Source organism: Serratia odorifera, assembly GCF_041448735.1.
In the GTDB taxonomy this organism is placed as follows: Bacteria; Pseudomonadota; Gammaproteobacteria; order Enterobacterales; family Enterobacteriaceae; genus Serratia_F; species Serratia_F odorifera.
In genome coordinates this window covers 115,344-173,014 of sequence record NZ_JBGMUT010000007.1, presented here as the reverse complement: position 1 = coordinate 173,014, position 57,671 = coordinate 115,344, and the positions used below count along the sequence as shown (strand labels likewise).

Here is a 57,671-nt window from a genome sequence, read left to right as displayed (position 1 = left end):
GCATGTTGCACGCCAGCCGGCAGTTGCGCGCTCAACAGCGGCGACGCTTGCAAAGTGGAAAACAGCGCAAAGGCGCCGTCAGGTTGCAGGGTGGCAAACACCCGGCGATAGGGCTCACTGAGCAGCAGACTGTGCGGCACCGCGTGTGGCTGGAAGCGCTGTACCGGCGTCAGTTGCCAGCGTTGGTTTTTTTCCACGTCGAACCATTCACGCAGTTGGCCATCGGCGGCGTGAACGATCAGCGCGCTGCCGCCAGGCAAGGCGCTGATGCGGTAAGGCCCTTGCCCACCAAGCCTGCGGGTTTCGCTCAGTTGCAGCCGATCGCCCTCGATCTGGTAGCGCGCCAGCCGATCGCCGCTCAACAGATACAGCTGGCGGCCGTCTGGGGTGATGATCAGTTGCTGCGCTGCGGCATCAAGCGGCAATTCACTCACCCTGGCGGCCTGTTCGGGGCCAAAGCGGCCCAATAGCAGCCGACGATCGTCAGTGACCGCCGCCAGCAGAAACTGGCCGGCAGGACGCACCGGGGTCAATGCCAACAGCGTCAGCGCGCGACCGCGACGATCCAGCACCTGCGGCCGCGCCCCCAGCGGCAACGCCCAGCGCGGCAGCGCTTGCTGCGTCGCGGCAAATTCGGCCTGCGTAATGATAAAACGGCCATCGGCCCCCGCCAGCGCAAAAGTATCCCGGGCACCAACCGCCTGCGCCAACAGCGCGGGCGCCTTCAGCAACCGTTGCTGCGCAATCGACGTGCCGGCAGGACGGTTGTCTGCCGAGGTCAACGCATAGAATTGCCCTGCGCCCTGCGTATCGATGCGATAACCGACGCGCTGCTGCACATCCATGCCCAGTGCCAGCGTCGGAGCGGAACGCTCGATCGCCATCGGCGGTGCCGCCTCGATCGACGCCGGCTTGAACAGCGGCAATACTGCATACAGCAGATAAACGAAGATCAGCATCAACGTCATCAGCACCAGCAACCCGCTGACGGTAACCGCTGCCTGTACGCCGCGATCGACACGCGCCCGCAGACGATCCCGAGGATGTTGATTTGCCGTAGTCTGTACCATGTGTCTCGCTGTCGTTTTGCTGGCTGGGCTTGCGCCGTAAGATAACCGGGCATCTTATGTCAGATTGGTGACGTTTGCATGACAAAGTTACCGTAAGGCAAGTCGGTAATCTAATGGACTTTATTGTCAATCTCTCGCAATAATGTTGTAGGACATTAGAGCGGCATCCGGCACAACTCATGCCCAGAACCCTAGAGGATGCCATTCAATTTTCCCCATGTTAAAGCGGAGTAATAATGGGTCAGGAAAAGCTCTACATCGAAAAAGAACTAAGCTGGTTATCCTTTAATGAGCGCGTATTGCAGGAAGCCGCAGATAAGAGCAATCCCCTGATTGAGCGCATGCGGTTTCTTGGCATTTACTCCAATAACCTTGACGAGTTTTATAAAGTCCGCTTTGCCGACTTGAAGCGGCGTATCCTGATCAGCGAAGAACAGGGCTCCGCCGGCGCATCACGCCATCTGCTGAAAAAAATCCAGGCAAAGGTGCTGAAAACCGATCAGGAGTTCGACAGCCTGTACAACGATCTGCTGTTGGAGATGGCACGTAATCAGATCTTCCTGATTAACGAGCGACAGGTTTCGGAAAATCAGCAAATCTGGCTGCGGCAGTATTTCAAACAACACCTGCGCCAGCACATTACGCCGATTCTGATTAACCATGACACCAATCTGGTGCAGTTTCTGAAGGATGACTACACCTATCTGGCGGTCGAAATCATCCGCGGGACGCGCATCGACTACGCGCTGCTGGAAATCCCGTCCGATAAGGTTCCGCGCTTTGTCAACCTGCCGCCGGAAGCGCCGCGCCGCCGCAAGCCAATGATCCTGCTGGATAACATTCTGCGCTACTGCCTGGATGATATCTTCAAGGGCTTTTTCGATTACGACGCGTTGAACGCCTATTCGATGAAGATGACGCGCGACGCCGAATACGATCTGGTAACCGAAATGGAATCCAGCCTGCTGGAACTGATGTCCTCCAGCCTGAAGCAGCGTCTGACCGCCGAACCGGTGCGTTTTGTCTATCAACGCGATATGCCAAACGAAATGGTCGAACTGCTGCGCGGCAAGCTCGGCATTTCCAACTACGACTCGGTGATCGCCGGCGGACGTTACCATAACTTCAAGGATTTCATCAGCTTTCCTAACGTCGGCAAAGCCAATCTGGTCAATCGACCGCTGCCGCGGCTGCGCCATATCTGGTTTGACAACTTCCGCAACGGCTTTGATGCCATTCGGGAAAAGGACGTATTGCTGTACTACCCTTACCACACGTTCGAGCACGTGCTGGAACTGCTGCGTCAGGCTTCGTTCGACCCCAGCGTACTGGCGATAAAAATCAATATTTACCGTGTGGCGAAAGACTCGCGCATCATCGAATCGATGATCCATGCCGCGCACAACGGCAAGAAAGTCACGGTGGTGGTGGAATTGCAGGCACGCTTCGACGAAGAAGCCAATATTCATTGGGCAAAACGCCTGACCGAAGCCGGAGTTCACGTTATTTTCTCGGCGCCAGGCCTGAAGATCCACGCCAAGCTGTTCCTGATTTCCCGCCGCGAGGGCGATGCCATCGTGCGCTATGCGCACATCGGCACCGGTAACTTCAACGAGAAAACCGCGCGCATTTATACCGACTATTCGCTGTTGACCGCAGATGCGCGCATCACCAACGAAGTGCGGCGAGTATTCAACTTTATTGAAAATCCGTACCGTCCGGTCAGCTTCGACAATCTGATGGTGTCGCCGCAAAACTCGCGCCGCATGCTGTACCAACTGATCGACAACGAAATCGCCAATGCGCAGGCCGGTGAGCCGGCCGGCATTATGCTGAAAATAAATAATCTGGTGGATAAAGGGCTGGTGGATCGGTTATATACCGCCTCTGGCGCCGGCGTGAAAATCCGCCTGCTGGTGCGTGGAATGTGTTCTCTGATTCCCAACCTGCCGGGAATCAGTGACAATATTCAGGTGATCAGTATCGTCGACCGCTATCTGGAACACGATCGCGTCTACGTTTTCGAAAACAAGGGTGACAAAAAAGTCTATCTGTCGTCTGCCGACTGGATGACCCGCAACATCGATTACCGTATCGAAGTGGCGGTTTCTCTGCTGGATCCGGCGCTCAAACAGCGGGTGCTGGATATTTTGGAGATCCTGTTCAGCGACACGGTCAAAGCCCGTTATATTGATAAAGAACTGAGCAATCAGTATGTGCCGCGCGGCAACCGCCGCAAGGTGCGCGCACAGATTGCCATTTACGAGTATTTAAACGCTCTGGAACAACCAGGACACTAGGCCAGTAACTATGCCGCTAAACAGCACCACAACTCATAAACCGCAGGAAATTGCTGCCATCGATCTTGGCTCGAACAGTTTCCACATGGTGATCGCCCGCGTTGTCAACGGCGCCTTGCAGGTGTTAGGCCGTTTGAAACAACGGGTTCACCTCGCCGATGGATTGGATGCCAACAATGTACTCAGTGAAGAGGCTATAGAACGTGGTCTGGCTTGCCTGGCATTATTTGCCGAGCGGCTGCAAGGCTTTCCGGCGGATAACGTCACCATCGTCGGTACCCATACCCTGCGTCAGGCGGTCAACGCCGAAGCGTTTCTCAAACGCGCGGCGAAGGTCATCCCCTACCCGATTGAAATCATCTCCGGGCAGGAGGAAGCGCGCCTGATCTTTATGGGCGTCGAGCATACCCAACCGGAAAAAGGACGCAAGCTGGTGGTCGACATCGGCGGCGGTTCAACCGAACTGGTGATCGGCGAAGATTTCGAACCGCTGCTGGCGGAAAGCCGCCGCATGGGCTGCGTCAGCTTCGCCCAGATGTTTTTCCCGGGTGGTGAAATCAGCAAAACCAACTTCAAGCGTGCGCGCCTGGCCGCCGCGCAAAAGCTGGAAACCCTGGCCTGGCAGTATCGCATTCAGGGCTGGCAGTACGCACTGGGCGCATCGGGCACCATCAAGGCCGCGCATGAAGTGCTGGTAGAAATGGGCGAGAAAGACGGCCTGATCACCCCTGAACGGCTGGAAATGATGGTCGAGCAGGTGCTGCAGTTCAAAAATTTCAGCGCACTCAGCCTGCCGGGGCTGTCGGAGGATCGTCAATCGGTGTTTGTACCGGGTCTGGCTATTCTGTGCGGGGTGTTCGACGCGCTGGCGATCCGCGATCTGCGCCTGTCTGACGGCGCGCTGCGTGAAGGCGTGCTGTATGAGATGGAAGGCCGTTTCCGCCATCAGGACATCCGCAGCCGCACCGCCAAGAGCCTGGCCGATCACTATAATATCGATCGTGAACAGGCCAAACGGGTGCTGGAAACCACCGAGCTGCTGTACGCACAGTGGATGGCGCAAAACAGCAAGCTGGTGCATCCGCAGCTGGAAGCCCTGCTGAAGTGGGCGGCAATGCTGCACGAAGTCGGGCTGAGCATTAACCACAGCGGCATGCATCGCCACTCGGCGTATATTTTACAAAACTCCAACCTGCCGGGTTTTAATCAGGAACAGCAATTATTGCTGGCGGCGCTGGTGCGCTTCCACCGCAAGGCGATCAAGCTGGATGACCTGCCACGCCTGAATCTGTTCAAAAAGAAACATTATCTGCCATTGATTCAGCTGCTGCGCTTGAGCACGCTGCTCAACAACCAGCGGCAGTCCACCACCACGCCGGAAACGCTGCGTTTGATCACCGACGACAATCACTGGACGCTGCGCTTCCCGACTGGCTATCTGGCGCAGAACAATCTGGTACAACTGGATTTTGAACGCGAACAGGCCTACTGGAACGACGTGGTTGGCTGGAAGCTGATGATAGAAGAAGAAGACGCGCAGAACGACGAACAACGTTCGGCATAACGCTTTACCGGCTTGCCTTCACATACCCCGAGGGCAAGCCGGGTAACATTGCGTGGTGCATAGCGCTCGCCCCCGTTTCGTCTGTCGGCATCGGCTACCACTCCCTCACCTATCCCTGCTCACCGCCGACCGCGCTTGGCACCTCACCCTGTGCATGATAGCGGCAATGAAAACCGGCCGTGGCCATGTGTCGCATAAAATAACGCTAAACGACGGTTAAACCATTCAGGAAACAAATAGACAAGTTTTACTCACCCGGCCTAAACTTGCAGTCATCGTGCGCAACACGCGGCTGCCAACGCCTTGAAAAGGAACCGATAACCTCAGGTGATCTATGAGAAAAAGAACCACCGGACAAATGACCAAGATCGTGTTATTTGTCAGTTTTATCATACTGATCGGCCGATTACTGTACGCCGCCGTGGTTGCCGTGCCGCATCACCAGGAGAAGCAAGCCGCCTCGCAACAGTACCATCAACAGCTGTAACCCCGCCTTCTGTTGTGCCTCTTAAAACTGACGCTCAGCGTCAGCATGTTCTATCTTGTTAAGGTCGTCATACGGGAATTGTGCGAGTAACGCGTTAAGGAATACCATGTCAGCCGCTACACATAACGTCAAAAAAGTCGCTGAACACCGTCAGCGCATTCTGTCTTTGCTGTTGAATAACAAAGAGTTGATCGATGGCATTCTTGGCCGTCCCGGCGACGGACAACCGCTCGACAAAAGCGAACGGCTCAACCAGACCGCAGAAATCACCCAGATTGTCGAAGACATGCACGCCGCCGATCTGGCGGACCTGCTGGAAGCGCTGCCGCAGGATGAACGACTGGCGCTGTGGCGGCTGGTGGGCAACACCAAGCGCGGCCAAACGCTGGTGGAAGTGGCCGAACCGGTGTGGGACAGCCTGATCGAAGAAATGAGCGACAAAGACCTGCTCAAGGCGATCAAGACGCTGGACGTCGATGAACAGGCCTATCTGGCGCAGTTCCTGCCGCGTAACCTGATGGGACGGCTGCTGACCTCGCTGGAACCGGATGAACGGGCGCAAGTGCGCGAAATGATGCACTACGGCAAAGAAACCGTCGGCTGGATGATGGACTTCGAGCTGATCACGGTGCGCGCCGACGTCACGCTGGGCGCGGTGCACCGCTTTCTTCGTCTGCGCAAAACCATTCCCGACGCGACCGATAAAATCTTCGTTACCGATCGCAAAAACACCTTGCTGGGTGAGCTGCCGCTGACCGCCGTGCTGCTCAACGATCCGGAAACGCCGGTATCCGAGGTGATGGACAGCGATCCCACCACCTTTCAGCCAGAGGACAAAGCCGAAGCGGCGGCTGGCGCATTTGAACGCTACGACCTGATCAGTGCGCCGGTGATCGACGCCAAAGGCAAGTTGATGGGACGTTTGACCATCGAAGAAATCGTCGACGTGGTCAATGAGGAAAGCGAAAGCAACCTGCGTCGTATGGGCGGCTTGAGTCCGGAAGAAGACGTGTTCGCTCCGGTTGGCAAAGCGGTAAAAACCCGCTGGGCCTGGTTGGCTATCAACCTGTGCACCGCCTTTATCGCCTCGCGCGTCATTGGCCTGTTCGAGCACACCATTTCCCAACTGGTGGCGCTGGCGGCGTTAATGCCGATCGTCGCCGGCATCGGTGGCAACACCGGCAACCAGACCATTACCATGATCGTGCGCGCCCTGGCGCTGCACCAGATTGAAGTCGGCAACATATCGCGACTGATGCTCAGGGAACTGGGCGTGGCGATAATCAACGGCGTGGTGTGGGGCGGCATCATGGGAGTGGTGACCTATCTGCTGTACGGCGACTGGGCGATGGGCGGCGTGATGACGCTGGCGATGATACTTAATCTACTGGTAGCGGCACTGATGGGCGTCGTCATTCCAATGACCATGCTCAAGCTCGGCCGCGATCCGGCAGTCGGCTCCAGCGTGCTGATCACTGCGCTGACCGATACCGGTGGGTTCTTTATCTTTCTTGGCCTTGCCACGCTTTTTCTGCTGTAGGCCAGCGCGGCCGGCGCGTTACTGGTCGCTTGCCGGCTGAGGCTGCCAGCGCTGATGGTGCCAGAGGTGCAGCGTGGCATAAGAACGCCACGGCCGCCAACGCTCGGCGTAGTGTTCCATCTGTCGCGGCGTCATACCGGGGAAACGCTGTTTGATCAGGTAATCGCCAGCCAAAAACACGTCCGGCCATGACCAGGCGCGCATCGCGATGTAATTCGCCGTCCAGCTGCCAATCCCCGGCAGCGCGGTCAACGCCTTGATGCCAGCATCGATATCCAGCACGTTATCCAGCGTCAACCGTTGTTCCACTACCTCCCGGGCAATGGCAATCAACGCCGCGGCGCGTTTGAGCTGTACACCGAGTGGCCGCAGATCCTGCGGTTGCAGTTGCGCTACCTGCTGTGCCGTCGGGAACAGGTGAGTGATGCCGCCGTACGGCTGTTCAAGCGGCGTCCCCCAACGCTCGGCCATTCGCCCGGCAAAGCTGGCAGCCATCTTGACGCTGACCAGTTGGCCCAGCACCGCGCGCGTTGCCTGTTCGAAGCTGTTGACGCACCCGGGCAGCCGCAAACCGGGCGCGTCGGCCGCCAGCTCGCCCAGCGCATCGGCGATCAGGTCAGGTGCGGCATCCAGATCGAACAGCTGACGTACGCGCCGCAGCACCTCGGTGGTGACTCGGCTAAGCGACGGTGCAATCTCCACCCGCACCCGGTTGCGCACCGGCTCCGGCAGTACGCTGACCCAGCCGCGGTATTCCTCCCCCCCCTGCTGCAACGCAATGGAACGGCAATACAGACCGTCCCGCAGGCTTTCCACGCCGATAACCGTACGCGCCTGCAAAAACTCCAGCATACGCGCCCAGTCGTACGGCGGGCGATAGCCCAGGTGAAACACCAGCCCGCTGGCAGCGGCGCGCGACTGTCTTGCGCTGCTTTCGCGCAGGGCCGACGGCACCAGGCGATAACGCTGTTTGAATAGCTCGTTAAAGCGCCGCAGGCTGCCGAAACCGGCGGCGAACGCCACTTCGCTCAGCGGCATACGGGTGTCCGCCAACAGCCGTTTGGCCTGCAACAGCCGATGCGACTGCGCATAATCAATCGGTGACGCACCGAAGCGTTCGGCAAATATCCGCCGCAGATGTCGATCGGAAATGCCCAGCCGCGCCGCCAACGCGTCACAACCGTGTTCGGAAAGATAGCCCTGCTCAATCAGTTGCACCGCCACCTGCGCGTAGCGGTTGCCCAGATCGATTAACGCCAGCCCCGGAGCCAGTTCAGGCCGACACTTCAGACAAGGGCGAAACCCTGCCAGTTCGGCCGCCGCCGCGCTGGGGTAAAAGCTGCAATTTTCAATTTTTGGCGTGCGGGCGCTGCACACCGGGCGGCAATAAATACCGGTTGAGGAAACGCCGACAAAAAATCGGCCGTCGAACTTGCGATCGCGCGCCTGCAGCGCGGCATAGAATGCCTGTTGATTACTCATGATTACGCTCAATGTCGGTTTTTTCATCATTATGCTGCTCGCGCTGCGCCCTGGCGTGCGGAATTCGGACATTAACCTGTGGCAAACAGTTAAGCATGCCAACTGCCACTGCGCTAAATTTTTAGCCGCTTGACGCGCTGCACGTTGCCCAGACGCCCGCTCTCGGGTAAAGTCGCCCCCCTTCATTGGCATGGGGAAAGACAATGTTTATTGGTTTTGATTATGGAACAGCAAACTGTTCCGTGGCGGTCATGGGCGACAATGGCCCTCAGTTGCTGGCGCTGGAAAACAACGAACCGTATCTGCCGTCAATGCTGTGCGCGCCAACGCGCGAAGCGGTCAGCGAGTGTCTGCACCGCCATTGGCAGGTGCCGACCGGCAGCGACGAAAACCAGCAGTTGCTGCGGCGCGCCATCAGCTTTAACCGCGAGGAAGACATTCCGGTGAATGCCGACAGCGTGCTGTTCGGCCTGCAAGCGCTGGCGCATTACGTCGAAGATCCGCAAGAGGTGTACTTCGTTCGCTCGCCAAAATCCTTCCTTGGAGCCAACGGCCTGAAAGCACAGCAGATCGCGCTGTTTGAAGATCTGGTGTGCGCCATGATGTTCCACATCAAGCGCCAGGCCGAAGGAGCGTTGCAGCAGCAGATCGATCAGGCGGTGATTGGCCGCCCGATTAACTTCCAGGGCACCGGCGGCGACGAGGCCAACCATCAGGCACAGGGTATTCTGCAACGCGCCGCCCAGCGCGCCGGCTTTAAAGACATCGAATTCCAGTTCGAGCCGGTAGCCGCCGGGCTGGATTTTGAAGCCACGCTGAGCGAAGAAAAAACCGTTCTGGTGGTGGACATCGGCGGCGGTACCACCGACTGTTCGGTGTTGCTGATGGGGCCGCAATGGCGCGATCGCGCCGACCGCCAGCAAAGCCTGCTGGGTCACAGCGGCTGCCGCGTTGGCGGTAACGATCTGGATATCATGCTGGCGTTCAAACAGTTGATGCCGCTGTTCGGCATGGGCGGCGAAACCGAGAAAGGCATCGCGCTGCCGGCGTTGCCTTACTGGAACGCGGTTGCTACCAACGACGTGCCGGCGCAGAACGATTTTTATGGCAGCGCCAATGCCCGTCTGTTGCGCGATCTGATCCGCGACGCCGCCGAGCCGGAGAAGGTTCAACGCCTGCTGAAGGTCTATCAGCAGCGCCTGAGCTACCGATTGGTGCGGGCGGCAGAAGAAAGCAAAATTGCCCTGTCCGCTCAGGACAGTACCCAGGTGCCGCTGGCATTTGTGCAGCCCGATCTGGCCGAAACCATCGGTCAAGGTCAGTTGGCCGAGGCAATTTCGCAGCCACTGCAACGGATCCAGGAACAGGTGACTGCGGCATTGGCCACCAGCCAAAGCACGCCACAGGTGATTTATCTCACCGGCGGTAGTGCACGTTCGCCGCTGCTGCGCACCGCACTACAGCAACAGTTGCCAGGCATTCCGATCGTCGGCGGTAACGACTTCGGCTCGGTCACCGCCGGACTGGCGCGCTGGGCACAAACGCTGTTTCGCTAGCTCGTCATTCGCTACACTCTACCGGGCGCGGCCACCACGCCGCGCCTTTTCCGAGGAAGCGCCATGTCCATCGACACCCTTGATACCGCGCGCCTGCACCTGCGCGCCTGGCAGGACAGCGATCTGAGCGCCTTCGCCGCGCTTAATGCCGATCCACGCGTCATGCACTATTTCCCCTCGACACTCAGCGCCGCTGCCAGCCACCGTCAGGCGGCCACCCTGCGCCATGTTATGCAACGGGTCGGTTGGGGGTTATGGGCCGTGGAGCTCAAAGCGGTTACGCCGTTTATCGGCGTTGTCGGCCTCAATCCGATAGGCGACGATCTGCCCATCGCACCTGGCGTGGAAATCGGCTGGCGCCTGGCGGCGAATTATTGGCATCAGGGCTATGCCAGCGAAGCTGCCCGTGCCGTGCTGGCCTATGCGTTCCAGCGCTTGTCATTGCCGGAAGTGGTGTCATTTACCGCCGTCATCAACCAGCCCTCACGGCGGCTGATGGCGCGCATCGGCATGCATTACCACGGTGAGCGCTTTGCCCATCCGCGCCTGCCGGCAGGCCACCCGTTACGCGATCATGTGGTGTATCGTCTGACGCGGCAACAATGGCAGGAGCAAACATGCTGATTATCTTTTTCGGCTTGCCGGGCACGCTGGCACGCCCGCCTGACGCCAGGTGATTAATACAGCGTATCGCGCAGCCGCTGCGGCAACTCGGCGTCATACTGCTCGCCGTCAAAACTGCTTTTGCTGATTTCGGCCAGCAGAGTACCCGTACTGGGCAGCGACTGGCGCGGGATCTGCGTCGACGCATCCCACAGGCCGGAACGCAGAATCGCCCGGCCACACTGAAAGAATACCGCCTCCACCGTGATACGCAGTACCGAGCGCGGCAACATGTTGCGATGGGCAAAGCGTTGCAATAGCGTCGGGGCGATCACAATCTCCGCCCGGCCGTTGATACGCAGCGTTTCATTCACCCCGGGAATCAACAGCAGCAGAGCAACGCGATTGTCATGCAGAATATTGCGCATGCTGTCGATGCGGTTGTTGCCGCGTCGGTCAGGCAGCAACAGCGTTTTTTTATCCTCGATATGCAGGAAACCGGCCGGATCGCCACGCGGCGACACATCCATCCCGTCCGGGCCAACGCTCGCCAGCGCGGCAAATGTCGCGGCCTCGATAAAAGGGCGATAAGCCGGGTGAAGGTAACTGACTTCCTTGAACACCGAAGGGGCGGCCGGTTGGCCGTAAATTTGCTCAAGCGTGGCTAAATCATTAACAGTCTCGTTGCACATTGCTGCTCCCTGAATGAATCATCTAGACCCATTCAGGATAGAGCAAAATCCTGCCAAAGGAGAGCACGGCGCGGCTATGCGGCACTGGCCTGCTGCAACCGCTGCATATCCTGCGCGTCGAGTTGCACGCGGGTCGCGCCCACCAGCTCATCAAGCTGTTGCAACGAGGTGGCGCTGACAATCGGAGCAGTAATGCTCGGCCGCGCCATCAGCCAGGCCAGGGCAATCTGCGCCGGCGTACTGCGGTGCTTTTCCGCCGTCTGATCCAGCACGGCAAGAATGCGAAACCCGCGTGGATTCAAGTAACGTGCAGCCACCGTATCGCCACGCTGGCTTTTGCCGACGTCGGCTGTGCTACGGTATTTGCCGCTCAGGAAACCGCTGGCCAGCGAGAAGAAGTTGATCACGCCCAGTTGCCGTTTGACCGCCACGCCCTCAAGCGCCTGTTCATAACCCTGGCGGGCGTAGAGATTATATTCCGGCTGTAGCGTTTCATAGCGCGCCAGTCCGAGCCGTTCACTGACGTTCAGCGCTTCCTCCAGCCGTTCGGCCTGATAATTGGAGGCGCCGATAGCCCGCACCTTACCGGCCTTGATCAGGGCATCAAACGCCGACAGCGTTTCCGCCAGCGGCGTATCGCGATCGTCGTCATGGGACTGATACAGATCGATATACTCGGTTTGCAGGCGGCGCAGCGAATCTTCTACCGCCCGTTGGATATAGCGTGGCGCCAGCCCCTGTCGGCCTTCCCCCATCGGTTTGCCCACTTTGGTGGCGATAATCACCTGGTCGCGTTTGCCGCTTTTCTTCAGCCATTCGCCGATGACGGTTTCCGACTCGCCCCCTTGATTGCCCGGCGCCCAAGAGGAATAAACGTCGGCGGTATCAATAAAATTAAGCTGATGATCCAGTAACGCATCAAGTAGACGAAAGGACATGGCGCGATCCGCCGTCCAGCCAAACACATTGCCGCCAAAGGTCAGCGGTGGAACCTGAATATCGGTGGTTCCCAATTGCCGTTTACGCATTACTAACTCCTCCAGGCAGAACAGATAGGCTCAACCAGCCAGATGCGTCGCACCTGGCACGCGATAAAAGCCGCGCTAACAGACAAGATTAGTCTGGAAAACGATAAATCCCCGAACTCTTCATGGAAAACTGACGATTCCTCCATTTTTCCTTCATTTTTATCAAGTCTCCGGCCGCTAAACTAGTATCCTATAGAAAGACCGCTTTTCGGCAATCAATGCCCGTCAGTACGCCTGCCTTTGGAGAGAATTTTCACCGTCATGAATGCAAACCCCACACGTCGTTCCTGGATACTGCGCCTGCTGGCGCTGATTCTGGTGATTGTTGCTGCCGTTATGCTGTGGCGCCATTTCTCTGCGACGCAGCCCGAAGCGATGCCAAGCGCCCGCCAGGCCGCAGCCGGCAAGGATGCTCGCGCAACGCCTGCCGCCGGTAGGCGCGGTATGCCGATGTCGCCGGTGCAGGCAGCCACCGCCAGCCAACAGACGGTGCCGCGCTATCTGTCCGGGTTGGGCACCGCTACCGCCGCCAATACCGTTACCGTCACCAGCCGCGTCGACGGTCAACTGATGGCGCTGCATTTTACCGAGGGACAACAGGTCAAAGCCGGGGATCTGCTGGCGGAAATCGATCCGCGGCCGTTCAACGTCCAGCTCACCCAGGCGCAGGGACAATTGGCGAAGGATCAGGCAACGCTGGCTAATGCCCGGCAGGATTTGGCACGTTATCAGCAACTGGTGAAAACCAACCTGATTTCGCGTCAGGAACTCGACGCGCAGCAAGCGCTGGTGCGCCAGACCGAAGGGGCCATCAAGGCCGATCAGGGCGCGGTCGATAGCGCCAAACTGCAAATCACCTACAGCCGCATCACCGCGCCGATTGACGGGCGCGTCGGTCTGAAGCTGGTGGACGTCGGCAACTATATCAGCAGCGGCAGCACCACCGGGCTGGTGGTGATCACCCAGACGCAGCCGATCGACGTGGTATTTACCCTGCCGGAGGGCAATATCGCCGATCTGGTCAAGGCGCAAAAAGCCGGCCCGGTCGCGGTTGAAGCCTGGGATCGCACCAATCAGCAACGGCTCGCCACCGGCGCACTGCTGAGTCTGGATAACCAGATTGATACCGCCACCGGCACCATCAAACTCAAAGCGCGTTTTGACAATCAGGATGACGCGCTGTTTCCCAATCAGTTCGTCAACGCACGGCTGAAGGTCGACACCCTGCACAACGCGGTAGTGATCCCGACCGCCGCATTGCAAATGGGCAACGAAGGCAACTTTGTCTGGACGCTGAGCGACGATAACCGCGTCAGCAAGCACCTGGTGACCGCCGGGGTACAGGACAGCCAGCAGGTGGTGATCAGCGCCGGGCTGAGCGCCGGCGACCGGGTGGTAACCGACGGTATCGATCGCCTGACCGAAGGCGCACAGGTTGAAGTGCTGACGCCGCAGGAAACCCCGGCGGCCACCAAACCGCGCCAGCAACCGCACGTTCAAGGGAAATCCTGATGCACGCCACACCGCCGAACGCCGGTGGCGGACCATCCCGCCTGTTTATTCTGCGCCCGGTAGCCACCACGCTGCTGATGCTGGCCATTCTGCTGGCCGGTATTATCGGCTATCGCGCATTGCCGGTTTCCGCGCTGCCGGAAGTGGACTACCCAACCATTCAGGTGGTTACGCTGTACCCCGGCGCCAGCCCGGACGTGGTGACCTCGGCCATCACCGCTCCGCTGGAACGCCAGTTCGGCCAGATGTCCGGCCTGAAGCAAATGTCATCGCAAAGCTCCGGCGGCGCGTCGGTGGTTACGCTGCAGTTTCAACTGGAACTGCCGCTCGACGTTGCCGAGCAGGAAGTGCAGGCGGCGATAAACTCCGCCACCAATCTGCTGCCGAGCGACCTGCCCTACCCGCCGATCTACAGTAAGGTCAACCCTGCCGATCCGCCGATCATGACGCTGGCGGTCACCTCCAGCGCCATGCCAATGACCCAGGTGGAAGACATGGTGGAAACCCGCGTCGCGCAGAAAATCTCACAGGTGAACGGCGTCGGTCTGGTCACGCTGTCCGGTGGCCAACGTCCGGCGGTACGGGTCAAGCTGAACGCCGCGGCGGTTGCCGCCTACGGCCTGGACAGCGAAACGGTGCGCAGCGCCATCAGCAACGCCAACGTCAATTCCGCCAAGGGCAGCCTCGATGGCCCTACCCGTTCGGTCACGCTGTCCGCCAACGATCAGATGAAGTCGGCCGAAGACTATCGTCAGCTGATCATCGCCTATCAGAACGGCGCGGCAATCCGCCTGCAGGACATCGCTACCATTGAGCAGGGTGCGGAAAACACCCGTCTGGCGGCCTGGGCCAACAAACAACAGGCGATCGTGCTCAATATTCAGCGCCAGCCGGGGGTGAACGTGATCGCCACCGCCGACGGCATTCGCGACATGCTGCCGGTGCTGGTCAAGAGTCTGCCGAAGTCGGTTGACGTCAAGGTGCTGACCGACCGCACCACCACCATTCGCGCCTCGGTCAACGACGTGCAGTTTGAACTGCTGCTGGCGATTGCGCTGGTGGTGATGGTGATTTACGTCTTTCTGCGCAACGTACCCGCGACCATTATTCCAAGCGTAGCGGTACCGCTGTCACTGGTCGGCACCTTTGCCGCCATGTATTTCCTCGATTTTTCGATCAACAACCTGACGCTGATGGCGCTGACCATCGCCACCGGCTTCGTGGTCGACGACGCCATCGTGGTGATCGAAAACATCTCGCGCTACATCGAAAAGGGCGAAAAGCCGCTGGATGCGGCGCTGAAAGGCGCTGGCGAAATCGGCTTTACCATTATCTCGCTGACCTTCTCGCTGGTGGCGGTGCTGATCCCGTTACTGTTTATGGGCGATATCGTCGGCCGGCTGTTCCGCGAGTTCGCCGTGACGCTGGCGGTGGCGATCCTGATTTCCGCCGTGGTGTCGCTGACGCTGACGCCAATGATGTGCGCGCGCATGCTCAGCCATGAATCGCTGCGCCGGCAAAACCGTTTCTCGCGTGCGTCCGAGCGCTTCTTCGACCGGGTGATCGCCCGCTACGCGGTCTGGCTGAAGGTGGTGCTCAATCACCCGTGGCTGACGCTCGGCGTGGCGCTGGGCACGCTGGCGCTGACGGTGCTGCTGTATCTGCTGATCCCCAAGGGCTTCTTCCCGGTACAGGACAACGGCATCATTCAGGGCACGCTGGAAGCGCCACAAAGCGTGTCGTTCAGCAATATGGCCGAACGTCAACAGCAGGTGGCCGCGGAAATCCTGCGCGATCCGGCGGTGGCTAGCCTGACCTCATTCGTCGGTGTCGACGGCAGCAACGCCACCCTCAACAGCGGCCGGCTGCAGATCAACCTGAAGCCGCTCGATGAACGCAGCGATCGCATTCCGGCGGTGATCGCCCGCCTGCAACGGCAAACCGCGCATTTCCCCGGTATGAAACTGTATTTGCAGCCGGTGCAGGATTTGACCATTGATACCCAGGTCAGCCGCACCCAGTATCAATTTACCTTACAGGCGATGTCGCTGGATGAGCTGAGTCTGTGGGTGCCGAAACTGCTGGCGGTGCTGAAACAGACGCCACAGTTGGCCGAGGTGACCAGCAACTGGCTCGATCAGGGGCTGGTGGCCTACGTCAATGTCGATCGCGACTCAGCCTCGCGCCTCGGCATCAGCATGAACGACATCGACAACGCGCTGTATAACGCCTTTGGTCAACGGCTGATATCCACCATTTATACCCAGGCCAACCAGTACCGCGTGGTGCTGGAGCACGACGTCAGCCAGACACCAGGGCTGACGGCACTCAACGATATCCGCCTGACCAGCAGCAACGGCACCATTGTGCCGCTCAGCGCCATGGCCAAAATAGAACAGCGCTTTGGTCCACTGTCGGTCAACCACCTTGACCAGTTCCCGTCGGCAACGGTGTCGTTCAATGTGACGGACGGCTATTCGCTGGGCGAAGCGGTGGACGCCATCACCCAGGCGGAACAGCAACTCAATCTGCCCACTGACATCACCACCCAGTTCCAGGGGGCCACGCTGGCATTCCAGGCGGCGCTTGGCAGCACCCTGTGGCTGATCCTGGCGGCAATTGTCGCGATGTATATCGTGCTCGGCGTGTTGTACGAAAGTTTTATCCACCCGGTGACCATTCTGTCCACCTTGCCGACCGCCGGCGTCGGCGCGCTGTTGGCATTGATGGCGGCGGGCAGCGAGCTGGATGTGATTGCCATTATCGGCATCATTTTGCTGATTGGCATCGTCAAGAAAAACGCCATCATGATGATCGACTTTGCGCTGGCCGCCGAACGTGAACAGGGCATGACGCCATACGACGCGATTTATCAGGCCTGTCTGCTGCGTTTCAGGCCCATATTGATGACCACGCTGGCGGCGCTGCTTGGCGCACTGCCGCTGATGCTCAGCACCGGCGTCGGCGCCGAACTACGCCATCCGCTGGGGGTGTGCATGGTGGGCGGTCTGGTGATGAGCCAGATCCTGACGCTGTTCACCACGCCGGTAATTTACCTGCTGTTTGACAAACTGGCGCGTAATACTCGCCGTCAGCCGGATCCGCAGGAGCTGCCGTGAAATTCTTCGCCCTGTTCATCTATCGGCCAGTGGCCACCACCCTGCTGACCCTGGCGATTGCCATCGCCGGGGTGATGGGGTTCCGGCTATTGCCGGTCTCGCCGCTGCCGCAGGTGGATTTCCCGGTGATCGTCATCAGCGCCTCGCTGCCCGGCGCGTCGCCGGAAACCATGGCGTCATCGGTGGCGACGCCGCTGGAGCGCGCGCTAGGCCGCATTGCCGGCGTCAACGAAATGACCTCAATGAGTTCGCTGGGCAGCACGCGGGTCATTTTGCAGTTCGATCTGGATCGCGATATCAACGGCGCAGCACGCGACGTGCAGGCGGCCATCAACGCCGCGCAAAGCCTGCTGCCAACCGGTATGCCCAATCGTCCCAGCTACCGAAAGGTGAACCCGTCAGACGCACCGATCATGATCCTGACGCTGACCTCGGATACCTATAACCAGGGGCAGCTGTATGATTTCGCCTCGACCCAGCTGGCACAAAAAATCGCCCAGACCGAAGGCGTCGGCGACGTGTCGGTGGGCGGCAGTTCGCTGCCGGCAGTCCGGGTAGAACTCAACCCGGGTGCGTTGTTCAATCAGGGGATCTCACTCGACGGCGTACGGCAGGCCATCAGCAACGCCAACGTTCGCCGGCCGCAGGGGGCGGTGGAAAACCAGCAGCAGCGCTGGCAGTTACAGACCAACGACGAGTTGAAAACCGCCGCCGACTACCAGCCGCTGATCGTGCATTACAACAATGGTTCGGCGGTGCGGCTCGGCGACGTTGCCGAGGTCAAGGACGCGGTGCAGGACGTGCGCAACGCCGGGATGACCAACGCCGAACCGGCGATCATTCTGACCGTCAGCCGCGCGCCGGATGCCAACATCATTGAAACCGTCGATCGCATCCGCGCCGAACTGCCGACCTTGCAGGAAACCATCCCCGCCTCGATCCATCTGAACATCGCACAGGATCGCTCCCCCACCATCCGCGCCTCGCTGGCAGAAGTCGAACAGTCGTTGGCAATCGCCATTGGGTTGGTGATTCTGGTGGTGTTCATCTTTCTGCGTTCCGGTCGTGCCACGCTGATCCCGGCGGTGGCGGTACCGGTTTCACTGATCGGTTCGTTCGCCGCCATGTATCTGTGCGGGTTCAGTCTGAACAATCTGTCGCTGATGGCGCTCACCGTTGCCACCGGCTTTGTGGTGGATGACGCCATCGTGGTGCTGGAAAATATTTCACGCCACGTCGAAGCCGGCATCAAACCGTTGAACGCCGCGCTGCGAGGGGTGCGCGAAGTCGGTTTTACCGTGCTCTCGATGAGCGTGTCGCTGGTGGCGGTATTTATCCCGCTGTTGTTGATGAGCGGATTGCCCGGCCGCCTGTTCCGCGAATTTGCCGTCACGCTGTCGGTTTCCATCGGCCTGTCGCTGATCGTTTCGCTGACGCTGACGCCGATGATGTGCGCCTATCTGCTGCGCCACCAGCCGGCACGCGCCCAGCGCCGCAGCCGTGGATTCGGCCGATTGCTGGTGGGATTGCAGCAGGGCTATGGGCGTTCTCTCAACTGGGTGCTGGGTCATTCACGCTGGGTTTTGGCGGTGTTCCTCGCCACCATCGCCCTTAATGTATGGCTGTATGTCAGCATTCCGAAAACCTTCTTCCCCGAGCAGGACACCGGCCGCCTGATGGGGTTTATTCAGGCGGATCAGAGCATTTCGTTCCAGGCGATGCGCGGCAAACTGGAAGACTTTATGAAAATCGTGCGTGAAGATCCTGACGTCGACAACGTGACCGGTTTCACCGGCGGTTCACGCACCAATGCCGGTTCGATGTTCATTTCGCTCAAGCCGTTATCCGAACGCCGCGCAAACGCGCAGCAGGTCATCGCCCGACTGCGTGCCAAGCTGGCGCAAGAGCCGGGAGCCAGCCTGTTCCTGATGGCGGTGCAGGATATTCGCGTCGGTGGGCGGCAGTCGAACGCCAGCTATCAATACACTCTGCTGGCCGACGACCTGGGTGCGCTGCGCGAATGGGAGCCGAAGATCCGCACCGCGCTGGCTGCCTTGCCGCAACTGGCGGACGTCAACTCCGATCAGCAGGACAAGGGGTCGGAAATGGATCTGGTGTATGACCGCGAAACCATGGCGCGGCTGGGCATTTCCGTGTCCGATGCCAATAACCTGCTGAACAATGCCTTTGGTCAACGCCAGGTTTCGACCATCTATCAGCCGCTCAATCAGTACAAGGTGGTGATGGAAGTGGCGCCGCCCTACACCCAGGACGTCAGTGCGCTGGAAAAAATGTTCGTGATCAATAACGACGGCAAGGCGATCCCGCTGTCGTATTTCGCTCACTGGCAACCGGCCAACGCGCCGTTGTCGGTCAACCATCAGGGCCTGTCGGCGGCTTCGACCATTTCGTTTAACCTGCCGGACGGCGGCAGCCTGTCGGACGCCACCGCGGCCATCGAACGCACCATGACTGCGCTCGGCGTGCCGAGTACGGTACGTGGCGCATTTGCCGGCACCGCGCAGGTATTCCAGGAAACGCTGCAATCCCAACTGTTGCTGATCATCGCCGCCATCGCCACGGTGTATATCGTGCTTGGCATACTGTACGAGAGCTATATCCACCCGCTGACCATTCTGTCCACCCTGCCCTCCGCCGGGGTCGGTGCCCTGTTGGCGCTGGAATTGTTCGATGCCTCGTTTAGCCTGATTGCGTTGATCGGTATTATGCTGTTAATAGGCATCGTGAAGAAAAACGCCATCATGATGGTCGACTTCGCGCTGGATGCGCAGCGCAACGGCGGCATCAACGCACGCGAGGCGATTTTCCAGGCCAGCCTGCTGCGCTTTCGGCCGATCATGATGACCACGCTGGCCGCGCTGTTTGGCGCGCTGCCGCTGGTGCTGACCAGCGGCGACGGCGCCGAGCTCCGTCAGCCGCTGGGGATTACCATTGCCGGCGGGCTGTTGATGAGCCAGTTGCTGACGCTATACACCACGCCGGTGATTTACCTGTATTTCGACCGGCTGCAAATGCGTTTTCGCCGCGGAAAAAAATTGCAACCATTGCCTGAATAACCGATAAGGTGGGCGGCGTCTGATTCGGCCCCGCCCCGCCATTGATCCGCGGCGTGTCAGACCAGAGGAGGAGAGCAAGGTTCGTGAAACAGCAACCCGCATCCGTACAATGGCAACTGTGGATCGTCGCATTTGGTTTTTTCATGCAAACCCTCGACACCACCATCGTCAATACCGCGTTACCGTCCATGGCCGTCAGCCTGGGGGAAAGCCCGCTGCGCATGCAATCGGTGATAGTTTCCTACGTGCTGACGGTAGCGGTGATGCTGCCGGCCAGCGGCTGGCTGGCGGATAAGGTCGGCGTAAAGTGGATATTTTTCAGCGCCATCGTGTTGTTTACCCTCGGCTCACTGCTGTGCGCCCGAGCGGAAACGCTGAACCAGCTGATTGCCTGGCGCGTGGTACAGGGCATCGGCGGTGCCATGATGGTGCCGGTCGGCCGCCTGACGGTGATGAAAATCGTACCGCGCGACCAGTATATGGCGGCAATGACCTTCGTTACCCTGCCCGGGCAGATTGGCCCGCTGATGGGGCCGGCGCTCGGCGGCTTTCTGGTGGAGTACGCCAGCTGGCACTGGATTTTCCTGATCAACATTCCGGTCGGCATTGCCGGCGCCATCGCCACGCTGATGCTGATGCCCAACTACCGCATGCAGACCCGGCGCTTCGACATCAGCGGCTTTATCATGCTGGCCATCGGTATGGCGGCATTGACGCTGGCGCTCGACGGTCATAAGGGCATGGGGCTGTCGGCGGCCGCCATTGCTGGCCTGGTGGCGCTGGGTGCCGCCGCGCTGGCGGGCTACTGGTGGTATGCCCGCGGCAATTCACGGGCGCTGTTTTCGCTGTCGCTGTTGGCTACCGAAACCTATAAAGTAGGCCTGTTCGGCAGCCTGCTGGGGCGGATTGGCAGCGGGATGCTACCGTTCATGACTCCGCTGTTCCTGCAGGTCGGCATGGGGTTTTCGCCGTTCCACGCCGGTTTGATGATGATCCCGATGATCCTTGGCAGTATGGGCATGAAACGCATCGTGGTGCAGGTGGTCAACCGTTTCGGCTATCGCAACGTGCTGGTGTATGCCACCCTGTTGCTGGCGCTGATCACCGTGCTTTTCCTGCTGGTGGCGATGCTGGGCTGGCTGTATCTGCTGCCGGTGGTACTGGTGTTCCAGAGCATGATCAACTCGCTGCGTTTTTCAGCGATGAATACGCTGACGCTGAAAGACCTGCCGGATCGCCTCGCCAGCAGCGGCAACAGCCTGCTGTCGATGGTGATGCAGCTTTCCATGAGCATTGGCGTTAGCATCGCCGGTATTTTAATCGGCAGCTTTGCCCACCATCAGGTGGTGGCCGACAGCCCGGCGATCCACAATGCCTTCATTTACAGTTACCTGTGCATGGCGCTGATCATTGCACTGCCGGCGCTGGCCTTTGCCCGCGTTCCGGTCATCAACATCACCAACCGCACATTGACCAAAGGGCCGGGTAACAGCTCAACGAGGACTTAATGAGAATAGGCATTACCGCAAAGCTGTTTTTAGCCATCTTCGCCACCTGCATGCTGGTGTTGATCACCATGCATTGGGGTGTGCGTCTCAGCTTCGAGCGTGGCTTTATCGATTACATCAAGCACAGCAACGAACAGCGTATCGCCATGCTCAGCGATGCGCTGGAAGATCAATACAGCCGCCACGGCAACTGGCAGTTTCTGCGCAACAACGATCAGGTGGTCTACCAGATCATGCGTTCGTTCGAACAGAACAGCGACAGCAGCCACAACCTGCCGCCCAAAGGCTGGCGCACCCAGTTCTGGGTGGTTGACAGTCAGTACAACCGGCTGGTCGGCCACGCTGGCCACATTCCCCAGGAAGGCACCCGCCAGCCGATTCGCTACAACAATGAAATTGTCGGCTGGGTGATCGCCACCCCACCGGAACGCCTGACCCGCAACGCCGACATCAACTTCGACCGTCAGCAGCGGCGTACCAGTTGGTGGATTGTCGCGCTGTCCACCCTGCTGGCGGCGGCGGTCACGCTGTTGATGTCGCGCGGCCTGCTGGCGCCGGTGAAGCGGCTGGTCGCCGGCACCCACCGGCTGGCAGCAGGCGATTTCAGCGCGCGGGTGGCGGTCAGCAGCCAGGACGAACTGGGTCGCCTGGCGCTGGACTTTAACCAGCTCGCCACCTCGCTGGAAAAAAACGAACAGATGCGCCGCGCGTTTATGGCAGACGTGTCGCATGAACTGCGCACCCCGCTGGCGGTACTGCGCGGCGAGCTGGAGGCGTTGCAAGATGGCGTGCGCCAGCCGACGCCGGCGTCGCTCAGTTCATTGCAGGCCGAAGTGTCCACCCTGACCAAACTGGTTGACGATCTGCATCAGCTGTCGCTGTCGGATCTCGGCGCGCTGGCCTACCGTAAATCCCAGGTCGACTGCGTGCATCTGCTGCAAATCGCCGTTGCGGTATTTCGCGAACGTTTCCATGCCAAGGGCCTGCAGATCGTCACCCGTCTGCCGGAGCGCGCATTGCTGTTCGGCGATCCGGACCGTCTCAATCAACTGTTCAACAACCTGCTGGAAAACAGCCTGCGCTATACCGACGCCGGCGGCACGCTGGAGATCGGCATCGAAACGCACGCCAGCAGGCTGGTTATCTATTGGCAGGACAGCGCCCCCGGCGTCAACGACGAGCAACTGTCGCGCATCTTTGAGCGTTTTTATCGCACCGAGGCTTCGCGCAACCGCGCCAGCGGCGGCTCGGGTCTTGGTCTTTCCATCAGCCAGAACATCGTCGAAGCGCACGGCGGCCACATCCGTGCGCAGCACTCGCCTTTGGGCGGCGTGCGCATTACGGTAGAATTCCCTGACCCAATTTCGTCCGTGAAGAACAAGGCGCCCTAATGGAAACGCAAAATCAGCCATTGCAGATCATGATTGTTGAAGATGAGCCCAAGCTGGGCCAATTGCTGGTGGACTATCTCCAGGCTGCCGGCTACGCCACCCGCTGGCTGACCAACGGCAGTGAGGTCATTGCCGCAGTGCATCAGCAGCCGCCGGCGTTGATCCTGCTGGATTTGATGCTGCCGGGCAGCGACGGTCTGTCGGTCTGTCGCGAACTGCGCCGCTTTACCGAACTGCCAATCGTGATGGTCACGGCAAAAATCGAAGAGATCGATCGGCTGCTGGGGCTGGAAATCGGCGCAGATGACTATATTTGCAAGCCCTACAGTCCGCGTGAAGTGGTCGCGCGGGTAAAAACCATACTGCGCCGCTGCTATCGACCAGCGGAATCCCAGCAGGAAGATGCGCTGCTGCACATCGACGAGCCGCGTTTTCAGGCCAGTTATCAAGGTCAGGTGCTGGATCTCACGCCGGCGGAATTTCGCCTGCTGAAAACCCTCGCCAGCCAGCCTGGCAACGTATTTTCACGCGAGCAACTGCTGAACAACCTGTATGACGATTATCGCGTGGTCACCGACCGTACTATCGATAGCCATATCAAGAACCTGCGCCGCAAGCTGGAAGCGCTCGACGGCGAAAAGGCGTTTATCCGTTCGGTATATGGCGTCGGTTACCGTTGGGAGGCGGAAGCGTGCCGGCTGGTCAATCCTCTCTGAGCCACCGCGTGGTTAGCTTCCTGTGCGTTGTCGCCACTGCAAAGTGAAAATTTCCGGCGGCCGCAAATATTTCGGCGTTTTTTTACGCTACGCTAATTAGGTCTGTTTGCACAGTCGCCCAAAATTCAAGGGATTGACTACACTTACTGCAATTATCGACCCAACAGGAGAAGGACCCATGGCAACCGGCCACTATGAGTTGAAAAAGTCGTCCAACGGACAGTACCACTTCACCTTGAAAGCCAGTAATGGCGAGATCATTCTTTCCAGCGAAATGTACGCCAGCAAGGCTTCGGCGGAGAACGGTATTGCTTCGGTGCAAACCAATTCCCCCAACGAAGCGCAATACGAAACCAAGGTCAGCAGCAGCGACAAACCGTATTTCGTGCTGAAAGCCAAAAACCATCAGATCATCGGCGTCAGCCAGATGTACAGCTCGGATGCCAGCGCCAAAAGCGGTATCCAGTCGGTGATCAAGAACGGCCCGACAACCGACGTGCGCGATCTGAGCGCCTGAGGTTTTTTACGCGCGGCAGCATGGCCGCGCGTTTTCCGCATGATGCAGATCAATCTCCCCTGAATAATTCCGGTTAATTGCTGATTTTGGCGCGGGCTGCCGTTACAATTCTGCGCTTTCACTGCGCCATCAGGTGGCGCGGTACTGACCTGAAATCAGACTGAGAACCCTCATGTTTACACCGGAACTCCTTTCCCCCGCCGGAACGCTGAAAAACATGCGTTACGCCTTTGCCTATGGTGCCGATGCGGTTTATGCCGGCCAGCCGCGTTACAGCCTGCGCGTACGCAACAATGAATTCAATCATGAAAACCTGGCGCTCGGCATCAACGAAGCCCATGCGCTGGGCAAAAAATTCTATGTCGTGGTCAATATTGCGCCGCATAACGCCAAACTGAAGACCTTTTTACGCGATCTGAAACCGGTGATTGAGATGGGCCCGGACGCGCTGATCATGTCGGACCCTGGCCTGATCATGATGGTGCGCGAAGCCTTCCCGCAGATGGCGATCCACCTGTCGGTACAGGCCAACGCGGTCAACTGGGCGACGGTGAAGTTCTGGCAGCAGATGGGGCTGACGCGTGTCATTCTGTCACGCGAACTGTCGCTGGAAGAGATCGCGGAAATCCGCAGCCAGGTGCCGGACATGGAGCTGGAAATCTTCGTCCATGGCGCGCTGTGCATGGCCTACTCCGGCCGCTGTCTGCTGTCTGGCTATATTAACAAGCGTGACCCGAATCAGGGCACCTGCACCAACGCCTGCCGCTGGCAATACAAGGCGGAACCCGGCAAGGAAGACGACGCGGGCAATATTGTTCACCAACATGAACCCATCCCGCTGCAAACCGTCGAGCCGACGCTGGGCATCGGCACGCCGACCAACCAGCTGTTTATGCTGTCCGAAGCGCAGAAACCAGGCGAATATATGAGCGCGTTTGAAGACGAGCACGGCACCTATATCATGAACTCCAAGGATTTGCGCGCCATCCAGCACGTAGAACGTCTGACGCAGCTCGGCGTGCATTCGTTAAAAATCGAAGGTCGCACCAAATCGTTTTACTATTGCGCCCGCACCGCCCAGGTTTATCGCCGGGCGATAGACGACGCCGCCGCCGGCAAACCGTTCGATCCGTCGCTGCTCACTACGCTGGAAGGCTTGGCGCACCGCGGCTATACCGAGGGTTTCCTGCGCCGCCATACCCATGAATCGCAGCAAAACTATGAGTACGGTTCTTCTGTTTCCGAACGCCAGCAGTTTGTCGGGGAATTCACCGGCGTACGCCGCGACGGCTGGGCCGAAGTCGACGTAAAAAACAAATTTTCCTGTGGCGACAACGTTGAATTGATGACGCCGGGTGGCAACATCCAGTTTACACTGGAAAACATGCGCAATAAAAAAGACCAGGCAATAGACGTGGCTCCGGGTAACGGCCACATTGTTTATTTACCGATCCCACCGGATATCGAGCTGGAATATGCGTTGCTGATCCGTAATTTACCCCAGGGAAATAATCCGAGCGCCTGATGAGCCACGCCACGGTCGGTGGCGCGGTTTTTTGGCAAATATTAGAATTGGATCACATCAATTTTTTGCCAGCCTGGTTAATATCAGGCTGCTTAAAACCAATAACGAAAATACTTGCATAGCAATACTAGGAACCACCTCCTTAGCCAGTCCAATCTCCCTTGGACTGGCTTTTTCTTTGTTGCCTTCCGTCAATAACCGACCAGACAAATTATTTTAGTCATCCACGTTATTTATTGTATTAATATCCCATCGGGCTAAATCGATATATTATTTCTCCTTGAGTAAAATAAAACCGCGTTTAAATCCTGCTAACCGGCACTGTTAACTGAATATTCTGATGGTTTAGCGCCGGCTTGTGGTTTATCGTTTACCCCATCATGATTGGGTCTGGAGTTCGGAAATGAGTCAACACGCGCCAACGCTGCTTATCATCAACGGTAAAGGTGCCGGCGATGAACTGGTGCGCGCTGCCGTTCACACGTTGAGAGAAGCGGGTGAAATCCTGCACGTACGCGCCACCTGGGAATACGGGGACGCCGCGCGTTACGTCGCAGAAGGGGTAAAACTCGGCGTCAGCAACATTATTGCCGGCGGTGGCGACGGCACCATTAACGAAGTTGCCGCCGCACTTGTCACCCTTCCCGAGCAGCAACGTCCGATTCTGGGCATCCTGCCGCTGGGCACCGCCAATGATTTCGCCATGGCGTGCAATATCCCGTTAGTGCCAGAACAGGCGCTGAATCTGGCGATCAAGGGCCGCGCCGTACAGATCGATCTGGCCAAGGTCAACGACGATCGTTACTTTATCAATATGGCTACCGGCGGCTTCGGCGCACGTATCACCACCGAAACACCAGAAAAACTGAAAGCGGCGCTGGGCGGCGTTTCCTATTTCATTCACGGCCTGCTGCGCATGGATACCTTGAAAGCCGACCGCTGCGAAATTCGCGGCCCGGATTTCAGCTGGACCGGCGATGCGATGGTGATCGGCATCGGTAACGGCAAACAGGCGGGCGGCGGGCAGCAGCTATGCCCGGATGCGTTGATCAACGACGGTCTGCTGCAGTTACGCCTGCTGATTGCCGATGAGCTGCTGCCGGCGCTGATCGCCAGTCTGTTCAACGGCGAAGAAAACAAAAACGTCATTGGCGCATCGCTGCCGTGGGTGGAAATTGACGCTCCGCATACCATGACCTTCAACCTCGACGGTGAACCGCTGAAAGGCACCCACTTCCGTATCGAAGTACTGCCACACGCGCTGCAATGCCGCCTGCCACCTAACTGTCAATTACTCGGCTAAACCCGACGGGCGCCCGCTCGGCGCCTGCCTTTATCCCCTGCTTTCCCTGCTGACGGCCTATCGCTCCGACGGGCCGAAGTGTGATCCCTGCCGGCAAAATCGATAAATCATACTTGTATGGTAGTTAGTTCATAGCGTATTTTTTGCGCATCGCAACGTTGCCAGTCAGGAAGTGGAAATGATGAAAATTGTTAATGCAGAGGTATTTGTTACTTGCCCAGGACGGAACTTTGTCACGCTGAAAATCACCACCGACGACGGCATTACCGGCCTGGGTGACGCCACGCTGAACGGCCGGGAGCTGTCGGTCGCCTCATACCTGAAGGATCATCTCTGCCCACAGTTGATCGGCCGCGACGCCCATCAGATCGAGGATATTTGGCAGTTTTTCTACAAAGGCGCTTACTGGCGCCGCGGGCCGGTGACCATGTCGGCAATTTCCGCCGTCGATATGGCGCTGTGGGATATCAAGGCCAAAGCCGCCAATATGCCTCTGTATCAACTGCTGGGCGGCGCTTCACGCAGCGGTGTAATGGTCTATTGCCACACCACCGGCCATTCGATTGACGAAGTGCTGGACGATTACGCCCGACACCAGGAAATGGGCTATAAGGCGATTCGCGTCCAGTGCGGCGTACCGGGCATGAAGACCACCTACGGCATGGCCAAAGGCAAAGGCCAGGCGTATGAACCGGCCACCAAGGGCGTCTGGCCGGAAGAACAGCTGTGGTCGACGGAAAAATACCTCGATTTCACCCCAAAACTGTTTGAAGCGGTGCGCAATAAATTCGGTTTCGACCAGCACCTGCTGCATGACATGCACCACCGATTGACGCCTATCGAAGCAGCGCGCTTCGGCAAAAGCGTCGAGCCATACCGCCTGTTCTGGATGGAAGATCCGACGCCGGCAGAAAACCAGGAATGCTTCCGGCTAATCCGTCAACACACCGTCACGCCGATTGCCGTCGGTGAAGTATTCAATAGCATCTGGGACTGCAAACAGCTGATCGAAGAACAGCTGATCGACTACATCCGCACCACTCTGACACACGCCGGCGGCATCACCGGCATGCGCCGCATTGCCGACTTTGCCTCGCTGTATCAGGTACGCACCGGATCGCACGGCCCGTCCGATCTGTCACCGGTATGCATGGCGGCGGCGCTGCATTTTGATCTGTGGGTGCCGAACTTTGGCGTACAGGAATACATGGGTTATTCCGAGCAAATGCTGGAGGTGTTCCCACACAGCTGGCGCTTCGACAACGGCTATATGCACCCGGGCGAAAAACCGGGTATCGGCATCGAGTTCGATGAAAAACTGGCGGCCAAATATCCGTATGACCCCGCTTACCTGCCGGTGGCGCGTCTGGAAGACGGCACCTTATGGAACTGGTAACAGGAGAATTGAACATGCACAGCGTAGTGATTGAACAACCGGGTGAGCTGGTTATCCAGCAACGCGCCCTGCCTCACCCCGCCGCCGACGAAGTGCGGGTCAAGGTGAAATTCGCCGGGATCTGCGGATCTGACGTACACATTTATCACGGCCACAACCCGTTTGCCCGCTATCCGCGGGTGATCGGCCACGAGTTCTTCGGCGTGATCGACGCCGTCGGCAGCGAGGTCAGCGATACGCGCCTTGGCGAGCGGGTGTCGATCGATCCGGTGGTGAGCTGCGGTCATTGTTACCCGTGCTCGGTAGGCCGGCCCAACGTCTGTACCAGCCTGCAGGTCATCGGCGTGCATCGCGACGGCGGCTTCAGTGATTACGCCTGCGCTCCGGCGCGCAATGCCTACCCTATTCCCGACGACATCAGCGATCGCCATGCCGCGATGGTCGAACCCTTCACCATCGCCGCCAATATCACCGCTCATCTACAACCCTGCGAACAGGACGTGGCGCTGATCTACGGTGCCGGGCCAATGGGACTGACGGTGATCCAGACCCTGAAAGGGGTCTATAACGTGCACCAGGTGATGGTTGTCGATCGCATCGCCGAGCGGCTGGCAATGGCGCAGGAAAACGGTGCGGACTGGGTGTTTGACAATACCCAGGCGTCATTGGCGGAGGCATTGGCAAAACGGGGTATCCGCCCGACGCTGATTGTCGACGCCGCCTGCCACCCAGGCATACTGCCCGAAGCCATCCAGTTGGCGTCGCCGGCGGCACGCATCGGCATCATGGGGTTTTCCAGCGATCCCTGCACCCTGTCCCAGCAAGCTATTACCAGTAAAGAGCTGTCGATATTTTCATCGCGCCTTAACAGCGCCCGCTTCCCGCAGGTTATTGACTGGATGCGCAACAGAAAAATCGATCCTGAAAAGTTGATTACCCATCAGTTTGCATACACGCAGGTGGTTGATGCCATGAACGTTTTTGAAAAAGACCAGCAGCAGTGCTGCAAAGTCTTGCTGCAGTTCTAGGCAACAGGCTCTGTGCCCGAAAGTTTGCTGTATCTATTTGCAAAATAACACAGCTTTATCAATTGGTTAGGTAAAACCCTGATGATCCAATCGTTGTCGACGCGGCTGGTCAGCACCACCGGATCGTCAGGTCGCCTTTTCGCTCGCGAGCAAGCCCGTTACGTCAGGGAGTGCCGGACGCTAGCCAAGATATCGCCCGATAAAACGAACAACAATAGAGAACAGGAATATGAATATAGGACAGAACACGGCCCAACCCAAAAGAAATACCAGCGATCTGGTCAAGGCCGCCGTTTCCGGCTGGCTGGGTACCGCATTGGAATTTATGGATTTTCAGCTCTACTCGCTCGGTGCCGCACTGGTTTTTCATGAGATCTTTTTCCCGGAACAATCCGCCGCCATGGCATTGATTCTCGCCATGGGCACCTATGGCGCCGGCTACATCGCCCGCATCGTCGGCGCGTTTATTTTCGGTCGTATGGGCGACACCATTGGCCGCAAAAAAGTGCTGTTTATCACCATTACCATGATGGGAGTCTGCACCACGTTGATTGGCGTTTTGCCAACCTATGCCCAGATCGGCATCTTTGCGCCGCTGCTGCTGGTATTGCTGCGCATTGTTCAAGGGCTGGGAGCCGGCGCGGAAATATCCGGTGCCGGCACCATGTTGGCCGAATATGCGCCGAAAGGTAAACGCGGCATTATCTCCTCGCTGGTCGCCATGGGCACCAACTGCGGAACCCTGTCTGCCACGGCGATTTGGGCCTTCATGTTCTTCTGGCTCAGCAAGGAAGAGCTACTGGCCTGGGGATGGCGTATCCCGTTCCTGGCCAGCGTAGTAGTAATGATTTTTGCCATCTGGCTGCGTATGAACCTGAAGGAAAGTCCGGTGTTCGAAAAGGTCAACGACAGCAGTGACGGGGCCGTAGCCAATGCCATGCCTGTTGACAACACCCATTCGCTTGGTGCCATGTTCACCAGCAAATCCTTCTGGCTGGCCACCGGACTGCGCTTCGGCCAGGCGGGCAACTCGGGCCTGATCCAGACCTTCCTGGCCGGTTATCTGGTCCAGACCCTGCTGTTTGAGAAGAGCATTCCTACCGATGCGCTGATGATAAGCTCGATACTCGGTTTTATTACCATTCCGCTACTCGGTTGGCTTTCCGACAAATTCGGCCGGCGGCTGCCTTATATCATCGTCAGCATTTCCGCCATTATTCTGGCCTACCCGACCTTGTCGTTGATTGTCGATAAAGGCAATGACGTCAGCATCATCATGGTGTCGATCATCGTGATCCACAACGTTGCGGTATTGGGGCTGTTTGCGCTGGAAAACATCACCATGGCGGAAATGTTCGGCTCACGTAATCGCTTTACCCGCATGGCGATTGCCAAGGAGGCCGGCGGTTTGGTGGCGGTAGGTTTCGGCCCGCTGCTGGCCGGCATTTTCTGCAATATGGTCGACTCGTGGTGGCCGATCGTGGTGATGATCGTTGCCTATTCGGTGGTCGGACTGATTTCGGCTCTGCTGATGCCGGAGGTCAAGGATCGTGATTTAAGCCTGCTTGAAGATGCGGCAGAAGCTGCGTCGAGCGCCGCGGTGAAAAGCGCACAAAGCTATTGAGCCACTGCGGGGCGCAGCCAATACCAGCCCCGCGCCACGGTGCATCTTGTCATCAACGTGCCGGTCTCGATCGCCGGCACTCTACGGCGGGCTAATAATGAATGCTAACGATTTAACGACGTCAATTGCGCGGCCATCGTACGATCGCAACCGGCTGGTTGCACGCATGGTACATCTTGGCTTTGGCGCTTTTTATCGCGCCCATCAGGCAGTGTTTGCCGATCTGCTGGCCAGCCAATATGGCAGCGATTGGGGATATTGCACGGTCAATCTGGTCGGCGGCGAGCAGCTGATTAGCGATCTCAAGCGGCAGGATTTGCTGTATTCGGTGGCAGAAATGGACAGCAGCGGCTGGCACAGCCAGACCATCGGCGTCGTCAGGCAGGCGCTGCATCTACGGCTCGACGGAGTGCAGGCGGTGTTGGAGGCCATGGCTCACCCCCAGGTCGCCATTGTCTCACTGACCATCACCGAAAAAGGCTATTGCTACCACCCCGCCAGCGGACAACTGCTGGCCGATCACCCGGCGATTGTGTATGACCTGACGCATCCGTCACGGCCACAGTCGGCGCCGGGATTGCTGCTGGCCGCGCTACGCCTGCGCCGCAGTCGCGGCTTGCCGCCGTTCACCGTGATGTCCTGCGACAACATGCCGGAAAACGGCCGCGTGGCGCGTAATGTCGTCATCCAGTTGGCGCAGTTGCAGGACGCCGAGCTGGCAAGCTGGGTTGAACGGCAGGTGGCCTTTCCGTCGACCATGGTCGATCGCATCGTGCCGGCAGTCACGCCCGACACCCTACAGCGTATCCAGCACCTGCTTGGCGGCATTGCCGACCCGGTCGGCGTCGCCTGCGAGCCGTTCCGCCAATGGGTGATCGAAGACCGCTTCCCTCAAGGCCGCCCGGCCTGGGAACAAGCCGGCGCCGAACTGGTGGATAACGTGCTGCCATATGAAGAAATGAAACTGCGCATGCTGAACGGCAGTCACTCCTTCCTGGCCTATCTGGGTTACCTGGCCGGTTATGCGCACATCAGCGACTGTATGCAAGATCCCCATTTCGTCGTTGCCGCGCGCCGGCTGATGCTGGCTGAACAGGCCCCCACGCTGCAGGTGCAGGGCGTGGATCTGGCCCTGTACGCCGACTCATTACTGCTGCGCTACGGCAACGGCGCACTGCAGCATCGCACCGCGCAAATTGCCATGGATGGTACGCAAAAACTGCCGCAACGCATGCTCGATGCCATTCGCTGGCATCTGGCGCACGGCAGTTGCTTTGACTGTCTGGCGCTGGGCGTAGCCGGCTGGATGCGCTATGTCGGCGGGATCGACGAGCAGGGTCAGCCCTTCGAGATTCAGGATCCGCGCAGTGACGAGATTGCCACCCGCGTCGCCACCAGCCAGGAAGGCGAGCCGCGCGTACGGGCATTACTGCAGATGGACACGGTATTTGGCCGGGATTTACCCGCGCAACCGGCCTTTGTCGAGGCCGTCACCCAGGCCTATCTGACCCTGTTGACCCACGGCGCCAAAGAGAGCGTCGGTGGTTTATCAAACCGCTAGCGGCAGACGGGCTATCCGTGTCGACAACCCTGGCAAATCGCACATATCCAAGAGGTGATCATGACGCAAATTTCCCACGTCGCCGTTGCAAAAGGCGATACCGCCGCGCTAAAAAGAGTCGCCAGCGCGTCTGCCATCGGTACCGCAGCGGAATACTATGACTTTTTTGCCTACGGCACCGCCGCGGTATTATTTTTCGGCCAGCTGTTTTTCCCGAATGCCGATCCGTTAATCAGCACGCTGGCGGCGTTCGCCACCTATGCCGTCGGCTTTCTGGCTCGCCCACTGGGCGGCATCGTCTTTGGACATATCGGCGATAAGGTGGGTCGTAAAAAGGCGTTGGTGATCACCATTCTGATCGTTGGCCTGGGAACGTTTTGCATCGGCTTGCTGCCCACCTACGAAACCATAGGTATCTGGGCCCCCATTGCACTGATCTTTATCCGTATCTTGCAAGGTTTCGGCGTCGGTGGCGAACAGGCCGGCGCGGTATTGATGACCGCGGAATATTCACCACCGCCACGCCGCGGTTTCTATGCCAGTTGGGTGCAGATCGGCGCGCCAGCCGGCTTTCTGCTGCCGTCCGGTTTGTTTGCGCTGCTGACGGCCTGCCTGTCGGCGGAACAGATGCTGGACTGGGGCTGGCGTATTCCGTTCCTGCTCAGTCTGCTACTGGTTATCGTCGGCCTGTTTATTCGGCTCAAGATCGATGAGTCACCGATATTTGACCAAATCCGCCAGACCAAGGCCGTGGAGTCACGTCCGGTGGTCGAAGTTGTCCGCCTCTATCCTGGCCTGATCGTCAAGGGGGTGTGCGCCAAGCTGATCGAAGCCTGCGCGTTCGCCATGTTCACCGTTATCGTGCTGGCCTATGGCAAAGCCAACCATCTTAACGAAAGCATCTTGCTGGAAACGATGATAGTGGCGGTGATGCTGGAAATCGTGGCAATTCCGTTAATGGGGCGTCTGTCGGATCGGGTCGGACGAAAACCGGTCTACATTGCCGGCGCACTGCTGTTGGCGATCGGCATCGTGCCGTTCTTCCTGGCGATTGGCATGGATAACTTCCTGATAACGCAAATTGCCATGATCCTGGCATTAACCCTTGGCCACAGCATGTGCTATGCCCCACAGGCCAGCTTTTTCCCCGAGCTGTTTCCAACGCGTATCCGCTGTAGTGGCATTGCATTAATCTGGCAGATAGGCTCCCTGGTTGGCAGCGGTATTCTTGGCCTGGTGGCAGTGAAAATTCTGCAAATCACCGGTGGGCACTACTACGGTCTGGCGATTTATATGATTGTGCTGGGCGTGGTTTCGGCCATCGGCCTGTGTCTGATGCCAGAAACCGCGCCGTTACGACGCAAAGAAGAATACCAGGATTGGCACCCCAACTGATGCCCGCAAAGCGGCTCGCAGTTTCTGACGCTGCGAGCCGGACAGAAGAAATTTAGCCTGTCGATTAATGCATCCGCAGATATACAATAATCTGCTAGTATGGTGGCACCCCAATCGAGTCCTGGTTATTGATTATTGCCATGCCTGACACCTATAGCCTGTCGAACAATGTGCCGGTAAATCAACAGATCTATCGCTTTCTGCGCAGGGATATCGTTGATTGCACCATTCCTCCCGGGACGCTGCTTTCGGAAAAGGAAATTTCAACCCGTTTCAGCGTGTCACGCCAGCCGGTACGCGAAGCCTTCATTAAACTGGCCGAAGCCGGTCTGGTGCAGATATTGCCGCAACGCGGCACCTTCGTGATGAAAATTTCCGCCAAACGGGTGGCCGACGGCCGTTTTATTCGCCAGGCGGTGGAATGCGCAATTATCCGCCGGGTGGCGGTTAACATTGCGCCACAGCAGCTACTGCTGCTGGAACACAATCTGCATCGACAAACGCTGGCGTCACAACACCATCAGATCCGGGAATTTCTGCTGCTGGACGACGAATTCCATCAGTTGCTGACGCAAATCGCCAACTGCCCGTTGGCCTGGGAAACTATCGAAACCATCAAGGCCACCATGGACCGCGTGCGTTTTCTCAGCCTGAGCGAAGTCTCGCCGCCGGAAAACCTGATCCAGCAACATTATCGTATTTTTGACGCGCTAAAAGCCCACGACCCGGACGCCGCCGAGCGAGCGATTCACGATCATCTGCAAGAAATGATCTACTCGATCACGCCGATCGCTCTGCAAAATACCGACTGGTTCGAAGCGGAATAACCCGTTGAAGAAAAACGATGTTATCGTAAATAGACACCCCAGCAGGCGAATTTTAACCGCGTAAATGGCATTTCTTCTCAATCGCATCTATTGTTTCTCCTTGCCCACGGGATTTCATTAATATCGTTCAATACCCGTCATTGTTGGAGCTGCATCGTCATTGCCTGGTGACTCAGCACATGGGTGAGCCTCATCCGAGGAGCCACAACCCGCCGCGTTCACGTCGATGTGCGGCTACTGTGTCGCTCACTCCCGTTACCCGGCTGGCGCCAAGCGTCCGGCTTGCCGTCTCGATGCAACCTCAATGCGTCAGGGTATAACAGCTTCAATCACCGCTTTTTCACTATGCCGGTGCTTAGAACCTCGCTTTACCGGCGTATGAGGAAGCTTTAACGGGAGTTAATCATGACTGATATTGCACAGTTGTTAGGTAAGGAAGCGGAAGACCTGTTGCAACACCGCTGTACCACCATCCCTGCTGAAAATCTCTATCTGCCCGGTGCCGATTTTGTCGATCGGGTGATGATCGATAACAATCGCCCCAATAGCGTATTACGTTCCATGCAAACGCTGTTCAACCATGGACGCCTGGCCGGTACCGGCTACCTGTCGATACTGCCGGTCGATCAGGGGATTGAGCACTCGGCCGGCGCATCGTTTGCCGCCAACCCACTCTATTTTGATCCGAAGAATATCGTCGAGCTGGCAATCGAGGCCGGCTGCAACTGCGTCGCCTCCACCTACGGCGTGCTGGCAGCGGTTTCGCGCCGCTACGCCCACAAAATACCGTTCCTGGTCAAACTCAATCACAACGAAACCCTGAGCTACCCAACGCAGTACGATCAGACGCTGTACGCCAGCGTAGAGCAGGCCTTCAACATGGGTGCGGTGGCGGTTGGCGCCACGATTTATTTCGGCTCCGAGCAATCGCGCCGCCAAATCGAAGAAATTTCCATCGCCTTCGAACGCGCGCATGAGCTGGGGATGGTCACCGTGCTGTGGGCCTATCTGCGCAACCCGTCGTTTAACAAGGACGGTGTCGATTACCACTCCAGCGCCGACCTGACCGGCCAGGCCAATCACATTGCCGCCACCATTGGTGCGGATATCGTCAAGCAGAAGATGGCGGAAAACAACGGCGGCTACCGCGCAGTCAAATTCGGCTATACCGACGATGGTGTCTATGACCGGCTGACCACCGACCACCCCATCGATCTGGTGCGTTACCAGTTGGCAAACTGCTATATGGGCCGCGCAGGCCTGATCAACTCCGGCGGTGCCGCTGGCGAAAACGACCTGCAAGAATCGGTGCGCACGGCAGTTATCAACAAACGCGCCGGCGGTATGGGGCTGATACTTGGCCGTAAGGCATTCAAAAAATCCATGAAAGACGGCGTGGCATTGATCAATGCCGTGCAGGACACCTACCTCGACCAAAAAGTCACCATCGCCTAAATCTGGCATTTCCGCCCCCTTCAGCCCGGCTTCGACCGGGCTTTTTTGTGCCAAATCCGCGGCTGCCGTTTGCTTACTCTCCCTCTCCCTGGGGGGTTATTTTCTTTCCTTTCGTTATTAACTTTTAAAATAAAATATTTATCTTTCAAACTGTGATCTATTTAAAACAAATATGCTTAAAAAATGATTAACGTAACCTACATGGCAATCGAGCCGCTGTTCGCTCCGCGCCATCACACTACTACAGGAGAAAAATAATGATTGCGTTAATCACCCACGGAGCCGAATGGTTTATCGGCCTGTTTCAAAAAGGCGGCGAGGTGTTCGTCGGCATGGTCACCGGGATTTTACCTTTACTGATCAGCTTGTTGGTTATCATGAACGCGTTGATAAAGTTTGTTGGCCAACAGCGCATAGAACGACTGGCACAGCGCTGTGCCGGTAATCCGCTGGCACGCTATCTGCTGCTGCCGCTGATCGGCACCTTCGTTTTTTGCAATCCGATGACGCTGAGCCTCGGCCGCTTTATGCCAGAAAAATACAAGCCAAGCTATTACGCCGCCGCGTCCTACAGCTGCCATTCGATGAACGGCCTGTTCCCGCATATCAACCCCGGCGAACTGTTCGTCTATCTCGGCATCGCCAGCGGCCTGACCACGCTGGGGTTGCCATTGGGGCCATTGGCGGTGAGCTACTTCCTGGTTGGCTTGTTTACCAACTTCTTCCGCGGCTGGCTCACCGATCTGACCACCAGCCTGTTCGAACGCAAAATGGGGATCCGTCTGGATCGTCAGGTTCAACTTTAATCCGTGGAGTTCACCATGAGTGCTTACCTTCGTATTGAAAAAGGCGCCAGCGGCTGGGGCGGTCCACTGGAGCTGCCGGTGGTTGCCGGCAAAAAAATCGTTTACATCACCGCCGGTACCCGGCCGGCGATCGTCGATCGCATCAGCCAACTGACCGGCTGGCAGGCAGTAGACGGTTTCAAGGACGGCGAGCCACCAGCAGACGAGATCGCCGTGGCGGTGATTGACTGCGGTGGTACGTTGCGCTGCGGCTTATACCCTAAACGACGAATTCCGACGGTTAATATTCATGCCACAGGTCAATCTGGCCCGTTGGCGCAGTTTATCCTCGAGGATATTTATGTTTCCGGGGTGCGTGAAAACAATATCACCCTGCTTGATGACACCGCCACGCAGGCGCAGCCGCCAACGCCGCCATCCCCTGCGGCAGCGGCGCCCCGCGATTACGACACCAGCAAGAAAATCACCGAACAAAGCGACGGCCTGCTGGCAAAGGTTGGTATGGGCATGGGGTCGGTGGTGGCCGTGTTCTTTCAGGCCGGGCGCGACACCATCGACACGGTATTAAAAACCATTCTGCCGTTTATGGCGTTCGTGTCGGCGCTGATCGGCATCATCATGGCGTCCGGGCTCGGCGATTTCATTGCTCACGGCCTGACGCCGCTCGCCAACAGTCCGTTCGGCTTGGTGACGTTGGCGTTGATCTGTTCGTTCCCGCTGCTGTCGCCGTTTCTTGGCCCTGGCGCGGTGATCGCTCAGGTGATCGGCGTACTGGTCGGCGTGCAGATCGGCCTGGGCCATATTCCCCCGCAGCTGGCGCTGCCGGCGCTGTTTGCCATTAACGCTCAGGCGGCGTGCGATTTTATTCCGGTCGGGCTGTCGCTGGCGGAAGCCAAACAGGACACGGTGCGCGTCGGCGTGCCGTCAGTGCTGGTCGGCCGTTTCCTGACCGGGGCGCCGACGGTGTTAATCGCCTGGGCGGCCTCCGCCTTTATTTATCAGTAACCCATGCCGTAGGGCATGCAGATTCCAGAGGCCAGTAATGCAGATTATTTTCCAAACCACCATTACCCGTATCGGCGACTGCGCGCGTGACGCATTGCAGGATGACATGCTGATCACCTTCCGCGAAGGGGCACCAGCCGACATCGAAGCATTTTGTTTTATCCATCGGCACGGCGATACCGCCGGTGAATTGCGGGCCGGCGGCATGATGGAATTGGCTGAACGCCGCTATTCCATCACCGCGGTCGGCAGCGTCGCCACGCAAAATCTGCGTGAGCTAGGCCACGTCACCGTGCGCTTCGACGGCGAGTCGCAGGCGGAGTTTCCCGGTTCAATTCACGTTTCCGGACCGGTGCCGGAAGATATCCCGTTAGGCAGTACGCTGAAATTTATCGCATAAGGAGTAGACCATGTCTGAAGTAGCCGTAGTGATTGGCGGAGGCCAAACGTTGGGGGCATTTCTAAGCCAGGGGCTGGCGGCGGAAGGTTATCGCGTCGCGGTAGCCGACCTGAACCTCGACAATGCGCAGCGGGTAGCGCAGGAGATTAACCACCAGCACGGCGCCGACCGCGCGATCGGCCTGCAGGTCGACGCCACCCGGGAGGACAGTGTTATTGCCCTGGCCAATACGGTGGACGCGACATTCGGCAGCGTCAACCTGCTGGTATACAGCGCCGGCATCGCCAAGGCGGCGCCGATCACCGACTTTCTGCTGGGGGATTTTGACCAATCGCTGCAGGTCAATCTGGTCGGCTATTTCCTCTGCGCCAGGGAGTTTTCGCGTTTGATGATCCGCGACGGCGTGGCTGGCCGCATCATTCAGATCAACTCCAAATCCGGCAAGGTTGGCAGCAAGCATAACTCCGGTTACAGCGCGGCCAAGTTCGGCGGCGTGGGATTGACGCAGTCGCTGGCGCTCGATCTGGCAGAGTACGGCATTACCGTCCATTCGCTGATGCTGGGCAATCTGCTGAAGTCGCCGATGTTCCAGTCGCTGCTGCCGCAATATGCCGAAAAACTGGGCATCAGGGCCGATGAAGTGGAACAATACTATATCGATAAAGTGCCGCTCAAGCGCGGCTGCGACTATCAGGACGTCCTGAACACCCTGCTGTTTTATGCCAGTGACAAGGCCTCGTACTGTACCGGCCAATCAATCAACATCACCGGTGGTCAGGTGATGTTCTAACCCGCTGGCACGGCGCGCTCCCCCCGCGGCGCCGTGCCGCAATAACCTGCGAGGTAACATAATGACCACTTCTCTGATTATTCTGGCCGCCATCGCCTGGCTGGGGCAGATAGCCCTCGGCTGGTGGCAGATCCAGCGCTTCAATCACGCCTTTGACCGATTGTGCCAACTGGGGCCGGTCGGCGTTGGCCGCTCCGGCGGGCGCTTCAAGCCGCGCGTGGTGCTGGCGCTGGCGTTCGATGCCCAGCAACGGGTATGCGGAAGCATGATGATGCGTGGGCTGACCGTCTTCGCCCAACCTAAACCTCTGGTTCAGCTGCATGGTTTGCATCAGCACGATTTGCTGCCGGATGTGATCTTCCCCGAGGATCGTGCATGCCAAACTGCACTATCGTTAGCGATTAAGGCGAAATCATGATATTTTCAGATTAAAAGACATTACCTTTCATATTGAATTATTCACTGGGAGGGATGCTCATCGCTTGTGAACGGGAATCGCTATGAAACCAAAGCAGCGGCAAGCCGCTATTCTTGAATATCTGCAACGGCATGGCAAAACGGCAGTGGATGCCCTGGCGGAACACTTTTCAACCACCGGCACCACCATCCGCAAGGATCTGACCCTGCTGGAAGAAGAAGGCGAGGTGATCCGCACCTACGGCGGCGTGGTGCTGAGCCGCGATGACGGCGACCAGCCGATCGATCGCAAAACCCATATCAATACCGAGAAAAAACGCCAGATAGCCTATGCCGCCGTCGCACTCATCAATGACGGCGATTCACTGATTTTCGACGCTGGCAGCACCGTCTTACAGATGGTGCCACACCTGGCGCAGTTCAATAACATCACGGTGATGACCAACAGCCTGCATATCGTCAACGCGCTGGTTGAATTGGATAACGATCAAACCATTCTGATGCCCGGCGGCACCTACCGCAAAAAATCCGCCTCGTTTCACGGTAGCCTGGCAGAGTCAGCCTTTCAGCAGTTCAGCTTCGACACCCTGTTTATCGGCGCGGACGGCGTCGATCTCAACGCCGGCGTTACTACCTTTAATGAGGTGCACAACGTCAGCAAGGCCATGTGCGAAGCCGCCGGGCGCATCGTTTTGCTGGTTGACTCCAGCAAGTTCGGCCGTAAAAGCCCCAACGTGGTGTGCGAACTGGCCGCCGTCGATACGCTGATCACCGACAAAGACATCAATCCACAGTATGTCACCGCGCTGAAAGACAAAGGCATCAATATCATTCTGGTAGGAGACACCGATGAGTAACGCCACCGCTCTGCTTAACTTTGCCCGTGAAACGCTGGAAATCGAGCTGGCTGAAGCCACACGCCTGCTGGAGCGGCTGGACGACAATATGGTCTGCGCCTGCGAGCTGCTGCTCAATTGCCGAGGCAAGGCGGTGGTCTCCGGCATTGGCAAATCCGGCCACATCGGTAAAAAAATTGCCGCGACGCTGGCCAGCACCGGCACGCCGGCATTTTTCGTGCATCCGGCAGAAGCGCTGCACGGCGATCTTGGCATGATCGGCAAAGACGATGTGGTGATCTTCATTTCCTATTCCGGCCGCGCCAAAGAGTTGGATCTGATCCTGCCGCTGCTGGCGGAAAATCACATTCCGCTGATCGCCATCAGCGGTGGCAAAGAATCGCCATTGGCGACGGCCGCCGCCTGCCTACTGGATATCAGCGTTGAACGTGAAGCCTGCCCGATGGGGCTGGCACCGACCTCCAGCGCGGTCAATACTCTGATGATCGGCGATGCGCTGGCGATGGCGCTGATGCGCCAGCGTGGTTTCAATGCCGAAGATTTTGCCCGCTCGCACCCGGGCGGCAGCCTCGGCGCGCGCTTACTGAATCGAGTTCATCATCTGATGCGTACCGGCGATCGTCTGCCAAGGGTGAAAGAGAGCGCCAACGTGATGGAGGCCATGCTGGAACTGAGTCGCACCGGGTTAGGACTGGTCGCAGTGTGCGATACACAGCAAAAAGTGGTGGGGGTATTTACCGACGGCGACCTACGCCGCTGGTTGGTGAAAGGCAATAGCCTGAACGATGCATTAAGCCCGGCGATCACCCGCCCCGGCTACCGTTTGCCGGAACAGTGGCGAGCAGGTGAAGCGTTGGAAGCGCTGCACGAACAGCATATCAGCGCCGCGCCGGTGGTGGATATTAATGGCATATTGGTCGGTGCGATCAACCTGCACGATCTGCATCAGGCCGGCATTGGCTAAGGCTACGGTGCGGGGGGCGCGCACGCCACGCCCCCCGATGCGAATCTGCGCATTACTTCCAGTCAGGGTTGCTTTCGAACTGTTTACGCAGCAGTGCCTGCATATCGCTGTCCGGCTTGCCCAGCCATTGATATTTGGCGTATTGCTTTGGATGATCCACCGCGTCTGGCGTATCAGCCACTGACACCCGTACGCCCCATGCCTGCGATTTATCCGCCTTGAAGGCCACAATCAAAAAATTGTTGGCGCAGTCATGGGGTTTGCACAGGGTGCCGAGCTCATAGGTCTGGCCCTGCCAACGGAGGGTTTCTGCTGGCGTTGAGGTGCCCACCCCCTTGCGCGCCCAGTCCGGCAGCCCGTTCTGCCCCTTTACCATTTTCTGCCAGCTGGCCTGGTAACCCGGCTGCTGGATCAGATCCGACGTGGTAACAATCTGCTGAGCAACGCTGCCGGCGCTGACGCCGATCAACGCCGCAAACAGCGCGCAGCGAAGCTGATATTTTCCTGTCATGGTCATTCTCCCTCATTAAATTCAAAGCGTAGTCTGCATCACCTCAGACCACAATCGACGGGAAAAGTTGAGTTACCACCACGCGTGAAAATGATGCACCGGGCCAATCCCCTGCCCGACTTCCAGACTGTCCGCCTGTTGCAGCGCCCGTTGCAGATAATCTTTGGCAGCGCTGACCGTATCCGCCCAGTTTGCATGACGTGGACGCAACGCCGCCAGCGCCGCCGACAGCGTGCAGCCGGTACCGTGCGTGTGGCGGGTCGCCACCCGCGTCGCGGTAAAGCGCAGTTCGCCCTCTGCGGTGAACAACCAATCCGGGCTTTCCTGTTCGCTCAAATGACCCCCTTTCATCAACACCGCCTGGCAACCCATCGCCAGCAGCGCGCGACCTTGCTCACGCATCTGCCGCTCATCCTGCGCCGGTGACGAGGCCAGCAGCGCCGCCGCTTCCGGCAGATTGGGGGTAATCAATGACACCTGAGGCAACAGTTCACGGCGCAGGGAGTCGACCGCTTCCGGTGCCAGCAGCGGATCGCCGCTTTTCGCCAGCATCACCGTATCCAGCACCACAAACGGCAACGGAGAATGTCGCAGGCGCTCCGCCACCGCCTGCACGATATCGGCGTTGGCCAGCATGCCGATTTTGGCGCTGTCGATACGCACATCGCTCAGCACCGAATCCAGCTGCGCGGCGACAAACTGCGGCTCGATGTTGTAAACCGACTGCACGCCACGGGTATTCTGCGCCACCAGTGCGGTGATCACGCTGGTGCCATAGGCGCCCAGCGCCGAAAAGGTCTTCAGATCGGCCTGTATGCCGGCTCCGCCGCTGGGATCGGTACCGGCGATGGTGAGGGCGTTAATGCGTTTCATCACAGCGCCTCCGCGTTCAGTTGATACAGTGCATCAAGAAATGCCGGCGTAAAACTGCCGGGCCCCTGAGCCTGTGTGCTGGCGCGTTCGCCGCACAGCGACATTACCCGACAGGCGGTAGCAACGTGATCCAGCCGCTCGCCCGGCAGGGCGCAAAACGCCGCCGCCACCGCCGACAGGGAGCAACCGGTGCCGACCACCCGCGTCATCAGGATATCGCCACCGGGGATTGCCCAGTCGGCTACGCCGTTGGTGACATAATCCACCGCACCGGTCACCGCAACTATCGCGCCGCTGGTTTGCGCCAGTTGACGCGCCGCCGTCAGCGCGGTTAACGAATCGGCGGTGCTATCGACGCCGCGCCCGCCGCCCTGCACGCCGCCAAGTGCCAGGATTTCCGAGGCGTTGCCACGGATCGCCGCCGGCCGTAGCGCCAACAGACGCTGGGCAAATTCGCTGCGATAATGCAACCCGCCGACCGCCACCGGATCCAGTACCCATGGCGTACCGGCCTGATTAGCCGCGTCGATCGCCGCCAGCATCGACTGCCCGCGCGCGGCGGTCAGGGTACCGATATTGACTAATAATCCGTTGGCAATGCGGCTGAACTGCGCGGCTTCCTCCGGTTCGACCACCATCGCCGGCGAAGCGCCCAACGCCAGCAATACGTTGGCCGTCAGCGCTTGCACCACCTCGTTGGTCAGGCAGTGAATCAATGGGGAGTGCTGTTTGAACAGGTTAAAGCTGGCCGCGGCGCGGGCACCGGGGAATACATCAGGTCGAGCGATCATAATCCTCCCAACCGGCGTTCAAGAAGGCGGATACCGGCTGGGTATCGAGACTTCCCTACGCTGGCATTATCCAGATCAGGTAATACGGGTATTTCTCAGCCTTCACGTAGAAGGGCACCCCGAGTCATTTAAATTGTGTCTTTTACTGCAAGCCAGCTTAGGGGAACTGGCCTGCTGAAGCAAGCCGCCCAGGCGACGAATAGCGGTGGACTTCCCCATCAGAAAATGGCTAGCCTAACAATGTTGAAGGTTACCAGGAGCCGCTATGCACATCAGACCCTATCGGGAAACCGATCGCCCTTTTCTACGCACGCTTTACCTGGCCGCACGCAAGGCCGCCTTTACCTGGCGTGATACGCAAGGCTACCGTCTGGAGGATTTTGATCGCGCCACGCTCGGAGAGGATATCTGGGTCGCGGAGCAGGATGGCAAACTGCTGGGATTTGTCTCGATACATCGCGCAGAGAATTTTATTCATAACCTGTACGTCGATCCACACCTGCCGCCGCAAGGCGTCGGCAGCGCATTGTTGCATCAGGCAGAACAGACGTTCAGCGGCACCGGTTCGCTAAAATGCCTGGTGAACAACCAGGCCGCGCTGCGTTTCTATGACAAGCACGGCTGGCACGTCGTTGCGACTGGTTGTAACGGCCACGAAGAATATTATCTGCTGCACTCGCCCAACAGATAATGACCGCCGTTCAGGCTTTATTTGGCATCAATCCTAGCGTCAACCACCAGAATAACAGGGCGAACAGGCTAACGCCGGCGCCCAATCCACAGACGCCAACCCAACCGGCCAGCGCAAAGACATGGGTACTGGCAAACGCCCCGACGCCACTGCCTACGGCATAAAACAGCATATAACAGCCCACCAGCCGGCTGTGCGACTGCCCATCGCTACGAAAAATCATGCTCTGGTTGAGCACGTGAATTGCCTGCCCGGCCAGATCAAGCACCACAATACCGACAATCAACCACGGCATGCCGTTATGCAGCAGGCCAAGCGGCAGCCAGGCAAGCACCAGCAGAGCCAGACACAGCCCGGTCGCCTGTTGCCCTCGGCCACGATCGGCCCAATGGCCGGCTCGCACCGCCGCCAGCGCCCCAACGGCCCCCACCAGTCCGAACGCGCCAATCACCGAATGGCTAAAATTATGCGGCGGTTGACTGAGCGGCAGCACCACGGCGCTCCAGAAAATGCTGAACGCGGCGAACATCAACAACGCCAGCATGCCACGGATTTGCAAGGTGCGATCGCGCACCAGCAGCGTCAGCATCGAGCGCAGCAAGGCAGAGTAGCTGAGCGTTGCAGCCGGGCTACGCGGCTGAGGTAGCCAACGCGCCAAAATCGGTAACAGCATTAACGTCACGCCGGCAGAGAAAAAATAAACCGTACGCCAACCGCCCATGTCCGCCAGCGTACCGGACAGGGTGCGGGCCAGTAACAGCCCCATTACCACCCCGCCCTGCGCGGCACCCACCACACGCCCGCGCTCGTGCGGCCCAGCCAGGCTAGCCGCGAAGGCGATCAGCCCCTGCGTCATGGCAGTGCCCAATAGCCCCACCAGCAGCATGCTGGTCAGCAACAGCACGCTGCTGTTCGACCAGCCCACCGCCAGCAGCGCCGCGATCAATAGCAGCTGTTGTACCGCCAGCAAACGCCGGCGATTAAGCAGATCCCCCAGCGGTACCAGTAAGACCAATGCCAGCGCACACCCCAATTGCGTCACGGTGATCACCATCCCCACCGTTGCCAGACCGATGGCGAAATCCGAGGCAATGGCATCCAGCAACGGTTGTGCATAGTAAACGTTCGCCACGCTGAATGCGCTGGCGGCCGCCAATAACAGAACCAACGAGGTGGGTAACCGGTGCGTTTTGGCGGCAGGACAGATGTCATCAAGCAAATCGGTGCTCATGGTGGCCTCGGCAGTTAGGTTTCATAATTAAACCTAATGCAGGTTACGCAATGAGGTTTTATAATGCAACCTCTTCTGCGAAAAGGAGCGGATCATGAAACGTAAAAGCCTGGAACACGCACCTTGCCCAGTGGCACGCGCGCTGGATGTCATCGGCGATTGGTGGTCGTTATTGATCATTCGCGATGCCTTCGACGGCGTTAGTCGCTTCAATGAATTTCAAAAAAACCTTGGCATGGCGAAAAATATTCTTTCGCTGCGTCTGCGCACCCTGGTGGCGCACGGTATTTTGGAAATTGTGCCGGCGGCGGACGGTGCCTATCAGCAATATCTGCTGACGGAAAAAGGCCGTGCGCTGTTTCCGATCGTCGTTGCGCTGCGCCAATGGGGTGAGGATTATCTGTTTGCTGCCAACGAGCCACATTCACTGCTGGTGGAAAGCGACAGCGGTCAAAGGATCCCCCGCATGACGCCGTCGGGCTCGCAAGGCCAAACGCTGACCCCGCTAAATACCCGAGTAGTGAAACTGGAAGACATTTAGCCATGCCGCATCGGCGACTCGCACAGGGCTGGCAATACTGCCGCCCGTACACCGTGGTGTGATTCGCCTTGCTCCGCCCCACTCCGCGCTGCACGCCCCAAGGCGCCAACCCGCTATCGGCATTGACCTGCCGTTATTATCCTCAAACGCCATGCGATAACTTGACAGCCAACCCAATGGAAACAAGACTGTACTGGGTACTTTTCATATCGCCGATTATTTATCGCCTACGTTATTAAACCTCAATCATCAACGTACTTTTCCTTAATTAAAATAAATCCTCTATTTATTACCAACCTCGGGAGTGAAGTCATGCGGACCCTATTACTTGCATTATCAGTAATCATATTATCCGGCTGTGGAATCAATGAAGAACTTGATTCAATGATCCTGGAGCAACATAAGAAGAAATGCGATGATTATGGCTTTCAACGTGGTAGCGATGCTTACGCTAATTGCCTGATGCGGCAGGCAGAAATGGAAGATGCCGATGAACAGAAAATGCTGGATAGGGAAGCAAAAACAAAAAAATAGCGCTTATCCGCTCGGGTATTGCCGATAAGCGCGTGCCGTCGCCGTTGACGTGACTATTCGTCGATGGCTACGGTGTCAAAAAAGCATTGCGCCAGCGAGTCAGGCACGTGCAGACCACGCGTCCATTTTATGACCTGCTCTTTTTCTGATAAGTCAGGCTGGCCTCCCCAGACGTCGACAAATTGATTATTCTTGAAGAAAAACGCGCCAGGATCGGCCACTTCGGTTGCGGCATAAATCACCAGCCAGTCTTTATCACCCTGTACCTGCGTGATATCAATGGATTTTAATGCAATTTTTTCCGTCAGACTTTTTTGTATCAGCCGTTGATAAGCCGGCGTATTTTCCGCATTTACCGGCTTGTTGAACGGCTCGCAGCGCTCGGCAGAGAACACCGGGTTGGCCAGCATAAACAATGATAGTGACAATGAAACCATCGCTATTTTCATACTTTCCTCGTTGCAATCATTTAATCGCCGCTAAAGTATTAGCCGGCAGCCGGGGAAATCGCCTGGCGCGATATAATTAAATCGCTGTTAGCCATGCGTCTGGCCCACAGCAAATCGGCTGAGAAAACCAGCCATCTGGTGAGGATAGCCCACTTTACCGCTATGCGCAGAAATCTCGCCTTACCGAGCGTAGCGCCTATCTGGTTGCTGACAAACACCGTATGACGGCATATCGATCAATCGGTTTAACGGCTCCCCCAGACTTCGTCGATTTATAATAACGACAGAGTGAATAAGCAATATAATCAACAGTCCGCTGCTATTTTAAATAGCCTACGCTCACCATTGATTCCGCTGACATTACCGCCAAAATTAGTGACATCCCAAGCGTGGGTGATAATTATTGCGTCCATTATCTATCACGCCAGCAGGCAACTTACTCAAGCTGCTAGAGCCTGATATTTACCTTTTAGTATTGTTTTCTTAACGGAACCTTCACGCGGGTGCATGTTATTCTGCCTTATGCAGTGGCCATGGCGCATCCACAGCGCTACCATCTTTTCACGTTTATCTGTATTATTGCGCTTCAACGGAACTGAGAAAAAGCAATGAGATTATTCGCATTAATAAGTTTTCTTTTAGTGGCCAGCACCGCAAGTGCCCACCAATGGCAAGCAAAAGACCCAGGCAAATCGATTAGCAATGGAACCCTGACGATTAGCCACGTTGGCGGCCACTATAAAATCGCCTTTCCCGCGCGCGCGGCCCCGCGTTCGGCCAGTCTCACCGTCGACGGCAAGGCGCTGTATGCCAACGATCCATATGGATTTAGCGGCCAGCAGGGCGATACGGCAATTCATGCATTGCTGGCAGCCAAAGCGGCCGATGCACGCTATGACGACAGGCAAAAAACCAAGCCGGTCAAAACAGCGATAGACCTGCAAAGTCTGCAACAACAATTGGCCACGATAGCCCCTTGATCCGCGCAGACAGGGCGGAGCCCTCTGCCCTCCTCTGCCCCGCAGCTATCTACGCCAGGCTCAGCCGGCATGACGCTGGCACCCACCGGTGTTTAATTCCCGTCCGCTGAGGTATAGTCGGCGTTTTACGGGGAAACCATGTGCATCACTCATCCATTCGTCTGAACAAATACATTAGCGACAGCGGCATCTGCTCCCGTCGTCATGCCGATCGCCATATCAAGCAGGGTCTGGTTTTTATCAACGGCAGAATGGCCAACGTGGGTGAGCAGGTATTTGTCGGCGACAGCGTGAGCGTTAACGGCCAGCCTATCGCACCGCGCAAGGCAGAAGATCTGGTGCTTATCGCGCTGAACAAGCCGGTTGGCGTCATCACCAGCATGGGCAAGCAGGTGCGTAACAACATCGGCGATTGGGTTAACCACAGCCAACGCACCTTTCCCATCGGCCGTCTGGACAAAGACTCTCAGGGACTGATATTTCTCACCAATCACGGTGAACTGGTCAACAAGATCCTGCGCGCCGGCAACAATCACCAAAAAGAGTATCTGGTCAGCGTCGACCGGCCGATAACCGATGAATTTATTCAGGCCATGGGCGCGGGCGTACCGATACTGGGCACCGTCACCAAACCCTGTCTGGTAGAGAAAATCGCCTCGCAGATATTGCGCATTACGCTGGTGCAGGGGCTTAACCGTCAGATTCGCCGCATGTGCAAATATTTTGGCTATCAGGTGACCAAGTTGGAACGCGTGCGCATTATGAATATCAATCTGCACGGATTGGCGTTGGGTGAATGGCGAGATTTTACCGATGAAGAGCGGCGCGAATTATTCCGGCTGATTGAGCATTCGTCGTCCGAAGCGTCGCAGCCAGCGACGACAAGCATCCCCCCCGTCGCATAACCGGTACGGCAGTTCCTTCTCTCCGTTGTGGCGTTGCAGGATAGCCGTGCAGCAGCATAACCAATGTGCTGCTGCACGGCATACTTTGACGCTGGAAATACGCAGTGTCTCAACGGTCAGAATGACCATCTAATCGTGGCATTGACTGCATTAACCTGCGTATCAGAACCGTATTGTCCTTGATAACCCAGATCCAACCTGCTGGCAGGCGACAGCTTCACGCTCACGCCGACATCCGCCACCATCACATCGTCATCAACCGCCTGCCCCTGCGTGATAAACGCGTCACTACCGGCAAATGCCATACGTGATGCGCTATTTTTATCGCCGTAGGCATGCTGCCAACCCAAGGAGCCGTAAAGACTGACGTTTTTCGGCAACTCGGTCATGGCGCGCAGACCCAACGTTGAATAGAAGGTATTCATCGTTTCATTGTTGACGCTTAGCGCGGCGGCGCCGCCTTTTTCCTGGAAATTATCGGTATGCAGGCGGATATAGCTCAGATTGACAAACGGCTCAAGATTGGCGTCCGGCAGGCCAAAACGGTAGGCCGCTTCAGTAAACGCCAGCAGTGAATCCGCGTCATAATCCGAGCTCAGCCGATCCGAGAAACTGCCGAAGTTAACGTTGCGTTCGCCTTCGAGCCGGTGCCAGGTGTAACCGAGCGCACCGCGCAGCGAGAAGGCCTGTTGCTGCCCTGCCGCATACAGGCCAAGGTGATAATTGTCACTGTCGGACTTGGCGCTGCGGCTATCGACATCATAGTTGCCACGGCTGTAGCCCATATATCCACCAATGCGGATACTGTGATCGGCCAGTTTACGATCGGCCCCCAGCAGGAAACCGCTGGTATTGCCCTCCAGTTTACCTACGTTGCCGTTACCGCTGTTCCTGGCCCAGGAGCCAAACGCCTGCCCCCAAACGCCGTTATTGTCAGCCCTGGCTGGCTGCACCAGCGTCATCGCCAACGGGGGAACAGGTAAGGCATCCCCCTCAAATGCCTGAAGCATGCGCTGGTTCAGCACATTGAACAACTGGGTGCTGCCAGCGATCAGGTTAGACTGAACGGAGGGATAGATCTCGCCTGACAGTTGATTGAACGCCTCACGCGCTTGCTGCGTATTCAATAACAGCAAACCATTATACAGCGCCAGTGACGGGCCCTGCTGCGTCAAGGTCGACAACGCGCCAGCGGTATTCCATTGGTTGCTGGTTTGCGCCACCGTTTGGAAAATACCGGGTTTACCGCCTCCGCCCGGATTACCGCCTTCGCCCGGATTGCCGCCTCCGCCCGGATTACCGCCTTCGCCCGGATTACCGCCTTCGCCCGGATTACCGCCTTCGCCCGGATTACCGCCTTCGCCCGGATTACCGCCTTCACCCGGATTGCCGCCTTCGCCCGGATTACCGCCTTCGCCCGGATTGCCGCCTTCGCCCGGATTGCCGCCTTCACCGCCTTTTTGCGCGATGGTCAGATCGACAGCGTTAGCACTCTGATCGAGTGCGACGTCCAAGAATGCAGATTTTGAAATCGCCTCGGCAAAACGACCGTCGATCCCCCCCTCTGAGGTTAAGATACGGTAACGTTGGCCAGTCTGGTAGCTGGTTTGCGGATCCAGTGCGTTGACCTGTACCCTGGCCTGCTCGCTGATGGTGGTTTTGCCCACCACCCGCAGTTGGTCACTGCTACCATCACCGGCAATATCAACATCGTAGAACGATTCCCCCAGGAAATTCAGATAGCGCTTCAGCGTCAGGGTAGCGATATTGCCGTCGCCGGGAGAAATATGGCCGCCCGACTGAATTTCGGTCTGGCCAAGCGTGCCGTTACCGCCCAGCGTACCGCCGGATTTTATCGATGCCGCACTGCTGTACCCCAGCCCATCGTTAACCTCAGAGCCAGCCGTGGCGTTGAGGATCAGCGTACCGCCGTTCTCGGCGCTCAGCGTTTGAACATCGAACTGATTGTCTTCCGGCTGGGTGTTGATATCGCTGGCAATAATGATTTTACCGCCACGGGCGGTCACGTTGGCCTGGAGCTGGGTCAGATCGCCACTCAGCGTCGTTCGCCCGGCGGTATTGATAACCTCACCTTCACCGACCATTTTATTGCCGAAGTCGTAGTTTTCGTCCGTGTGGTTAAAATACACGTAACTGCCGAACAATCCGCCGCGCAGATTGATCACCGTCTGAGCATCGACGCTGCCAGCGGCCCCCGCCACACCGAGCGTCGGTTCGGTCAGGCCGGTGCCGGTATCCATATTGCCGCGACTGCCGACGATCAGCGCGCCTCGGTTCGAACCGGAGCCGGTATCACCCAGGCGCAATTCGTTGGCGCCGGCGGAAAATGTGCCGCCATCCACCACCGACAGCACGCCATTGCCATAGTCGCCGACGTTAACGCTGTTGGCACTGCTAAAACGGGAGCCGTCACCGGCGATGTACAGCTCGGCGGTTTTGTTCGAGCCGGAAACACCGGCAATCTGCGCACTGCCGACATTGACCGCACCGCCGTTCAGCACGTCCAGATCGCCATTGGCGGTGAGCGTTTGCGTGATATTCCACAGCGAGTTATTGCCGGTCACCGTGGCTTTGGGATTAAGCTTGTCAGCTTCGTCCGGGATAAAGCCGCTGTCGATACGCGCAGCGCCCGCGGTGGTGACCACGCCGCCGTCTTCAATCAGCAGCGTGGAACGCGCGCCCTGACCAAAACCGAGACCGAGCCGGTCACTGACCACTCTGGAGCCGGCGCCTGTAACGATAAGCTGGCTGTCATATCCACCGGTGGTACCGACGATGATTTCTTTGGCGCTGGCCAGCGCTCCCTGCTCGACCCGTAATGTTCCCAGGCCCAGATCTAGGCTGCCGCGCAAAATATATTGATCGTTGATGGCGCTTAATACCGCGTTCGGCCCTCTGACGGTGACCTGACTTTGATAAATCTGGCCATCATGGCGGCTACCGATATTGATGTTATAGGCATTAACCTCACCATTATCGATCAACAGGTTTGCGCTTTGATTACGCCCGACATAAGCCGTGCCAGCGTAGCTCAAGGGTTGGGTAATACGGGATTCGCCATCAAAAATAACATCATCGGCACGAGCAATATCGGCCGATGCCAGCAATATCAATGGCGCTGAGAATAGTGCGAGGTAAATTTTGGAAAGCGGTTTGTTTACCGCTAAATTATGCGATAGCTGATCTTTCATGTTCTATCTCCGGCACAATTATCTTGATGCCATCAAAGTTATTATTTATATGAAAAACGTAATGCATAAGAGGATACGTGGTCGCGAGCACCGACGGCGATTTATCAAGAAATTAGCTAATGCCCCCCAGCGCTAATGTCTCGATGCCAACGTGTGGAGGCTCTGCCCCTCAACCCGCGCCCACAGAGGATTATTTATGTGTGACGACCGGGGTGCAGCTTGGCGTGCTTAGCGTCGGCGCCGAGCCTAAAATACCCGGCATCATCAGCGACGAGCAGTCAAAAATCCGCCCTTTATCGGTGGTGGCGCGGTAAGACAGTTTTTGCCCCCCCAGGGCATCCGGCTGGGCGCCGTTAACATTGGTCACGGTAATTTCATCCGATGAACCCAGGCCGAGCATTTTAGCCGTTTCCGCCTGCAACAGCGGTATTGCCTGATCGGTTTTCAAGGTTGAACAACCGGCTACCAGTAGCGTAATGCTTATAGCGATAAGTGGTTTTCTCATAAATTGTCCTTTGTAACCAAACAGATCCAAATTCTGTATGGTTTTATGTTTTACCTTATCAAAATCCCTGAATAATATATTTCGCTTTCCTAACCGAAAAAACCCTCCTAAAGTAGGGAGCAGTGATAATAAAAACTTACCAGACCAATCTGATACATTTAAGCGAAAGGAGATACCCTTGGGGCAGGATTATGCGCTGGTCATTGATGACCATCCTTTGGTGGCAAGCGGCATTGCCAACTTCCTGAATACGCATTGTCGTTTTAAGCGTGCCTACGTGGTAACAAGCGAGGAAAGCTGTTATCGCCACATTCTGGAAAACGGCGCTCCACGCTTAATGGTCATCGATTTCTGGTTATCCGATGGAACGGCATTAAAATTATTAAAAGAAATAAAGCAGCTCTATCCAAAAATTCGTTTCCTGGTGGTCAGTGGCGATGAAAACAACGAAATAGGTCAAAAGGTACGTCATGCCGGCGGGCACGGATTTGTGCTGAAAAATCAGCCACCTGAATTATTTTCCCAAGCCGTTTTCGCACTACTGGAAAACCGGACATGGTTCCCGGAAGATAATGCCACCGTTGCCGACAATAGCAAAAACCCACTGCAACAGTTTAATTTAACCTCACGGCAGCTGGAAGTATTAACCATGATGATGCGTGGCTTCCCCAATAAAAAGATAGCGTTACAGCTTGCTATTTCCGAACCCACGGTCAAGGAACACATTAGCAATATTCTGAAAAAGATCGGCGTCAATAGCCGCGTCGAAGCCATTACGCTATTGCATGGCCGGCAAGGGCCATCACAATGACATTACGTCAATCTTTACAACAGGATGGAATTTCCGCACGCGCACAAATTCGCTTATTGAATAATACATTTATGCGCCTGGTCTTTAGCTTTACCGCCGTGCCCTTTGTGGGTATTCCTTTCGCCATTTGGCTTTATTTAATGGGCAAGGAACTTACGCCAATTATCACCTGGATAGTTATCTATATTTTTTGCGCAGTGGCCATCCGATTATGGCATCGCCGCTATCGCCATGAATCCGAGGACGATAACGCCAGCGTCGTAATAAACCGTTGGCTGCCGCGCATCAACAAGCTGGCCTTCGCACATGGTGTGGGTATTTCATCCTTATATTTAATCACTCCAGAAAAAAACAGCTTCGACTTTTTTCTGTTATTAAATATCAGTATTGCGGCTATCGTCGCAGCCAATGCAACCCACCTGACACCGGTCATAAGCACCTTTACGCGTTTTTTCTTTGCCTCCTGGGGGGTATTGAATCTGGGCATTGTCTGGCGGTTGGACGATATTATGCCGATCGTGCTGATGCTGAATCTGCTTTATGGTTTCGCCATTTACCGCCACGCTTTGACCTCGCACGCCTTCTTTATTCAGCAAGCCCACCTTGAAGAAAAAAGTTCGCGTCTGGCGGAACAGTTTCGCCAGGCCAAGGAGCAAGCGGAGCAGGCGTTGCTGGATAAGAACCAGTTTCTCACCACTGCCAGCCATGATTTACGCCAGCCGGTGCATGCCATGGGATTCTTGATTGAAGCCATCATTCATAAAAATCGCGATGACACACTTACCCCACAGCTGTTGGATTTGCAGCAAAGCGTGCGTTCCGTGCACCTGATGTTCAATTCCTTACTCGATCTCAGCAAGATCGAGGCCGGCAATCTCAGCACCGCCGCTATTCGGGTGGACATCGGATCGCTGCTTGATTCAGTGATTACCCTGTTCCGCGAAGAAGCAAACAGCCGGTCATTGTCGTTGCGCACCTGGCGGCCCAAGCGGCGTATCGCCGTGATGGGGGATCACATGCTCATCAGGCAATCGCTGATTAATCTGATACAGAATGCCCTGCGTTACACGCAGCACGGCGGTGTGCTGATCGCCATCCGACCGCGTGGAGAGCAGTGTTTGATCGAAGTGTGGGATACCGGTGTCGGTATCGCTGACGAAGAAAAAGGTAAGATTTTCTCCCCCTATTACCGCCCCGAACTGGCGTGGAAAATCGATAGCGCTGGCCATGGCTTGGGGCTGGCAGTAGTGGCACGCTGTGCCAAATTGATGAAGGTCGAATACGGTATGCGCTCCGTCGAAGGCAAAGGATCGCGTTTCTGGATGCGCTTTGCCCTGTACAGCGGCGAAGACATGCTGGCGGACAGTGCCGGCAACTACGCTAACCTGCCCTCGCCGACGCGCTATGCGTCATTGTCTGGCAACTGCCTGGTGGTGGACGATGATCCGCTGGTGACGTCCGCCTGGTCGAGCTTGATGAGCACCTGGGGTATTACGGTACGCTGCGCCGTCTCCGCAGAGGAGGCATTTGCGATTATCGACGAAGGCTTCGCGCCGTTTGCCGTACTGTGCGATCAACGGCTCCGTTCCGGCGAAAGCGGTTTCGATATTCTGCAAGCGCTGTTTGAACGCCTGCCGAACGTCAGCGGTGCCATGGTCAGCGGCGAGTTCAATTCCCCCATTCTGCTTCAGGCCGAGCAGGAAGGTTATCTGGTATTACGCAAACCGTTGGAACCGACGGCTCTGTATGCGTTGCTGTCGCAGTGGGCAACGGGGTTGCACCATTAGCGAGCTGGTGAGTGTCGATATTCGGATAAAGCTGGCGGGAAGAGTCAGTGTGAAGCTGGACAGGTTAATGGATGCTTTAATGTACCGCCCACGGCAGGTGGTTGATGGCTCCCGCTCCAACCCGCGATGTTTCCTCTTGATGGTTACGCGGCAAAACGCCGCTGATTAGCGGCCGACCCGGCAAAAAATTGACGCTTTGTTCACGAGCGTCGGCTGGCCGCTAGCGGCAAAGACCAGCGCGGGCACCCTTGGCGCGCCATGGATGGCGCTCAGAAACGCGCATCGACAACGCTGGCGCTAATGAGTCGCACCGAACTCGGCCACGTCTTCCTCATTACCGTCTGTTTCCTCCCACCACGCCCCTAGCGCATCGAGCAGCGGCACCAGCCGCTCGCCCGCCGGCGTCAGATCATATTCGACGCGCAGCGGATAACCGCCAAACTCGGTGCGACGAACAATCCCCGCCTCCTCCAGCTTGCGCAGTTCCAGCGTCAGCATTTTATGCGAAATCGTCGGATTATCCCGACGCAGTTGATTAAAGCGTTTTGTTCCATCCTGCAGATAGTAAATCAGCAAGGTCGGCCAGCGGCCGCTGAGGATCTGCATCACTTCTTCGATCGGGCAACGGGAAATCAGGTTTTTCATAGCGCTCTCGTGGTAACAAAAAAGTGCGTAATTTACTTACTGATATCGACTGTTACAGTACACATCGCTGCACTGTGACATCAACATAAATCCTGGAGAACCCAAAGTATGGAACCTATTTTGTTATACGGCTTCCCGGCAGGAAGCTCCATGGGGCTGGTTGCTGCTCTCGAATGGTTAGGGCGCCCCTACCGGCTGTGTCGCGTCGACATGCTCGGCGAGATGCGTGACCCCGCTTATCAACGGCTCAACCCACGGGTCGAAACGCCGGTGTTGATCACCGATCGGGGCGAGGTGCTCAGCGAAACCATGGCAATCGCGGCATGGCTGGAAGCGCGAGACACCGCACGCAAAATCAGCTTCGATCCGTTGTCACGCAACGCCGACCGCATGCATCAGATGATGGCGTTCATCAATACCGGCTTTACCGGTGCATTCACTCCGCTATGGGTGGCGATGGAAATGCAGTCACCCAACCCGACGATGCAGCACGCGTTGCAAACATGGGGCCGCGAGTATGTCATCAAGCGTCATGACCGGCTCGAGGAAATGCTCGGCGATACGCCTTTCCTGATCGCCGATCGCCCCACTCTGGCCGACGGTCTGCTGATCGGCGTCGCGCGCTGGCTCGATGTTCACCAGGTGGCCAATAAAACCCGCTGGCCAAAGCTCGCCGCGCTAAGAAGTCGCATTGAAGCCGATCCTGCGGTTATCTACGCGACCGCACTGGAAAATGGCGAAATGCCGCGCGGTGACGGCGCCTGTACGGGACACAGTGAACTGGCCGAGGTCATCGAGCGATTTGGCGTGAAATCACAACCTAGCGCGCCGCCGGAGCTGGTCAGCGAAAACGCCTGACAGGCTCTCGCGATTTGGTGATGGTAATCTAAAAAAGCCCGCGACGACGCGGGCTTGATTATTGATGCCAATGTTAAGCGTTAACATCAGGGCATCATGCTGCGGTTTAACCTCGGCAGGCGTTTCCCATTACCGATCAGCCGCCGTTGTCCGGCACCGGCGTGTTAAGCAACTGCTGTTCCCAAAGATACGCAATACCGCTACCGGCAGCATGCTGCGCCAGAATGTCGGTCATTGTGCGAGTATGCTCTGTCCACGCCCAGTCGCGCTGCCATTCCGAAGCCAGCGCCAGCCAGGTCATCATGTTCGCACCGGCCGCAATCATACGCTGAATGGCCAGTTGATGAGCCTCGACCGAAACGCCACCGCAGGCGTCGGTGATTACCGTGACATCCCAGCCTTCGCCAGCGGCCTGGATCACCGGCATTGCGACACAGACCTCGGTCCACAGGCCGGCGATAATCAGCTGCTTACGCCCTGTCGCCTTGACCACATCCACCACTTTCGGATCTTGCCAGGTATTGATAAGTGTCCGGTCTATTACCTGCTGATCGGGGAAAACATCGACGATTTGCGGGAAAATCAACCCGCCCCGCTCGGCAATCACGCTGGTCAGTATGGTCGGAACGCCATAGGCTTTGGCAGCCTTCGCCAGCGCTATTGCATTATTGACCACCATCTGCGGTTCGTGGCTGTTCAGGTTGGCAAGCTGATAGGGTTGATGATCGATCAAAACCAGTACAGAGTCTTCAGGACGAAGCAGTGAATCCAGGCCGTTACGAAAAGTCATTATTGGTGCCCTCTACTGTTATGGTGGGAGGAATATCCGGGA

General features: G+C 57.4%; 50 protein-coding genes and 1 riboswitch (1 of these 51 only partly in view). Of the genes, 37 read left to right on the top strand and 13 right to left on the bottom strand.

Annotated elements, in window-relative coordinates:
- Positions 1 to 1,070 carry the 5' portion of an ABC transporter permease subunit gene (locus ACCC84_RS17445; protein WP_004959924.1) on the bottom strand. It extends 1,108 nt beyond the left edge of the window, so 1,070 of the gene's 2,178 nt are visible here — the first part of the coding sequence; the start codon lies at positions 1,068 to 1,070; its stop codon lies off the left edge, out of view.
- Positions 1,071 to 1,306: 236 nt separating this feature from the next.
- On the opposite strand from ACCC84_RS17445, the gene ppk1 reads away from it, so the two are divergent.
- From ppk1 to mgtE, 4 genes are all read left to right on the top strand, one after another.
- Positions 1,307 to 3,370 carry a polyphosphate kinase 1 gene (ppk1, locus tag ACCC84_RS17440; protein WP_102991025.1) on the top strand — a complete coding sequence of 688 codons (2,064 nt, stop codon included), beginning with the start codon at positions 1,307 to 1,309 and terminating at the stop codon, positions 3,368 to 3,370.
- Between the two features lie 10 nt (positions 3,371 to 3,380).
- Positions 3,381 to 4,934 carry an exopolyphosphatase gene (ppx, locus tag ACCC84_RS17435; protein WP_004959916.1) on the top strand — a complete coding sequence of 518 codons (1,554 nt, stop codon included), beginning with the start codon at positions 3,381 to 3,383 and terminating at the stop codon, positions 4,932 to 4,934.
- Between the two features lie 334 nt (positions 4,935 to 5,268).
- Complete coding sequence (locus ACCC84_RS17430; protein ID WP_004959913.1) at positions 5,269 to 5,421, top strand: YfgG family protein; 153 nt, start codon at positions 5,269 to 5,271, stop codon at positions 5,419 to 5,421.
- Between the two features lie 106 nt (positions 5,422 to 5,527).
- A complete protein-coding gene (gene mgtE / locus ACCC84_RS17425) occupies positions 5,528 to 6,961 on the top strand; it encodes a magnesium transporter (protein WP_004959910.1) in 1,434 nt (477 codons plus the stop codon).
- A gap of 18 nt (positions 6,962 to 6,979) precedes the next feature.
- Here the strand turns inward: mgtE and alkA are convergent, their stop codons facing one another.
- The gene (gene alkA / locus ACCC84_RS17420; protein ID WP_371902122.1) at positions 6,980 to 8,473 is read right to left on the bottom strand and encodes a DNA-3-methyladenine glycosylase 2; all 1,494 of its coding nucleotides are present in this window, start codon (positions 8,471 to 8,473) and stop codon (positions 6,980 to 6,982) included.
- 173 nt (positions 8,474 to 8,646) lie between these two features.
- Here alkA and yegD point away from each other — a divergent pair, with 173 nt between their 5' ends.
- Positions 8,647 to 9,999, top strand: coding sequence for a molecular chaperone (yegD, locus tag ACCC84_RS17415; RefSeq protein WP_004959904.1), 1,353 nt, complete (start codon positions 8,647 to 8,649; stop codon positions 9,997 to 9,999).
- A gap of 63 nt (positions 10,000 to 10,062) precedes the next feature.
- Positions 10,063 to 10,623 carry a GNAT family N-acetyltransferase gene (locus ACCC84_RS17410; RefSeq protein WP_004959902.1) on the top strand — a complete coding sequence of 187 codons (561 nt, stop codon included), beginning with the start codon at positions 10,063 to 10,065 and terminating at the stop codon, positions 10,621 to 10,623.
- Positions 10,624 to 10,676: 53 nt separating this feature from the next.
- On the opposite strand, the gene ACCC84_RS17405 is transcribed toward ACCC84_RS17410, so the two are convergent.
- Both ACCC84_RS17405 and ACCC84_RS17400 read right to left on the bottom strand, forming a co-directional pair.
- On the bottom strand, positions 10,677 to 11,294 hold the full coding sequence (locus tag ACCC84_RS17405) for a pyridoxamine 5'-phosphate oxidase family protein (protein WP_004959897.1): 618 nt from the start codon (positions 11,292 to 11,294) through the stop codon (positions 10,677 to 10,679).
- A gap of 74 nt (positions 11,295 to 11,368) precedes the next feature.
- Positions 11,369 to 12,322, bottom strand: coding sequence for an aldo/keto reductase (locus tag ACCC84_RS17400; RefSeq protein ID WP_004959894.1), 954 nt, complete (start codon positions 12,320 to 12,322; stop codon positions 11,369 to 11,371).
- Positions 12,323 to 12,583: 261 nt separating this feature from the next.
- Between ACCC84_RS17400 and ACCC84_RS17395 the strand changes: the two genes are divergently transcribed.
- From ACCC84_RS17395 to gutQ, 23 genes are all read left to right on the top strand, one after another.
- On the top strand, positions 12,584 to 13,834 hold the full coding sequence (locus ACCC84_RS17395) for an MdtA/MuxA family multidrug efflux RND transporter periplasmic adaptor subunit (RefSeq protein WP_004959892.1): 1,251 nt from the start codon (positions 12,584 to 12,586) through the stop codon (positions 13,832 to 13,834).
- The gene (locus ACCC84_RS17390) at positions 13,834 to 16,953 is read left to right on the top strand and encodes an MdtB/MuxB family multidrug efflux RND transporter permease subunit (protein WP_004959889.1); all 3,120 of its coding nucleotides are present in this window, start codon (positions 13,834 to 13,836) and stop codon (positions 16,951 to 16,953) included. The genes ACCC84_RS17395 and ACCC84_RS17390 overlap by 1 nt, the downstream gene beginning before the upstream one ends.
- A complete protein-coding gene (mdtC, locus tag ACCC84_RS17385; protein WP_004959886.1) occupies positions 16,950 to 20,030 on the top strand; it encodes a multidrug efflux RND transporter permease subunit MdtC in 3,081 nt (1,026 codons plus the stop codon). Before ACCC84_RS17390 ends, mdtC begins: the two co-directional genes overlap by 4 nt.
- 83 nt (positions 20,031 to 20,113) lie before the next feature.
- Positions 20,114 to 21,538, top strand: coding sequence for an MFS transporter (locus tag ACCC84_RS17380; protein ID WP_371902119.1), 1,425 nt, complete (start codon positions 20,114 to 20,116; stop codon positions 21,536 to 21,538).
- Positions 21,538 to 22,929: an envelope stress sensor histidine kinase BaeS gene (gene baeS, locus ACCC84_RS17375; RefSeq protein ID WP_088499758.1), complete on the top strand. Its 1,392-nt coding sequence runs from the start codon at positions 21,538 to 21,540 to the stop codon at positions 22,927 to 22,929. Before ACCC84_RS17380 ends, baeS begins: the two co-directional genes overlap by 1 nt.
- Positions 22,929 to 23,645: an envelope stress response regulator BaeR gene (baeR, locus tag ACCC84_RS17370; protein WP_371902117.1), complete on the top strand. Its 717-nt coding sequence runs from the start codon at positions 22,929 to 22,931 to the stop codon at positions 23,643 to 23,645. Before baeS ends, baeR begins: the two co-directional genes overlap by 1 nt.
- 178 nt (positions 23,646 to 23,823) lie before the next feature.
- A complete protein-coding gene (locus ACCC84_RS17365; RefSeq protein WP_004959869.1) occupies positions 23,824 to 24,162 on the top strand; it encodes a YegP family protein in 339 nt (112 codons plus the stop codon).
- Positions 24,163 to 24,334: 172 nt separating this feature from the next.
- A complete protein-coding gene (gene trhP / locus ACCC84_RS17360) occupies positions 24,335 to 25,687 on the top strand; it encodes a prephenate-dependent tRNA uridine(34) hydroxylase TrhP (protein ID WP_004959866.1) in 1,353 nt (450 codons plus the stop codon).
- 403 nt (positions 25,688 to 26,090) lie between these two features.
- A complete protein-coding gene (gene yegS, locus ACCC84_RS17355; RefSeq protein ID WP_371902115.1) occupies positions 26,091 to 26,990 on the top strand; it encodes a lipid kinase YegS in 900 nt (299 codons plus the stop codon).
- Positions 26,991 to 27,171: 181 nt separating this feature from the next.
- Positions 27,172 to 28,386 carry a starvation-sensing protein RspA gene (gene rspA, locus ACCC84_RS17350; RefSeq protein WP_198773681.1) on the top strand — a complete coding sequence of 405 codons (1,215 nt, stop codon included), beginning with the start codon at positions 27,172 to 27,174 and terminating at the stop codon, positions 28,384 to 28,386.
- 14 nt (positions 28,387 to 28,400) lie between these two features.
- On the top strand, positions 28,401 to 29,414 hold the full coding sequence (locus tag ACCC84_RS17345; RefSeq protein ID WP_371902136.1) for a Zn-dependent oxidoreductase: 1,014 nt from the start codon (positions 28,401 to 28,403) through the stop codon (positions 29,412 to 29,414).
- A gap of 229 nt (positions 29,415 to 29,643) precedes the next feature.
- The gene (locus ACCC84_RS17340) at positions 29,644 to 31,038 is read left to right on the top strand and encodes an MFS transporter (RefSeq protein ID WP_371902113.1); all 1,395 of its coding nucleotides are present in this window, start codon (positions 29,644 to 29,646) and stop codon (positions 31,036 to 31,038) included.
- Between the two features lie 97 nt (positions 31,039 to 31,135).
- Complete coding sequence (locus tag ACCC84_RS17335) at positions 31,136 to 32,599, top strand: mannitol dehydrogenase family protein (protein ID WP_039991846.1); 1,464 nt, start codon at positions 31,136 to 31,138, stop codon at positions 32,597 to 32,599.
- A 60-nt stretch (positions 32,600 to 32,659) separates the two neighbouring features.
- Positions 32,660 to 33,994 (top strand): MFS transporter, encoded by a 1,335-nt coding sequence (locus ACCC84_RS17330; RefSeq protein WP_004959848.1) that lies wholly within the window; start codon positions 32,660 to 32,662, stop codon positions 33,992 to 33,994.
- A gap of 140 nt (positions 33,995 to 34,134) precedes the next feature.
- Positions 34,135 to 34,821, top strand: a complete 687-nt coding sequence (locus ACCC84_RS17325) for a GntR family transcriptional regulator (protein ID WP_371902111.1) — start codon at positions 34,135 to 34,137, stop codon at positions 34,819 to 34,821.
- Positions 34,822 to 35,226: 405 nt separating this feature from the next.
- Positions 35,227 to 36,276 carry a class I fructose-bisphosphate aldolase gene (gene fbaB / locus ACCC84_RS17320; protein ID WP_004959843.1) on the top strand — a complete coding sequence of 350 codons (1,050 nt, stop codon included), beginning with the start codon at positions 35,227 to 35,229 and terminating at the stop codon, positions 36,274 to 36,276.
- A 257-nt stretch (positions 36,277 to 36,533) separates the two neighbouring features.
- Positions 36,534 to 37,082, top strand: coding sequence for a PTS glucitol/sorbitol transporter subunit IIC (gene srlA, locus ACCC84_RS17315; protein WP_004959842.1), 549 nt, complete (start codon positions 36,534 to 36,536; stop codon positions 37,080 to 37,082).
- A gap of 15 nt (positions 37,083 to 37,097) precedes the next feature.
- Entirely contained in the window at positions 37,098 to 38,087 is a 990-nt protein-coding gene (gene srlE, locus ACCC84_RS17310; RefSeq protein ID WP_004959838.1) for a PTS glucitol/sorbitol transporter subunit IIB, read from the top strand.
- A 37-nt stretch (positions 38,088 to 38,124) separates the two neighbouring features.
- On the top strand, positions 38,125 to 38,487 hold the full coding sequence (gene srlB / locus ACCC84_RS17305) for a PTS glucitol/sorbitol transporter subunit IIA (RefSeq protein WP_004959837.1): 363 nt from the start codon (positions 38,125 to 38,127) through the stop codon (positions 38,485 to 38,487).
- 10 nt (positions 38,488 to 38,497) lie between these two features.
- A complete protein-coding gene (gene srlD, locus ACCC84_RS17300; RefSeq protein WP_004959835.1) occupies positions 38,498 to 39,277 on the top strand; it encodes a sorbitol-6-phosphate dehydrogenase in 780 nt (259 codons plus the stop codon).
- Between the two features lie 61 nt (positions 39,278 to 39,338).
- Entirely contained in the window at positions 39,339 to 39,695 is a 357-nt protein-coding gene (gene gutM, locus ACCC84_RS17295) for a transcriptional regulator GutM (protein WP_004959832.1), read from the top strand.
- An 82-nt stretch (positions 39,696 to 39,777) separates the two neighbouring features.
- On the top strand, positions 39,778 to 40,551 hold the full coding sequence (srlR, locus tag ACCC84_RS17290) for a glucitol operon DNA-binding transcriptional repressor SrlR (protein WP_004959831.1): 774 nt from the start codon (positions 39,778 to 39,780) through the stop codon (positions 40,549 to 40,551).
- The gene (gutQ, locus tag ACCC84_RS17285; RefSeq protein WP_004959829.1) at positions 40,544 to 41,515 is read left to right on the top strand and encodes an arabinose-5-phosphate isomerase GutQ; all 972 of its coding nucleotides are present in this window, start codon (positions 40,544 to 40,546) and stop codon (positions 41,513 to 41,515) included. Before srlR ends, gutQ begins: the two co-directional genes overlap by 8 nt.
- A 52-nt stretch (positions 41,516 to 41,567) precedes the next feature.
- On the opposite strand, the gene ACCC84_RS17280 is transcribed toward gutQ, so the two are convergent.
- From ACCC84_RS17280 to thiM, 3 genes are all read right to left on the bottom strand, one after another.
- Entirely contained in the window at positions 41,568 to 42,026 is a 459-nt protein-coding gene (locus ACCC84_RS17280; protein WP_039992610.1) for an inhibitor of vertebrate lysozyme family protein, read from the bottom strand.
- Between the two features lie 72 nt (positions 42,027 to 42,098).
- A complete protein-coding gene (thiD, locus tag ACCC84_RS17275; protein ID WP_004959824.1) occupies positions 42,099 to 42,899 on the bottom strand; it encodes a bifunctional hydroxymethylpyrimidine kinase/phosphomethylpyrimidine kinase in 801 nt (266 codons plus the stop codon).
- Positions 42,899 to 43,690 carry a hydroxyethylthiazole kinase gene (gene thiM, locus ACCC84_RS17270; protein WP_004959821.1) on the bottom strand — a complete coding sequence of 264 codons (792 nt, stop codon included), beginning with the start codon at positions 43,688 to 43,690 and terminating at the stop codon, positions 42,899 to 42,901. Before thiM ends, thiD begins: the two co-directional genes overlap by 1 nt.
- 35 nt (positions 43,691 to 43,725) lie before the next feature.
- Positions 43,726 to 43,822, bottom strand: a riboswitch (TPP riboswitch).
- A gap of 133 nt (positions 43,823 to 43,955) precedes the next feature.
- On the opposite strand from thiM, the gene ACCC84_RS17265 reads away from it, so the two are divergent.
- Positions 43,956 to 44,381 (top strand): GNAT family N-acetyltransferase, encoded by a 426-nt coding sequence (locus tag ACCC84_RS17265; RefSeq protein WP_004959806.1) that lies wholly within the window; start codon positions 43,956 to 43,958, stop codon positions 44,379 to 44,381.
- 10 nt (positions 44,382 to 44,391) lie between these two features.
- On the opposite strand, the gene ACCC84_RS17260 is transcribed toward ACCC84_RS17265, so the two are convergent.
- A complete protein-coding gene (locus ACCC84_RS17260) occupies positions 44,392 to 45,612 on the bottom strand; it encodes an MFS transporter (RefSeq protein ID WP_371902107.1) in 1,221 nt (406 codons plus the stop codon).
- 94 nt (positions 45,613 to 45,706) lie between these two features.
- On the opposite strand from ACCC84_RS17260, the gene ACCC84_RS17255 reads away from it, so the two are divergent.
- Together ACCC84_RS17255 and ACCC84_RS17250 are read left to right on the top strand one after the other, a co-directional pair.
- Positions 45,707 to 46,153, top strand: coding sequence for a winged helix-turn-helix transcriptional regulator (locus tag ACCC84_RS17255; RefSeq protein WP_004959799.1), 447 nt, complete (start codon positions 45,707 to 45,709; stop codon positions 46,151 to 46,153).
- A gap of 312 nt (positions 46,154 to 46,465) precedes the next feature.
- Complete coding sequence (locus ACCC84_RS17250; protein WP_088499759.1) at positions 46,466 to 46,687, top strand: hypothetical protein; 222 nt, start codon at positions 46,466 to 46,468, stop codon at positions 46,685 to 46,687.
- 53 nt (positions 46,688 to 46,740) lie between these two features.
- Here the strand turns inward: ACCC84_RS17250 and ACCC84_RS17245 are convergent, their stop codons facing one another.
- Positions 46,741 to 47,136, bottom strand: coding sequence for a hypothetical protein (locus ACCC84_RS17245; protein WP_004959792.1), 396 nt, complete (start codon positions 47,134 to 47,136; stop codon positions 46,741 to 46,743).
- A gap of 641 nt (positions 47,137 to 47,777) precedes the next feature.
- On the opposite strand from ACCC84_RS17245, the gene ACCC84_RS17240 reads away from it, so the two are divergent.
- Together ACCC84_RS17240 and rluF are read left to right on the top strand one after the other, a co-directional pair.
- A complete protein-coding gene (locus ACCC84_RS17240) occupies positions 47,778 to 48,116 on the top strand; it encodes a hypothetical protein (protein ID WP_039991845.1) in 339 nt (112 codons plus the stop codon).
- Between the two features lie 140 nt (positions 48,117 to 48,256).
- Complete coding sequence (gene rluF / locus ACCC84_RS17235; RefSeq protein WP_039991844.1) at positions 48,257 to 49,021, top strand: 23S rRNA pseudouridine(2604) synthase RluF; 765 nt, start codon at positions 48,257 to 48,259, stop codon at positions 49,019 to 49,021.
- A gap of 116 nt (positions 49,022 to 49,137) precedes the next feature.
- Here rluF and ACCC84_RS17230 read toward each other — a convergent pair whose 3' ends face one another.
- Together ACCC84_RS17230 and ACCC84_RS17225 are read right to left on the bottom strand one after the other, a co-directional pair.
- Positions 49,138 to 52,233 (bottom strand): autotransporter outer membrane beta-barrel domain-containing protein, encoded by a 3,096-nt coding sequence (locus tag ACCC84_RS17230; protein WP_371902104.1) that lies wholly within the window; start codon positions 52,231 to 52,233, stop codon positions 49,138 to 49,140.
- A gap of 190 nt (positions 52,234 to 52,423) precedes the next feature.
- Positions 52,424 to 52,738, bottom strand: a complete 315-nt coding sequence (locus tag ACCC84_RS17225) for a lipoprotein (protein ID WP_273870237.1) — start codon at positions 52,736 to 52,738, stop codon at positions 52,424 to 52,426.
- Positions 52,739 to 52,916: 178 nt separating this feature from the next.
- Between ACCC84_RS17225 and ACCC84_RS17220 the strand changes: the two genes are divergently transcribed.
- Together ACCC84_RS17220 and ACCC84_RS17215 are read left to right on the top strand one after the other, a co-directional pair.
- Positions 52,917 to 53,549 (top strand): response regulator transcription factor, encoded by a 633-nt coding sequence (locus tag ACCC84_RS17220; protein ID WP_004959765.1) that lies wholly within the window; start codon positions 52,917 to 52,919, stop codon positions 53,547 to 53,549.
- On the top strand, positions 53,546 to 55,336 hold the full coding sequence (locus ACCC84_RS17215; protein ID WP_198774089.1) for a hybrid sensor histidine kinase/response regulator: 1,791 nt from the start codon (positions 53,546 to 53,548) through the stop codon (positions 55,334 to 55,336). Before ACCC84_RS17220 ends, ACCC84_RS17215 begins: the two co-directional genes overlap by 4 nt.
- 297 nt (positions 55,337 to 55,633) lie before the next feature.
- Here ACCC84_RS17215 and ACCC84_RS17210 read toward each other — a convergent pair whose 3' ends face one another.
- Positions 55,634 to 55,981 carry a winged helix-turn-helix transcriptional regulator gene (locus tag ACCC84_RS17210; RefSeq protein WP_004959756.1) on the bottom strand — a complete coding sequence of 116 codons (348 nt, stop codon included), beginning with the start codon at positions 55,979 to 55,981 and terminating at the stop codon, positions 55,634 to 55,636.
- Between the two features lie 108 nt (positions 55,982 to 56,089).
- Here ACCC84_RS17210 and ACCC84_RS17205 point away from each other — a divergent pair, with 108 nt between their 5' ends.
- The gene (locus ACCC84_RS17205; RefSeq protein WP_004959753.1) at positions 56,090 to 56,839 is read left to right on the top strand and encodes a glutathione S-transferase family protein; all 750 of its coding nucleotides are present in this window, start codon (positions 56,090 to 56,092) and stop codon (positions 56,837 to 56,839) included.
- 136 nt (positions 56,840 to 56,975) lie between these two features.
- Here ACCC84_RS17205 and ACCC84_RS17200 read toward each other — a convergent pair whose 3' ends face one another.
- The gene (locus ACCC84_RS17200) at positions 56,976 to 57,629 is read right to left on the bottom strand and encodes a hydrolase (RefSeq protein WP_371902101.1); all 654 of its coding nucleotides are present in this window, start codon (positions 57,627 to 57,629) and stop codon (positions 56,976 to 56,978) included.
- Between the last annotated feature and the right edge of the window lie 42 nt (positions 57,630 to 57,671).

What these genes read in the sequence shown, in the direction of transcription:
- ACCC84_RS17330 (WP_004959848.1), top strand. Translation starts at nt 32,660, where the DNA reads ATGACGCAAATTTCCCACGTCGCCGTTGCAAAAGGCGATACCGCCGCG.
- ACCC84_RS17210 (WP_004959756.1), bottom strand. Translation starts at nt 55,981, where the DNA reads ATGAAAAACCTGATTTCCCGTTGCCCGATCGAAGAAGTGATGCAGATC.
- ACCC84_RS17405 (WP_004959897.1), bottom strand. Translation starts at nt 11,294, where the DNA reads ATGTGCAACGAGACTGTTAATGATTTAGCCACGCTTGAGCAAATTTAC.
- trhP (WP_004959866.1), top strand. Translation starts at nt 24,335, where the DNA reads ATGTTTACACCGGAACTCCTTTCCCCCGCCGGAACGCTGAAAAACATG.
- ACCC84_RS17395 (WP_004959892.1), top strand. Translation starts at nt 12,584, where the DNA reads ATGAATGCAAACCCCACACGTCGTTCCTGGATACTGCGCCTGCTGGCG.
- gutM (WP_004959832.1), top strand. Translation starts at nt 39,339, where the DNA reads ATGACCACTTCTCTGATTATTCTGGCCGCCATCGCCTGGCTGGGGCAG.
- thiD (WP_004959824.1), bottom strand. Translation starts at nt 42,899, where the DNA reads ATGAAACGCATTAACGCCCTCACCATCGCCGGTACCGATCCCAGCGGC.
- ACCC84_RS17230 (WP_371902104.1), bottom strand. Translation starts at nt 52,233, where the DNA reads ATGAAAGATCAGCTATCGCATAATTTAGCGGTAAACAAACCGCTTTCC.
- srlD (WP_004959835.1), top strand. Translation starts at nt 38,498, where the DNA reads ATGTCTGAAGTAGCCGTAGTGATTGGCGGAGGCCAAACGTTGGGGGCA.
- fbaB (WP_004959843.1), top strand. Translation starts at nt 35,227, where the DNA reads ATGACTGATATTGCACAGTTGTTAGGTAAGGAAGCGGAAGACCTGTTG.
- ACCC84_RS17410 (WP_004959902.1), top strand. Translation starts at nt 10,063, where the DNA reads ATGTCCATCGACACCCTTGATACCGCGCGCCTGCACCTGCGCGCCTGG.
- ACCC84_RS17245 (WP_004959792.1), bottom strand. Translation starts at nt 47,136, where the DNA reads ATGAAAATAGCGATGGTTTCATTGTCACTATCATTGTTTATGCTGGCC.
- ACCC84_RS17200 (WP_371902101.1), bottom strand. Translation starts at nt 57,629, where the DNA reads ATGACTTTTCGTAACGGCCTGGATTCACTGCTTCGTCCTGAAGACTCT.
- ACCC84_RS17205 (WP_004959753.1), top strand. Translation starts at nt 56,090, where the DNA reads ATGGAACCTATTTTGTTATACGGCTTCCCGGCAGGAAGCTCCATGGGG.
- ACCC84_RS17250 (WP_088499759.1), top strand. Translation starts at nt 46,466, where the DNA reads ATGCGGACCCTATTACTTGCATTATCAGTAATCATATTATCCGGCTGT.
- yegS (WP_371902115.1), top strand. Translation starts at nt 26,091, where the DNA reads ATGAGTCAACACGCGCCAACGCTGCTTATCATCAACGGTAAAGGTGCC.
- ACCC84_RS17325 (WP_371902111.1), top strand. Translation starts at nt 34,135, where the DNA reads ATGCCTGACACCTATAGCCTGTCGAACAATGTGCCGGTAAATCAACAG.
- ACCC84_RS17340 (WP_371902113.1), top strand. Translation starts at nt 29,644, where the DNA reads ATGAATATAGGACAGAACACGGCCCAACCCAAAAGAAATACCAGCGAT.
- ACCC84_RS17225 (WP_273870237.1), bottom strand. Translation starts at nt 52,738, where the DNA reads ATGAGAAAACCACTTATCGCTATAAGCATTACGCTACTGGTAGCCGGT.
- srlR (WP_004959831.1), top strand. Translation starts at nt 39,778, where the DNA reads ATGAAACCAAAGCAGCGGCAAGCCGCTATTCTTGAATATCTGCAACGG.
- thiM (WP_004959821.1), bottom strand. Translation starts at nt 43,690, where the DNA reads ATGATCGCTCGACCTGATGTATTCCCCGGTGCCCGCGCCGCGGCCAGC.
- ACCC84_RS17280 (WP_039992610.1), bottom strand. Translation starts at nt 42,026, where the DNA reads ATGACAGGAAAATATCAGCTTCGCTGCGCGCTGTTTGCGGCGTTGATC.
- ACCC84_RS17400 (WP_004959894.1), bottom strand. Translation starts at nt 12,322, where the DNA reads ATGCGTAAACGGCAATTGGGAACCACCGATATTCAGGTTCCACCGCTG.
- ACCC84_RS17215 (WP_198774089.1), top strand. Translation starts at nt 53,546, where the DNA reads ATGACATTACGTCAATCTTTACAACAGGATGGAATTTCCGCACGCGCA.
- ACCC84_RS17345 (WP_371902136.1), top strand. Translation starts at nt 28,401, where the DNA reads ATGCACAGCGTAGTGATTGAACAACCGGGTGAGCTGGTTATCCAGCAA.
- ACCC84_RS17430 (WP_004959913.1), top strand. Translation starts at nt 5,269, where the DNA reads ATGAGAAAAAGAACCACCGGACAAATGACCAAGATCGTGTTATTTGTC.
- ACCC84_RS17335 (WP_039991846.1), top strand. Translation starts at nt 31,136, where the DNA reads ATGAATGCTAACGATTTAACGACGTCAATTGCGCGGCCATCGTACGAT.
- ACCC84_RS17255 (WP_004959799.1), top strand. Translation starts at nt 45,707, where the DNA reads ATGAAACGTAAAAGCCTGGAACACGCACCTTGCCCAGTGGCACGCGCG.
- ACCC84_RS17265 (WP_004959806.1), top strand. Translation starts at nt 43,956, where the DNA reads ATGCACATCAGACCCTATCGGGAAACCGATCGCCCTTTTCTACGCACG.
- srlA (WP_004959842.1), top strand. Translation starts at nt 36,534, where the DNA reads ATGATTGCGTTAATCACCCACGGAGCCGAATGGTTTATCGGCCTGTTT.
- ACCC84_RS17365 (WP_004959869.1), top strand. Translation starts at nt 23,824, where the DNA reads ATGGCAACCGGCCACTATGAGTTGAAAAAGTCGTCCAACGGACAGTAC.
- yegD (WP_004959904.1), top strand. Translation starts at nt 8,647, where the DNA reads ATGTTTATTGGTTTTGATTATGGAACAGCAAACTGTTCCGTGGCGGTC.
- ACCC84_RS17260 (WP_371902107.1), bottom strand. Translation starts at nt 45,612, where the DNA reads ATGAGCACCGATTTGCTTGATGACATCTGTCCTGCCGCCAAAACGCAC.
- srlE (WP_004959838.1), top strand. Translation starts at nt 37,098, where the DNA reads ATGAGTGCTTACCTTCGTATTGAAAAAGGCGCCAGCGGCTGGGGCGGT.
- srlB (WP_004959837.1), top strand. Translation starts at nt 38,125, where the DNA reads ATGCAGATTATTTTCCAAACCACCATTACCCGTATCGGCGACTGCGCG.
- baeR (WP_371902117.1), top strand. Translation starts at nt 22,929, where the DNA reads ATGGAAACGCAAAATCAGCCATTGCAGATCATGATTGTTGAAGATGAG.
- alkA (WP_371902122.1), bottom strand. Translation starts at nt 8,473, where the DNA reads ATGATGAAAAAACCGACATTGAGCGTAATCATGAGTAATCAACAGGCA.
- baeS (WP_088499758.1), top strand. Translation starts at nt 21,538, where the DNA reads ATGAGAATAGGCATTACCGCAAAGCTGTTTTTAGCCATCTTCGCCACC.
- mgtE (WP_004959910.1), top strand. Translation starts at nt 5,528, where the DNA reads ATGTCAGCCGCTACACATAACGTCAAAAAAGTCGCTGAACACCGTCAG.
- gutQ (WP_004959829.1), top strand. Translation starts at nt 40,544, where the DNA reads ATGAGTAACGCCACCGCTCTGCTTAACTTTGCCCGTGAAACGCTGGAA.
- ppk1 (WP_102991025.1), top strand. Translation starts at nt 1,307, where the DNA reads ATGGGTCAGGAAAAGCTCTACATCGAAAAAGAACTAAGCTGGTTATCC.
- ppx (WP_004959916.1), top strand. Translation starts at nt 3,381, where the DNA reads ATGCCGCTAAACAGCACCACAACTCATAAACCGCAGGAAATTGCTGCC.
- ACCC84_RS17390 (WP_004959889.1), top strand. Translation starts at nt 13,834, where the DNA reads ATGCACGCCACACCGCCGAACGCCGGTGGCGGACCATCCCGCCTGTTT.
- rspA (WP_198773681.1), top strand. Translation starts at nt 27,172, where the DNA reads ATGAAAATTGTTAATGCAGAGGTATTTGTTACTTGCCCAGGACGGAAC.